The following is a 57,671-nucleotide window of genomic DNA, read 5'->3' as shown; positions in this document are numbered from 1 at the left end:
ACGCAGATAGAGCAGTTGCAGGAAGTTCCGGGGATCGGCGCCGCGTTGGTTAAGCGTAATTTGTCGCGTTTAAAACTGTGATGCTTTTCGCAACCGGTGGAAGTTCTACCGGTTGCGAACTGCTCTGCGGCGCATAGCCAGGACAGGTCACCGAGATGGACACGTCGTTCCAACGTGATGGCGGGCAAGCGTGTGATAGGGGCCGTCGACCTTGCCTGATTTTTATTGACGATGGTTATCGTAACCCGGTTTTCTGCTTCAGCGCCGCCATTATTGCGGCCGGATCGCGCTGATACGCCTGCAAGCCGTTGGCCCGTAGATGACAGGCGGCGCAATGACCGCAGCCATCGCCTTTAATACCGTTATAGCAGGTCAGGGTGTGATGACGGATGGTATCCAACTGCTGATAATAGTCCGCCAGCGCCCAGGTTTCCGCCTTATTGAGCCACATCAAGGGCGTGACGAAGCGAATGTCGCGCGCAATACCCAATACGACAGCCTGATTCAATGCCTTGACGAATTCGTCCCGGCAGTCCGGATAACCGGAGAAGTCCGTTTCGCACACGCCGGTAATAACGGCTTCGGCGCCAACCTGATAGGCATAGATAGACGCCAGCGTCAGGAAAAGGATATTCCGCCCTGGGACAAATGTACTGGGAAGTCCTTGCGCATCGCTGTCATAGTCGGGTACGGGAATGTTGTCGCGCGTCAGACTGCTGGCGGCCAGTTCATTCAGTAAACCGACATCCAAAACTTTATGCGCGGTTGCGCCAAGTTTCCGTGAGAGCTCACTGGCTATCTCGATTTCCGCACGGTGACGTTGTCCGTAATCGAAGGTAATACAGTGAACTTCATCATAGTGCTTCAGAGCCTGAATCAGGCAGGTTGTGGAATCTTGTCCACCGCTGAAAACGACAACCGCGCGCTTCATTTTTCATTTACCTTGATGCAATTGGGGCCGCAACGTGGGTAGCATGCGTTGGGCATAAAGTCGGTATGTTACCTGAAAATTTGTCGTCATTCAGCGATCGCTGGCATCGCGGCAAGCGACGGGCATCGTGACGAGCTTTGATTACCCGCTTTCTACCGGCGTTGGATTGATTTTTGCCGAAAAAAGTTGCCTTTTTATCTTTAATGCGGGGAAATTGGAGAAAACTTTCCTACGGAATGGCGCCATGTTAGATAAAATAGATCGTACCTTGTTGAGTTTACTGCAACAGGACTGCACGCTTTCACTGCAAACGCTGGCTGAGTCGGTCAATCTCACGTCCACCCCTTGCTGGAAAAGATTGAAGCGGCTGGAAGAGGAAGGCTATATCCGCGGGCGCGTCGCGTTGCTGGATAATGAGCGGCTGGGTCTGGGATTAACGGCGTTTGTATTATTGAAAACCCAGCAACATAACAGCGTCTGGTATCAAACGTTCACCCGCGTCGTGTCGGAAATGCCTGAAGTATTGTCTTTCTATCGGATGGCCGGAGAGTATGATTATCTGATGCAAGTACAGGTTGCTGATATGAAAAGCTATGATGATTTTTATAAGCGGTTGGTGAATGGTATTCCGGGACTGGTGGATGTGACGTCCAGTTTCGCGATGGAGCGCATCAAGTACACGACGGCGCTGCCGTTATCTCTCTAATTCATCGGTCATAAGCTTTCTGTATAATCATTTTCCCGGGTTGATACCCGCACTTCTGAATATTGGAATCAAAACTGCGTGAGACTGTTTGCTCAACTAAGCTGGTATTTTCGCCGGGAATGGCGACGCTATGTAGGCGCGGTGCTGTTGTTAATGGTGATCGCCATCCTGCAATTATTACCGCCGAAACTGGTCGGGGTGGTGGTGGACGGCGTGACGCAACACACTATGACAACAGCCGGGGTGATGCAGTGGATCGGCCTGATGTTGCTTACCGCCGTGATGGTGTATCTACTGAGGTGCGTATGGCGCGTCTTGCTGTTTGGGGCGTCTTACCAACTGGCTGTTGAACTGCGTGAGGATTTTTATCGTCAACTCAGCCGCCAGCATCCCGCCTTTTATTTACGTCATCGTACCGGCGATTTGATGGCGCTTGCCACCAACGACGTTGACCGGGTGGTCTTCGCCGCTGGCGAAGGGGTGCTGACGCTGGTGGATTCCATGGTCATGGGCTGCGCCGTTCTGGTTATTATGTGTACCCAGATTAGCTGGCAGCTGACGTTGCTGGCATTGTTGCCGATGCCCATCATGGCGCTGATCATCAAACATTACGGCACGCAGTTGCATCATCGCTTTAAATCGGCTCAGGCGGCGTTTTCCTCGCTTAACGATCAGGCTCAGGAGAGTTTGACCAGCATTCGAATGATTAAATCATTTGGTCTGGAAGACTATCAATCAGAGCGCTTTGCTCAGGTTGCAGAAGACGCCGGCGCCAAAAACATGTATGTCGCACGGGTTGATGCGCGTTTTAATCCCACCATTTATATCGCTATCGGATTGTCGCACCTCCTGGCTATCGGCTGGGGCAGTTGGATGGTGGTCCATGGCTCGCTGACGCTGGGCATGTTAACCAGCTTTGTTATGTACCTTGGCCTGATGATATGGCCGATGCTGGCATTGGCATGGATGTTCAATATCGTTGAGCGCGGAAGCGCGGCATATGGGCGAATTCGCAAGCTGTTGTCGGAGGAGGCGGTCGTTATGGACGGTACGCAATCCCTGCCTGACGAACGTGGCGCTCTGGTCGTGAATATTCATGATTTCCATTATCCCGAAAGTTCCGGCAGCGCGTTAAAAGAGGTCGGTTTTACGCTAAAACCGGGGCAAATGCTGGGACTATGTGGTCCCACGGGATCGGGTAAAAGCACCTTACTGGCGCTGATCCTGCGCCATTTTGACATTCAGTCGGGGGATATTCGCTACCACAATCTTTCTTTGTCTGACATCCGCCTCAATGAGTTGCGCCATCGCTTTGCCGTCGTGGGCCAAACGCCTTTTCTTTTTTCCGATACGGTCGCGAACAACATTTCTCTGGGACGACCGGATGCGACCCAACGGCAGATTGAACAAGCGGCTCGCCTTGCCAGCGTGCATGATGACATTTTGCGGCTGCCGCAAGGCTATGATACCGAAGTCGGCGAGCGCGGCGTTATGTTGTCCGGCGGCCAGAAGCAGCGCATCGCCATCGCGCGCGCGCTATTGCTGGATGCGGAAATTTTGATTCTGGATGACGCATTATCCGCCGTTGACGGTCGAACGGAACACCGGATCCTACAGAATCTTCAACAGTGGGGAGAGCAACGGACGCTGATTATCAGCGCTCATCGTCTTTCAGCCCTGACCGAAGCCAACGAGATTCTGGTACTACAGCATGGGCGCACCGTTCAACGAGGCAACCATCGGGATCTGGTCGCTGAAGCCGGCTGGTATCGGGATATGTATCGTTATCAACAATTAGAAGCCGCGCTGGATGATGTGCCGTTGGCGGAGGGGGAAGAGCGTTAATGAATAACCCTAAACAGCTTTGGCCCACATTAAAACGGTTATTGTCCTACGCCTCACCGTGGAGAAAGCCGCTGACGCTGGGAATGCTGATGCTATGGATAGCCGCGGCGGCCGAGGTTTCCGGGCCCGTACTGGTGAGTTACTTTCTTGATAACCTGGTTGCGAAAGGCGAGTTTCCTTTGGCATTGGCGGCAGGATTGGCCAGCGCCTATCTTCTGTTACAGATTTTGGCGGCGACGCTGCACTATTTTCAGGCGTTGTTATTTAATCGAGTGGCGGTCGGCGTGGTGCAGCAATTACGTATCGATGTGATGGACGCCGCGCTGCGGCAACCGCTCAGCACCTTTGACACTCAGCCGGTAGGGCAACTGATCTCGCGCGTCACCAACGACACGGAGGTGGTGAAGGATCTGTATGTCATGGTGGTATCGACCGCACTACGCAGTGCGGCGTTGATCGGCGCCATGCTGGTGGCGATGTTCAGCCTGGACTGGCGGATGGCGCTGGTCGCGCTGACGATTTTCCCGGCGGTATTGATCGTCATGTTGATTTATCAGCGCTACAGCACGCCGATTGTTCGTCGGGTGCGCGGTTATCTGGCCGACATCAACGATGGCTTTAATGAAGTCATCAACGGGATGGGGGTCATTCAGCAATTCCGTCAGCAGGCCCGATTCGGTGAGCGATTGAGCGCCGCGAGTTGGGCGCATTATCGGGCGCGGATGGAAACGCTGCGTCTTGATGGTTTTCTCTTACGTCCATTGCTCAGTCTGTTTTCGACCATGGTGCTGTGCGGGTTGCTGATGCAATTTGGTTTCGGCTCCGTCGGTTCGGTCGGCGTCGGGGTGCTGTATGCGTTTATTAATTATCTTGGGCGTTTGAATGAGCCGCTGATTGAGATGACGACTCAGCAATCCATGTTGCAGCAAGCCGTCGTCGCCGGTGAGCGCATTTTTGAACTGATGGATGGCGCGAAGCAGGATTATGGCGCCGACGAGCGAACGCTTCCCCACGGACGCGTCGAGATTGATGATGTGTCCTTCTCTTATGGTTCGGGAAAAAGGGTTCTGCAACATATTTCACTGACGATTCCGGCGCGGGGATTTGTCGCGCTGGTCGGTCATACCGGCAGCGGCAAGAGTACGTTGGCTAACTTGCTGATGGGGTATTACGCGCCCGATGAAGGCGAGATCCGGTTGGATGGCCGTCCGCTGCCTACGTTATCGCATCAGGCATTACGCCATAATGTCGCCATGGTGCAGCAGGATCCGGTGGTGCTGGCCGAATCAATGTATACCAACGTCACCTTGGGGCGCGACATCAGTGAAGAGGAAGTATGGCGCGTGCTTGACATTGTTCAGCTATCTGAGTTGGTGCATGGGTTTCCTGATGGTTTACATACCCCGATTGGCGAGCAGGGGAATAATCTATCAACCGGGCAGAAACAGCTGTTGGCGATTGCCCGGGTATTGGTGCAAACCCCTAAAATTCTGATATTGGATGAAGCGACGGCGAACATTGACTCCGGTACGGAGCAGGCGGTGCAAAAGGCGCTGAATATTGTTCGGGCTGAGACGACGTTAATCGTTATTGCTCATCGATTGTCGACGATTGTTGATGCCGATACGATTATGGTGCTCCATCATGGACAAGCCGTTGAGCAGGGGACTCACGGGCAACTATTGCGCCGGCAGGGACGTTATTATCAGATGTATCAATTGCAGTTGGCGGGAGAAGAGCTGGCGGCGGCGGGGACGCCTGAATCTGTTTCCGCATCGTAAGCGGTTTGCACTCTCAAATACAATCGCCGGCGGACGGCGGTTGTTTGCTACGCACCATCACTAAGCATATTCATTCTGTTTTTAGCCTCGATGCACCAAATTTACCCGATGCGCACCAATGTGGTGCGTCTGATGCCCGCTTTTTTAAGTTTTTCTTTTCCTGACAGCATGTTCCCTACCGTTAACAGACCTTAACCGCGTTCTTCTGGCTGATATCTTTCAGATAAATCATTTATGGCACACCCTTTGCTTTATCCATTGCGTGAAGATAATTCGAAATGATGGAAATCCGAGATAGCAGCGGGCGCAAGTCTGAACTTAACGGTTAGGGGGATGATGAATGAAACTGGTTACTGTGGTTATAAAGCCATTCAAGCTGGAAGATGTGCGTGAAGCATTATCTTCCGTTGGCATTCAGGGACTAACTGTCACTGAAGTTAAAGGGTTCGGACGCCAGAAAGGGCATGCTGAACTGTATCGCGGCGCAGAGTACAGCGTTAACTTTTTACCTAAAGTAAAAATTGACATCGCAATAGCTGATGATCAACTGGATGAAGTCATTGATGTAATCAGTAAAGCGGCCTATACCGGAAAAATTGGTGACGGAAAGATTTTTGTCGCTGAATTACAAAGGGTTATTCGCATTCGTACTGGCGAAACCGACGAAGCCGCACTTTAACACCTGACTTAGATGCGTAAATAGGGATGGATGAAAATGAAAAAACTTGTCTCCTCATTGAGTCTTGGTGTGGCTGCTTTGCTCCCGTCCTGGGCTATGGCTGCCGCACCAACGATCGATAAAGCAGATAATGCTTTTATTATGATTTGTACCGCTTTGGTACTTTTTATGACTATACCTGGGATTGCGTTGTTTTATGGCGGTTTGATTCGTTCTAAGAACGTACTTTCCATGTTGTCGCAGGTGTTTGTTTCTTTCGCGCTGGTTTGCATCTTATGGGTTGTTTATGGCTATAGCCTGGCCTTTAGCGAGGGTAACGCTTTTTTCGGCGGCTTTTCCAACTTCCTGCTGAAGGGCATTGCCATTGATGCGATCAGCGGTACGTTCTATCAGTATGTTCACGTTGCTTATCAGGCCTCTTTCGCCTGTATCACCGTAGGGCTGATTGTCGGCGCCATTGCCGAGCGTGTTCGCTTCTCCGCGGTACTGATTTTCGTCGCGCTGTGGCTGACTTTCTCTTACCTGCCGATGACTCACATGGTATGGGGCGGCGGTTATCTGGCTGCTGACGGCGCTCTGGACTTCGCCGGTGGTACGGTGGTGCATATTAACGCCGCTGTTGCCGGTCTGGTCGGCGCTTACCTGCTGGGCAAACGCGCCGGTTTCGGTAAAGAAGCGCTTAAACCACACAATCTGCCGATGGTGTTTATTGGTACGGCGGTGCTGTATATCGGCTGGTTTGGCTTTAACGCCGGCTCTGCCGGTGCTGCAAACGAAATCGCGGGTCTGGCTTTCCTGAATACGGTTGTCGCTACTGCGGCCGCTATCCTGGCATGGGTTGCCGGCGAGTGGATGGTGCGTGGCAAACCTTCGCTGTTAGGCGCCTGTTCGGGCTGTATCGCCGGTCTGGTCGCCATTACGCCGGCGGCGGGTTTGGTGGGCGTCGGCGGCGCGCTGATCATCGGTATCGCCGGCGGCATCGCTGGCCTGTGGGGCGTAACCGTTCTGAAAAGATGGCTGCGTGTTGATGACCCTTGCGACGTGTTCGGCGTGCATGGCGTCTGTGGTATCGTAGGTTGTATCCTGACCGGCGTATTCACCTCCGCCTCTCTCGGCGGCGTGGGTTATGCGGAAGGCGTGACTATGGCTCACCAGGTTTGGGTGCAGTTGTTCAGCGTGATTGTCTGCTTCGTGTGGACCGGCGTTGTGTCTTTCATCGCTTTCAAAATTGCTGATATGGTGGTTGGTCTGCGTGTACCGGAAGAACAGGAACGCGAAGGTCTGGACGTCAACAGCCATGGCGAGAATGCTTACAACCAGTAAGTGTGTGAACCTGAATTGATAAACAGGGCGTCGGATAACTCCACGCCCTGTTTTTTATAGCTGTTACGCCGAACGTCGCAACGATGTTAAAAATCGTCCAGACGAGTTTCGTCCGCTCGCTGGTTTGGAGTATTGCAAACGGCGCTTAAACGCGCTCTCGGCGTTTTTAATGGGGGGCGCGACGTATCACCCCTTCCTGCACGCTGGATGCAACCAGCACGCCTTCCCGGGTATAAAATTGCCCGCGCACGAAGCCTCTGGCGCCTGAAGCGGAGGTGCTTTCTACGACATACAGCAACCAATCATCCAGACGGAAATTCCGATGGAACCACATGGAGTGATCGATGGTAGCGACTTGCATGCCGGGTTCCAGAAAACCAACCCCGTGCGGTTGTAATGCCGTTAACAGAAAATTGCAGTCGGAGGTATAGCCAAGCAGATACTGATGGAGCCGTTCATCATTCGGCAATGGCCCGTCGGCGCGACACCAGACATGCCGTACCGGTTCTTCCACTTTTCCTTTTAGCGGGTTATGAAACTTTACCGGACGAAACTCAATGGGCCTGGGGCGAGTGAATTTGTCACGGAGTTGCGGCGGCAATGAATGCGCGATGCTTTGCGCGATCTCCATCTCGGACTTAAGCGCTTCAGGTGGCGTCACTACGGGCATGACATTTTGATGTTCAAACCCTGCTTCGTGACTTTGAAACGAGGCCATCATATAAAATATCGGTTTACCATTCTGAATGGCGTTGACGCGACGGGCGCTAAAGCTATTGCCATCGCGCAGGTTTTCCACATCGTAAATAATCGGTTTTCGGCTATCTCCGGGCAGGAGAAAGTAGCTGTGAAATGAGTGGATACGACGATCTGCGGGTACGGTTTGTTTTGCCGCCGACATCGCCTGGCCGACCACTTGCCCGCCAAATACCTGACGTAGCCCTAAATCATCACTTTGCCCTCGGAATAATCCTTCCTCGATTTTTTCCAGGTTAAGCAGATCGAGAAGATTTTGTAACGCCTGGCTCATGGTGTCGGCCTCATTGGTTGAGCCTCTTTAAATTAAGGGCTAACGAGTTGAACTCAGTAATTTAAATTATTGAACAGGAAAATATCAGAATTTTGTACCATCATTATTCTATAGGGTGACTCATACTACTTATACCCCTTGTTTTTAAGTCGCAGGGGGGATGACCTACTGGACCTTGAAGTGAGTTGGGTATCTGAATGCCGGTTTTCTGATGCCGGTAGTCTGACAATAATAAAAGGAGACTGACCGAATGAAATTATGGCATATCTTAGGCAGTATCACGTTATCAATGGTTCTGGCAGCCTGCGCGGACCGGAGTGGACCGGGTGTTTCCCCAGAAGCCGGCGCGCCGCCGGTCAGCGGCAATGCCGCTCAGGCGTCTGCAATATCCCAGCCCGCCGTCACCGGGACCGTGAATATTCGTCAGCGCATTGCTTTACCACCGAATGCGGCGTTGACGGTTACGGTATCCGATGCCTCATTGGCCGATGCGCCGTCAAAAGTGATTACTCAGCGCGTCACGCGTACCGGGGGAAAACAGGCGCCTTTTACATTCGTGTTGCCGTATAACCCGGCTGATATTCAACCCCACGCCCGTATTCTGCTTAGTGCGGCTATCGCGATAGATAACAGGGTGGTGATGGTGACGGAAAATGTCTTACCGGTTATCACCAATGGTGTGAATAGCGCCGATCTTATTTTGACGCCGGTGACCTCCGTACCCTTGCCCGCGCAAGGACAAACAACCGGCGCGCCGATTTCCGCGCCCTTGACCACGCAACCGTCACAGCCCGCTTGGTAACGTAGCCTGAGGCCGCGTGCGTCATGGTGTCATGGCGCATGCTGCCAGCGGAACACGGCAAGATCGATTTTCCCCTGTTTGTTAAAGATGACTCCCTCAGCCTGTAATGCTGATTTCTGGCGTTGGCGATCGTCACCGATAAGCGATATTTCACCTTTTCGGTTTATCACCCGGTGCCAGGGGAGTTTACTGCCTTTGGGTAAACGCCTCAGTACGCCGCCAACTTGCCTAGAGGCCCGGGGGGATCCAGCCATCAGCGCTACATCTCCATAGGTCGCTATTTTTCCATAAGGGATTGCGGCCACAATCTGAAAAACACGTTGTTGAAACGTGTCTATTTCTCCTGTCATCAACGGAACCTTGTATGTCAATCGGTTGAAGTATAGTGGTATCTCATGCTGGATAAGAAAACAACGGTTGGCGTATGTTAGCTTGCAATTGATCTACCCATCACCCATAATGCCCACCGCTCTATATTAATGAGTAGTTAGTTAGAGCTGTCAATGGGGGCCCTGTCGGTTCTCCCGCAATGCTAACCTGTGAACTCGGTCAGGTCCGGAAGGAAGCAGCCGCAGCAGGAGACGCGTGTGCCGGGATGTAGCTGGCGGGGCCTCCACCAATTTCCCCCATTGATATTCTTTCTCTCGTTTGAAAACCGCTCAAAACAGTTTCGTGACGCCGATGGCTTACGTCCGTCGCTCCCTTTATCCATGCTGCAATGTCGCGCTTCCCGGTTGGCTTTCGATGGTTTGATTTTCCTGAAATTCCACTGGCGTTAGTTGCGTGCGTAACGCCCGCAAGAGAACGCGACGTAGCCATTTTCCGGGTACAATATGTTTGTGAAACGCGATACGGCATAACCGTAATTATTGTAATAGGTTTTGCAATGATATTGTGGAGGGGCGACAGATCGCGGTTTTATAAAACTCAGTGTTCTAATTATTTACATTATATGAAATACAATTTGTTACAATCAGGGTTTTATTAAAGCGTTAAAAAGACAATAAAAACAAAGGCCGATAATGCTATCGGCACAGTGTATTAATTTATATCAGTGTTTGTATACGTTGCGTCGAGGAATTAACGGACGTATTTCCATACGGCAGTGGGAACTTTGTCATAAAGTTTGTTCATCGTCAGTTCTGCCAGACGATGATCCGCAGCGGAATAGAACATCTCCAGTTCATCGTTGGAGAGTTCATACTTGTTTTTCTCAATAACGCGTTCCAGCGTGTCTATGGTTGTGCATTTACGTAAACGCATCAAATAATCGATTTTTTTCATGTTGGCCTTTATGCTAACAGTACCTGGTGGTTAATAAATATAAGATAAATTATTGCTTAAGTTTTAGCAGGCGTACAGATACCCGGTTCTGAGAACATTCCGAATAATCTTTCTTTAGATTTCTTCCATCCTCGCAATTCAGCATCATTGATGCCGTAGTTGCTAAACAGGACATAGGTGTCATCTAAATACTTTTCAACCCGCTGAGAAAGTTCGCTTTCGTCAGGATATTTTATTTTAAATGTGAGAATAAATGTAGCGATATGCTCAATAAGTTCATTTAACTGGAGATTGATCGCAGATGTCGGGTCATTGACCCAGCCATGACTGCTATCGCCTAACGTTGCTATGCTTTCGTCGCATAGATTCTCACATAAGAATCTGAGTTGGGCAATATCATAATGTTTAGGAGTGTACTCATCCATATCAATCCCTCCGTTAAGCCGTTATTCAGTGTTACCGAGGTTAACACCGGGTAAACAGGCAGACTGACAAACTCGTAAAGAATAGCCTTAACCATGCTTCTACAATCATGATGCCTACATGCAAGCGTTCAACGTCTGGGATTTAGACAACCACAATCAGCCCACAATGGTTTTACACCTCCCGATGGCGACAGCGTATCTTTTCATTTTAATGCAAACAGGAGACGTCTACATTATGCCATTTTGATACGTATCGGTCGTTCTGTATATAACTATAGCAAAAGAGTCGGTAAGATTCGCGGACATTAGATGAGGTTTTCAATGCTATTTATCAGGATTAAATCACAAAACTTCAGATAGCGGAATAGTTTCGGAATAACCATGAGATTAGTCTATCAAATTAATTTGCGGACCGGCTATGATTTCATAACTTAAGAAAGCAAGCGTTACGGGGTAGTGTAAAGACGTGTATCAATAAGGGTTTTTTATCCTATTGTTTTTACTGTTTTTATTTGGACAATAAAAAAGCTCTGTTACATATATCACAGAGCTGTAGGGAATTGTTACGGAAAAGAATTAACCCTTTTTCTTTTTTCTGCCCTGTACGGCTTTAAAGCGGGGGTTGGTTTTGCATATCACATAGATACGTCCGCGACGGCGGACCACTATGCAGTCTTTATGACGGTTTTTGGCTGAGCGTAGGGAGCTAAGTACCTGCATTTGAATATTCCTCTTTACCTATCATCTGTCCGGTTACAGCGATATGACTCTCTTCATTGACTCGTTTCCTGGTCGACGTTATTTGCCTGAAGTGCCGGCGTCATGCCAGTTTCTGAGCTATTCAGGCGTCGTTTATTTGAAAAAATTGCCAAAACGCTGCTGGAAGCGCGCCGTGCTGCCCTCTTTGGCGTACTCTTTTTGTTTCCCGGTATAGTAAGGATGGGAAGCGGAAGAAACATCAATGGTGACGTAGGGGTAACTGACGCCATCCAATTCAATGGTGCGCTCAGTTTTGATGGTTGAACCGATTCTATAGTATGTATCGGCGCTGGTATCATGAAACACCACCGTCCGATAATCCGGGTGAATGCCTGCTTTCATATTTCCTCAATTTGTTATGTTATAACATAACTTAATGTTGCGCTTTTTTGTTGTCGAGATCAACCCTGTAATTTATAGGGATATGACGGGTTCAGGGCATGGATTACGCGAGGTAGGGGCAAAGGGGAAGGGGAGTATCGGTCATAACAATCGTTATAAAAAAGGCCGCAGTCGCGGCCTTTTGAAATCAGATAGAGGATTAGTGATGCTCTATATGCTGATTAGGCTTTTCCGCCTCTTCGTTTTTCTTACCAAAGCGGCGGCGGACCACCACAAAGAATACCGGAACGAAGAAGATGGCCAGCACGGTTGCGGTAATCATCCCGCCCATTACGCCGGTACCAACGGCGTTCTGCGCGCCGGAACCTGCGCCAGAACTGATAACCAGCGGCACAACCCCGAGGATAAAGGCCAGGGAAGTCATCAGGATGGGGCGCAAACGCATGCGCACCGCATCCAGCGTCGCCTCGATCAGGCCTTTCCCTTCTTTTTCCATCAGATCTTTGGCGAATTCGACGATCAGTATGGCGTTCTTCGCCGATAGCCCAATGGTTGTCAGCATGCCCACCTTGAAGTAGACGTCGTTTTCCAGTCCGCGCATGGAGGCGGCAACCACCGCGCCCAGAATCCCCAGCGGCACGACCAGCATGACCGAGAAGGGAATCGACCAGCTTTCATACAGGGCGGCCAGACACAGGAACACCACAATCAGCGAAATGGTGTACAGCGCCGGAGCCTGGTTGCCGGACAGCCGTTCCTGATAGGACATGCCGGTCCATTCATAGCCAATGCCCTGCGGCAGCTTGGTGACGAACTCTTCCATCAGCGCCATGGCTTCACCGGTACTTTTACCCGGCGCGGCCGCCCCCTGAATCTGCATGGATGGCTGGCCGTTATAGCGTTCCAGACGCGGCGAGCCGAATTCCCAGTGGCTTGTCGAGAACGAGGAGAACGGCACCATCTGCCCATTGCTGCCGCGCACATACCAGTTTTTGATATCGTCCGGCAGCATGCGGAACGGCGCATCACCCTGAACGTAAACTTTCTTCACGCGACCGCGGTCGGTAAAGTCATTCACATAGGTACCGCCTAATGCCGTTGCCAGCGTGGCGTTGATATCCGACAGGGCAACGCCCAGCGCCTGCGCTTTTTCCTGATCGATATTAAGCCGGAACTGTGGCGTATCTTCCATGCCGTTAGGACGTACCTGCACCAGCGTATCCGACCGCTGCGCGGCCATACCCAACAGTTGGTTACGCGCCTCGGTGAGCTTTTCATGTCCCAGGTTGGCCTGGTCGATCAACTGGAAGTCAAAGCCTGTCGCCGTCCCCAGTTCGACAATCGCCGGGATGTTGGTGGCAATAACGATACTTTCCTTGATCTGGCTGAATGCGGCGTTGGCCCGGGCTGCGATAGCGGCAACCTTATTCTCCGAACCGCTACGCTCGTCCCAGTCTTTCAGACTGACAAACGCCAGACCGGCGTTCTGACCGCGTCCGGCGAAACCGAAGCCATTGACGGAAAACACCGATTTGACCGTGTCTTTCTCATTTTCCAGATAGTGCTTAGTTACCTTATCCAGCACTTTCTGGGTGTTTTCCTGCGTTCCCCCGGCCGGCAATTGCACGATGTTAAGCAGCACGCCCTGATCTTCTTCCGGCAGGAAGGAGCTGGGCAGGCGCATAAACAGCAAGGCCAGACCGATAACAATCAGCAGATAGAGCAACAGATAGCGGCCGGTGCTGCGCAGAATATTGCCGATGCTGTCGGTATAGTGATTAGTACTTTTCTCGAACAGGTTGTTAAACCAGCCGAAGAAGCCCGTTTTGGCGCCGTGATCGCCTTTGGCGACCGGTTTTAACAGCGTGGCGCACAGCGCCGGCGTTAGAATCAACGCCACCAGCACCGACAGCGCCATCGCGGAAACAATGGTAATGGAGAACTGGCGGTAGATGGCGCCGGTTGAACCGCCGGTGAACGCCATCGGCACAAATACCGCCGACAGAACCAGCGCGATACCGACCAGCGCGCCCTGTATCTGCCCCATCGATTTTCTGGTGGCCTCCTTGGGCGGCAGGCCTTCCTCCACCATCACACGCTCGACGTTTTCCACCACCACAATGGCGTCATCCACCAGCAGGCCGATCGCCAGGACCATCGCAAACATGGTTAGCGTGTTGATGGAATAGCCGAATGCCGACAGGATGGCGAACGTCCCCAACAGTACGACAGGCACCGCGATGGTTGGAATCAGGGTGGCGCGGAAGTTTTGCAGGAACAGATACATCACCAGGAACACCAGCACGATGGCTTCCACCAGCGTTTTCACCACTTCGTTAATGGAGATTTTAACGAAAGGCGTAGTGTCATAGGGGTAAACCACGTTCAGTCCGCTTGGGAAGAACTCCTGCAAACGAGAGAACTCTTCCTTTACCGCCGATGCGGTATTCAGCGCGTTGGCGCCGGTCGCCAGTTTAATCCCGATACCGGCGGCAGGCTGGCCGTTGTAGCGCGCAATCAGGTCGTAGCTTTCACCGCCAAGCTCAACGCGCGCCACGTCTTTCAGGCGTACCTGCGAGCCGTCGGCGTTAACCTTCAGTAAGATATTGGAGAACTCTTCCGGCGATTTCAGCCGCGTTTGCGCGATGATCGAGGCATTCAACTGCTGGCCGGCGACCGGCGGCGAACCGCCTAACTGGCCGGCGGCAATCTGGTTGTTTTGCACGGTAATGGCTGAAGTGACATCGCCGGTCGTCAGTTGATAGTTGTTCAGTTTGTTCGGATCCAGCCAGATACGCATGGCGTACTGGGCGCCGAACAGTTGAGCGTCGCCGACGCCGTTGGTACGACTGATGGGATCCAGCACGTTGGCGGCCGCATAGTCGGCAATATCCTGCTGGGTCATTGTGCCGTCCTCGTTGATGAAGGCGGCGATCAGCAGAAAGCTGCTGCTGGACTTCTGAACGTTGACGCCCTGTTGCTGAACTTCCTGCGGCAACAACGGCATTGCCAACTGGAGTTTGTTCTGCACCTGGACCTGTGCGATATCAGGGTCGGTTCCCGCTTCAAAGGTCAGCGTAATCTGAACCGTACCTGATGAGTCGCTGCTGGAAGCCATATACATCAGGTTATCGATGCCGTTCATATTCTGTTCGATAACCTGGGTTACCGAGTCTTGCAGCGTTGAGGCGTCCGCCCCTGGATAGTTTGCTGTAATTTCAATCGCCGGAGGCGCGATTGTCGGGTATTGGGCGACGGGCAAATTCACAATCGCCAGCGCACCGGCCAACATCACCACGATGGCGATTACCCATGCAAAAATGGGTCGATCTATAAAAAAATTAGCCATTAATTACCGGCTCCTGTTAAGACTTCGCGGGTTCAGCCTGGGACGGCTGCGGCTGTTCGTTATCTTGAGCGACTTCTTTTCCTGTTACCTGAAGGCCGTCTTGGATCTTTTGCAATCCGGTCACAATGATACGATCGCCCGCTTTTAAACCGTCGGTGACGAGCCATTTATTACCCACCGCTTTAGAGGTGGTCACGTTGCGAGTCTCAACCTTATCATCTTTACCGATGATCATGGCGGTTGCCTCGCCGCGCGCATTACGGGTAATGCCCATCTGTGGAGCCAGCAATGCGTCGTCTTTCACGCCGGAGTCCAGGCGAGCGCGGACAAACATGCCGGGTAAAAGATCGTGCTGCGGGTTAGGGAAAATTGCCCGCAAAGTAATCGAGCCTGTCGTTTCGTCAACGGTAACGTCGGAAAACTCCAGCGTGCCGGGATGCGCATATTCAGAACCATTTTCCAGCAGCAGGCGCACGTTGGCTTTGCCTTCGCTTTGTTTCAGCGTACCGTCTTCCAATTCTTTTTTCAGACGCAGGAAGTCATTGCTTGATTGGGTTACATCGACATAAATCGGATCAAGTTGTTGCACGGTGGTTAAGGCGGTGGTCTGGCCTGTGGAAACCAGCGCGCCTTCCGTCACCGTGGATTTCCCCACCCGGCCGGATATCGGCGCGTTGACTTTAGTATAGGCGAGATTGATTTGCGCATTATCCACCGCGGCCTGGGCAGCCTGTACGCTGGCATTGGCCTGACGCGACGTGGCGACGGCCTGATCGTAATCCTGCTTGCTGATGTAATTGGTTCCCAGCAGCGGTTTATAGCGGTTAACCGTCAGGCGGGCGATTTCAGCGCTTGCCTGAGCCTGGGCCAATGAACCTTTGGCGCTATTGTAATCGGCCTGATAAGGCGCGGGATCGATTTGATACAGCGATGAGCCGGCCTGGACATCGCTCCCCTCGATAAAATTACGTTTGAGAATAATACCGCCGACCTGAGGGCGGACTTCCGCGATACGATAGGCGTTGGTGCGGCCAGGCAAATCAGTCGTTACATTAAATGGCTGAGTTTTCAATGTTACAATACCGACTTCAGGTGCTGCTTGTTGCGCTCCAGCCTGTTGTTTATCACTATTATCACATCCCGCGAGAATTAAGCCGCCAGAAAGCATCAGAACTGCCGCCAGAGGCGTTAGCCCTCTGTTTTTGTTCATAGATAAACCTCAAGTGTCCGATTTTAAATTGACCAATGGATCACGCGCTTTAAAACCCATTGCTGCGATAATCTTATGTTGATGCTATGTTACATACATACTCGAATGTATGTAAATCATCCTTTGTTTCAAATACAACGATATGGCACGAAAAACCAAACAGCAGGCTCAGGAAACCCGACAACAGATACTGGACTCTGCCTTGAGAGTGTTCTCAGAGCATGGCGTGTCCGCAACATCGCTGGCTGACATCGCCGCCGCCTCTGGGGTAACCCGGGGTGCTATTTACTGGCATTTTAAAAATAAAGCCGAACTGTTTGATGAAATATGGGGTCAGGCCGAATCAAAACTCAATCAGTTTGAATTAGAGTATCAAACAAAATTTCCTGATAATCCACTGCATGTGATGCGTGAGCTGTTGATTTATATGCTTCGTTTAACGGTGAATGACCATCAGTGGCGATCGATGATGGAGATTATATTTCATAAGTGCGAGTTTGTCGGTGAGATGTTACCTTCTTTCAACGCCCGCAGGGAGCTTTATCTCGGCTGTTACTCGGATATTGAAAGCCATTTAATGCGCTGTATCCGCATGGGGTTGCTGCCGGGGAATATTCAACCTCGGCGAGCCGCCGTCGCGCTGCGCGCTTATTTTTCCGGTCTGATGGAGAACTGGCTGTTCATGCCGGAAAGCTTCGATCTTGATCGCGATGCGCCCGAACTGGTTGACGGCTTTATCGATATGCTGCGCTATAGCGAATCGTTACGTCACTAACAGCATGCTGATTCTGCACGTTGGCGCTATTTGGCGTTGGCGCTCGCATCGGCCTCGTTTTCTTTCTGCGCTTTTTTCAGGAAGTCCTGACGAACGATTTCCAACGCGGCCAGCACCACGTGCGGTTCGATGTCGTTCTCTTCCAGTAGCATAATAAGGTCGACCGCCAGTTTGATTTCTGGCGCGGCATTTTCTAGTGACATGGCTTTCCACCTTCCGCAACTCGAATTATTTAGTGTATAGCAGAGAACCTGGGAACGTCGCCACAACTTAAAAGCCTTGTTCTCTGCGCTCAATCGCGCGCTCCAGCCGCGTCAGCGCCTGACGACAGCGCGCCAACCGTCCTTCAAGCGCCGCCAGCTCTTTTTGCAGCCGTTGTTGTTCGCTGAACTTTGTCTGATCGTTCAGCAGACTTTCTCGGTCATGGATCATGGATAGCAGACGTCTCTCATAATCCTGATGTTCCGCCAGCTTGTGATAAAGATCCTGCGGCGCGCTTGCCGACGCCGGTTCCTGGCGTCGTAAAGATTGGGTCGCCAGTTCACGTTGCAGCGCCGTGATTTGCCGCACCAGTTTTTCCGCCATGAACGCAACCCGGTCGGTGCGTTGCTCGGAGACTAGCTGGCGGATGGATTGCAGATTCAGGGTCACTTCATTGAAATAGTCTTTTAGCCGCGTGCCGTAGCTGCTGAATAGCTGCCGATCGAAGCGCGACTGCGCAACGGGTTTATCCGCCAGCGGTTCGATCTCTTTTGCCAGAGAATCGATTTGTTGTTCAAGCGCGAGCAGCAGTTTGTGAGTATTCACACTGTTCCTTATTACCGATGAGTGCGCCGATTTATCTTTCGGGGCCAAGGTTGCGCATATTAAAACATGATTCGCGTTTTATCGCGTGATGCCGTTCGCTTCAGCGCGCACAGGTCGGTGCGGGGACGCTGATAACGCTTCTTGTCGGACTCTCTCGATGTTTAAACCAGCCGGAGAATGCAACGAGGAAAATAGCTTGCCATAGGCTAATGATGTCCGCCATTAACAAGCACTCAGTGTTGATGATAGAGTATTCGAGCCGGGGTGCGCTTTATTTGCCCAATCAAGGGTGGATTGACTAAAGGTGAATATGTATCGGGCATTGCTGATTGTCATGGGGTGGACGGCCGTCGTTCTGGCAACCTTGGGCGTTGTATTGCCTTTATTGCCGACCACGCCTTTTTTGTTGTTGGCGGCCTGGTGCTTTGCCCGTTCATCGCCGCGTTTCCACCATTGGCTGCTCTACCGCTCCTGGTTCGGCGGATACCTGCGCCACTGGCAGCGACACCGGGCTTTGCCGCCCGGGGCGAAATGGAAAGCCGTTGTCGTGATTTTACTGACGTTTGCCATCTCGCTCTGGCTGATTAAGATGATCTGGGTAAGGGTTTTATTATTGGTCATTATGGCGATTTTACTGACCTTTATGCTTCGTTTGCCGGTCGTCGATCCGGAGCGATAAACACGCGCTGAATCATAGGGAGCGGTTGCAATTATTAGCCAGTTTGACTAGATTTGAGCGTTTTCGTGCGCGGACCGCCGCTTTCCTGTTGCAGAAGCCGGCATTCCATCTGGGGAATGCCGGGCGTAATAGGCTGGCCGCGGCCAGCATTTGTACTATATCAGAACGTTTTATCAGGCACAGATATGATGACCTCAACTGCGCAGCAGTCAGAATTGATTAAAAACAGTATCAAAAGCATTCCCGATTATCCGAAACCGGGCATACTGTTCCGCGATGTTACAAGCCTGCTGGTTGATCCGACAGCCTACGCGACCAGTATTGAGATGCTGGCAAACCGTTATCGCGATAGCGGCATTAACAAAGTGGTGGGTACCGAAGCACGCGGCTTTTTGTTCGGCGCGCCGGTCGCTCTGGCGTTGGGCGTTGGATTCGTGCCGGTACGCAAACCGGGCAAATTGCCGCCGCCGACCATCAGCGAAAGCTATGAGCTGGAATATGGCACTGATTGCCTGGAAATTCACTCGGATGCGATCGGCCCGAATGATAACGTTCTGGTGATTGACGACTTGCTGGCAACCGGCGGAACGGTCGAAGCCACGGTAAAACTGATTCGTCGTTTAGGCGGAACGACGACCGACGCCGCATTTGTGATTAATCTGTTCGATCTGGGCGGCGCCGAGCGTCTGAAAGCCATCGGCGTGAATTGCTATAGTCTGGTTGACTTCCCCGGTCATTAATCATAACAGTCTCGCGGACACCCGCGCGGCTGTGTTAGCATGGCCTCCTCAATAACTCGACTATTGCGGTATTGATGAGCTATCAGGTTCTTGCCCGTAAGTGGCGTCCCCAAACCTTTGCTGATGTCGTCGGTCAGGAGCATGTCCTGACCGCATTAGCCAATGGCCTTTCTCTAGGCAGAATCCATCACGCCTATTTGTTTTCCGGCACGCGCGGCGTCGGGAAAACCACCATCGCCCGTTTGCTGGCGAAAGGGCTTAACTGCGAACAAGGCGTGACGGCGACGCCCTGCGGGCAGTGCGATAATTGTCGTGAAATCGAGCAGGGCCGCTTTGTCGATTTGATCGAAATCGATGCGGCTTCGCGCACCAAGGTCGAGGATACCCGCGACCTGCTGGATAACGTGCAGTATGCCCCGGCGCGCGGGCGTTTCAAGGTGTATCTGATCGATGAAGTTCACATGTTGTCGCGCCACAGCTTTAATGCGTTGCTGAAAACGCTGGAAGAGCCGCCGCCGCATGTGAAATTTCTGCTGGCGACCACCGATCCGCAAAAGCTGCCGGTGACGATTCTGTCGCGCTGCCTGCAATTCCATCTTAAGGCGCTGGATGTCGAGCAAATCCGGGCGCACCTGGAGAAGGTGTTGCAGGCCGAAAATCTGGCGAGCGAGCCGAGAGCGCTGCAACTGCTGGCCCGGGCCGCCGACGGCAGCCTGCGCGATGCGCTGAGCCTCACCGATCAGGCGATCGCCATGGGGCAAGGCCAGGTGACGACCGACTCGGTCAGCCAGATGCTGGGAACCCTGGATGATGAACAACCGCTGGCGATTATTGAAGCGCTGGTGAAAGCCGACGGCGCGAAAGTTATGTCCTTGCTCGACCAGGCGGCGGCGCGCGGCGTTGACTGGGAATCTCTGCTGGTTGAAACCCTGACGCTGTTGCATCGTATTGCGATGGTTCAACTGCTGCCGACCGCGCTGAGTAATGATTATGCGGCGGTGGAAGCCCGTTTGCGGGATCTGGCCCGGGTATTGCCGCCTGCGGATGTGCAACTTTATTACCAGACATTGCTGATCGGCCGTAAAGAGCTCTCTTACGCGCCGGATCGTCGTATGGGCGTTGAGATGACGCTGCTGCGCGCGCTGGCTTTCCATCCTAAACAGGTTATCGCCGCGCCGGCGCCCATCTTGCCGCAATCCGCGCCGGCCGCCATCTCTTCATCAAAATCGGCTCCGCCATTAACAACCGCGCCGCCGCAGGCCATGCGCGAAGAACATGCGGGCGCGCCGTCTTACCCGGACGAGCAAGGGGGCGCATTCGATGGCGCGGCCGCTTTTGAGCAACATACACCGCAGTTTACGGAATCGCCGCCCGATAGCGGGCTTTCCGATACCACCTCGCAGCTTTTACAGGCGCGTAGTCAGCTGTTGCGAAAACAGGGAGCAACCCCGCCAAAAAAAGCTGAACCGGCGGCGTTCAATAAAACGCGGCCGGCAAACTCGGCGCTTGAACGGTTAGCCTCGGTGGCTGAGCGCGGCGCTCAGCGGAAAAGCGCGAAAGACAGCGCGGCGGCTACGACAAAAAAACCGGAAGCCTATCGCTGGCGGGCGCAGAATAAAGTGGAGGAGGTTAAAGCCGACGTCACTACGCCAAAGGCGCTGCGTTCCGCGCTGGAGCATGAAAAAACGCCTGAGCTGGCGGCTCGCTTAGCGGAAGAGTCGCTGGAACGCGATGAGTGGGCGGCGGAAATTAATCGCCTGACGTTACCAAAACTGGTACAACAGCTGGCGTTAAACGCATTCAGGGAGTGTCCGGAAGCCGGTAAAATACATCTGCATTTGCGTTCTGCTCAGCGTCACCTTAATTCGCCGGCGGCGCAGAAAACACTGGCGGAAGCCCTGGCGACGCACTACGGACGGCCTATTGAACTGCTGGTGACGGAAGATGACAACCCGGCGGTGCTGACGCCGCTGGAGTGGCGGCAGGCGATTTATGAAGAAAAGCTGGCGCAGGCGCGCCAGTCGATTATGACGGATAATACGATTCAAACGCTGCGGCGTTTCTTTGATGCGGAACTGGACGAAGAAAGTATCCGCCCTGTTTAACCGCTGCGAGTGCGCAGCCGAAGCGATAGAGAGAAAATTATGTTTGGTAAAGGTGGAATTGGCAATCTGATGAAGCAAGCCCAGCAGATGCAGGAAAAAATGCAGCAGATGCAGGAAGAGATTGCAAATCTGGAAGTTACAGGTGAATCGGGCGCGGGCCTGGTCAAAGTCACCATTAACGGTTCTCATAACTGCCGCCGGGTGGAAATCGATCCCAGCCTGATGGAAGACGACAAAGACATGCTGGAAGATCTGATTGCCGCCGCATTCAACGACGCCGCGCGTCGTATTGCTGAAACGCAGAAAGAAAAAATGGCGTCGGTTTCCAGCGGCATGCAGTTGCCGCCAGGCTTTAAGATGCCGTTCTGATGCAAACCAGTCCGCTTCTTGAGTCATTGATGGAGGCCCTGCGCTGTTTACCGGGCGTCGGGCCGAAATCAGCCCAGCGTATGGTTTTTCACCTGTTGCAGCGCGATCGCAGCGGAGGAATGCGTCTGGCGCAGGCGTTGACCCGGGCGATGTCCGAAATTGGTCACTGCGCCGACTGTCGCACGTTTACCGAGCAGGATATTTGCTCCATCTGCGCGAATCCCCGTCGTCGGCAAACGGGGCAAATCTGCGTGGTGGAAAGCCCGGCGGACATTCATGCGATAGAGCAGACCGGGCAGTTCTCCGGGCGTTATTTTGTGCTGATGGGACACCTGTCGCCGCTGGACGGCATCGGTCCGGATGATATCGGTTTGGGGCGGCTGGAAGAACGCCTGCAAAGCGAAACCATCAGCGAAGTCATTCTGGCCACCAATCCGACGGTGGAAGGCGAAGCCACCGCCAACTATATCGCTGAACTGTGCGGGCAGTACGGCGTGATGGCCAGTCGTATCGCGCACGGCGTACCCGTCGGCGGCGAGCTGGAAATGGTGGACGGCACCACCTTGTCTCATTCGCTGGCGGGGCGACAGCCGTTCAAGTTTTAATGCTTCCGGCTGTTGGGCCTGCTGACCGACAGCCTTTTTATTGCTTCATTTTCTGGTGATTTTTCTCCGTTCCGTCTTTTATTGCCCCTTGAAATCATCTTTATCTATCCCCATCTCTTGCTCATCGTCAGTTTAATCAGCCTGAATAATATTAGGATTGAGGTAAGCAACAATGAGTATGAAAGGCCAAGAAACCCGCGGATTCCAGTCTGAAGTAAAGCAACTGCTGCACTTGATGATCCATTCACTCTATTCCAATAAAGAAATCTTTCTGCGTGAACTGATCTCCAATGCCTCCGATGCGGCGGACAAATTACGTTTTCGCGCGCTCTCCTCGCCTGAATTATACGAGGGCGACGGCGAGCTGCGCGTGCGCGTTTCCACCGATAAGGAAAAACGCACGCTGACGATCTCCGACAATGGCATCGGGATGAGCCGCGATGAGGTGATCGATAACCTCGGCACCATCGCCAAATCCGGCACCAAGTCGTTTCTGGAATCACTGGGCTCCGATCAGGTAAAAGACAGCCAACTGATTGGCCAGTTCGGCGTCGGTTTCTACTCGGCGTTTATCGTCGCCGATAAAGTGACCGTGCGCACCCGCGCCGCGGGCGCCGCCGCCGATCAGGGCGTGTTCTGGGAGTCCGCCGGCGAAGGCGATTACACCATTGCGGACATCACCAAAGAAGATCGCGGTACTGAAATCACCCTGCACTTGCGTGAAGGCGAAGATGAGTTCCTTGACGAATGGCGGGTACGTTCCATCATCAGCAAATATTCCGACCATATCGCGCTGCCGGTAGAAATCGAAACCCATCATGAAAGTGAAGAAGAGGGCGGCGAAGCCACGGTAACCTGGGAAAAAATCAACAAAGCCCAGGCGCTGTGGACGCGCAGCAAATCCGACATCAGTGATGAAGAATACACCGAGTTCTATAAACACATCGCACACGACTTTACCGACCCGTTGGCCTGGAGCCACAACCGCGTAGAAGGGAAACAGGAATATACCAGCCTGCTGTACATTCCCGCCCAGGCGCCGTGGGATATGTGGAACCGCGATCATAAGCACGGCCTGAAGCTGTATGTTCAGCGCGTATTCATCATGGACGACGCCGAACAGTTTATGCCGAACTACCTGCGTTTCGTGCGCGGCCTGATTGATTCCAACGATCTGCCGCTGAATGTTTCCCGTGAAATTCTGCAAGACAGCCGCGTGACTCAGAACCTGCGTAACGCGCTGACCAAACGCGTATTGCAGATGCTGGAGAAACTGGCGAAAGACGAGCCGGAAAAATATCAGACATTCTGGCAACAGTTTGGTCTGGTGCTGAAAGAAGGCCCGGCCGAGGATACCGCCAACCGTGAAGCAATCGCCAAACTGCTGCGTTTCGCCAGCACGCATAATGACAGCGCCGCGCAGACCGTATCGCTGGAAGAGTATGTCGGCCGGATGGTGGAAGGGCAGGAGAAAATCTATTACATCACCGCGGACAGCTATGCTGCGGCGAAGAGCAGTCCGCATCTGGAGCTGTTCCGTAAAAAAGGTATCGAGGTGCTGTTGCTCTCCGATCGCATTGACGAATGGATGATGAGCTACCTGACGGAGTTTGACGGCAAGCAATTCCAGTCCGTCAGCAAGGCGGATGAAGCGCTGGATAAACTGGTCGATGAAGAAAATGACGCGCAGAAAGAAGCCGAGAAAGCGCTGGAGCCTTTTGTTGAACGCGTGAAAACGCTGCTGGGCGATCGCGTGAAGGAAGTTCGTCTGACGCACCGTTTGACCGATACGCCGGCGATCGTGACGACCGACGCCAATGAAATGAGCACCCAGATGGCGAAGCTATTCGCCGCCGCCGGGCAGCAGGCGCCGGAAGTGAAGTATATTTTCGAACTGAATCCGGAACATGCGCTGGTTAAACGCGCGTCCGACGTCAGCGACGATGCCCAGTTTGCCGAGTGGGTTGAACTGCTGCTGGATCAGGCTTTACTGGCTGAACGCGGCACGCTGGACGATCCAAACCAGTTTATCCGTCGTATGAATCAGTTGCTGAGCGCCTGATGCATATTCAACCCCGGTTGATGCCGGGGTTGATTTTCCCCTGTTTTTTCCTTCATCCCCGTGACCTTGATGCTTGATTATTCGTCTGTCGCCAGGCGCTTATCGCCGCTGCCCGATGCCCGTGAAGCACTTTTTCTTTTGCCGCCGCCAGGCTGAAACGAGCCCGTTCCTTGAGGATAGCGGCCCGGAATGGTATGGTTTAGCGCTTTCAAATTTATTTTATAAATACTCTATAGCAAGGGGATTTACGCAATGCGTATTATTCTGCTGGGCGCTCCGGGCGCAGGCAAGGGGACTCAAGCTCAATTCATCATGGAAAAATACGGTATTCCGCAGATTTCCACCGGCGACATGCTGCGTGCGGCGGTAAAAGCCGGTACTGAATTGGGAAAACAGGCTAAAGAAATCATGGATGCCGGTAAACTGGTCACCGATGAACTGGTTATCGCTCTGGTAAAAGAGCGTATCACCCAGGAAGACTGCCGCAACGGTTTCCTGCTGGATGGTTTTCCGCGCACGATTCCCCAGGCTGACGCCATGAAAGAAGCCGGCATCAATGTGGATTATGTTATCGAGTTTGCGGTGCCTGATGAGCTGATCGTCGATCGTATCGTCGGCCGTCGCGTGCATCCGGCTTCCGGCCGCGTCTATCATGTGAAATTCAATCCGCCGCAGGTCGCGGACAAAGACGATGTGACCGGTGAAGATTTGGTTACCCGTAAGGACGATCAGGAAGAAACGGTGCGTAAACGTCTGGTGGAATACCATCAGCAGACCGCGCCGCTGGTCTCCTACTACCAGAAAGAGGCGGACGCCGGAAGTACTCGCTACGTTAAAGTCGATGGAACGCGCAAGGTTGCGGAAATTCGTGCCGAGTTGGAAACGATTCTGGGTTAATTTCCCCAGTCGCGTGTGTCAGCGAGTATTGTCGGGATATTTTACGGCAATACTCGCTGATATTTTATTTATATAAATCAATTTATTATCTTGCATTTAAACTTCAATCTCCGCCATTTTTCCGCTCTGTTCGTCAGAATGTTCGCTTTCTCCTATTAATAATATCGATTTCAACGTCGTTATCTTTCAATCGTTGCCGGGCGTTTTTCGCTACAATAGAAAACCTAATGGTACAGATAGGCGCGGGATAACCGGCTTGTCCACAAGAGGAAAGCAGTGATGACGCAAGAGAAGTATGGTGTGTTGATGGTGAATCTTGGTACGCCCGATGCACCCACCCCGCGAGCGGTGAAACGCTATCTGGCCGAGTTTCTCAGCGATCGGCGCGTGGTGGATACCTCTCGCTTGCTGTGGTGGCCGCTGTTGCGTGGCGTGATTCTGCCTCTGCGCGCGCCGCGTGTGGCAAAACTATATCAATCCATCTGGATGGATGGCGGTTCGCCGTTGCTGGTTATCAGTCGCCGTCAGCAACAGGCGCTGGCAAGCCGTATGCCCGGTATTCCGGTGGAGCTGGGGATGAGCTATGGATCTCCCAGCCTGGGTTCGGCGCTGGACAAGCTGTTGGCGCAGGGCGTCACGCAGCTGGCGGTGTTGCCGATGTATCCCCAATATTCCTGTTCCACCACGGCTTCCGTCTGGGATGGGCTGGCCAGAGCGTTGCGCCGTTATCGTCAACTGCCCGCCATTCGTTTTATTCGCGATTATGCCGAACATCCGGCCTATATCGCTGCGTTGAAAGTCCGGGTGGAGCAGTCATTCGCCGAGCATGGCGAGCCAGATCGGTTGGTGCTCTCTTTTCACGGCATTCCGGTACGGTATGCCAGCGAAGGCGATGATTATCCGCAGCGCTGTATGGCGACGAGCAGAGCGCTGATTACGGCCCTGGGATTACCGAAAGAAAAGGTGCTGGTGACCTTCCAGTCGCGTTTTGGCCGCGAGCCGTGGCTGACGCCCTATACGGATGAAACGCTGAAAGGTTTGCCGGGGCAGGGCGTGAAGCATATTCAGATTATGTGTCCCGGTTTTGCCGCGGATTGTCTGGAAACGCTGGAGGAAATTCAGGAGCAGAATCAGGCGATCTTCCGGCATGCGGGGGGGGAAACTTATACCTATATTCCGGCATTAAATGACGATCCCTTGCATATTGATCTGCTGAGACAATTGGTTGAGAAAGTAAAATAAGCGGTCAAAGAGAGGAATATTAGCGTTTGATGGCAGGATATTATTTCGGATAGCGATTTCCGCTTTTCTTCATTTCTTATTGCACAGGCTTCCCGTCTCTCCCGCCCAGGCCTCTCAAGGGGGCCGCCAGCGGCATTTTTATCAAGCGAAAATACGGCGACGAGGTTTTTACCAGCAGACTTCGCGTCATGTTTTCCTGATGATCATTGATCGATATTAAGAAGAAACCGATTTTGATGATCAAAAAAACCTGTTATTGACTATGCTTATATTCGGTGAATTTCAGGATGCAGGCGAACGGCAGGCGACCTTTTGATTTATATTTTTTGTCAGGGCTGAAAAAATATAAAATCAGGAAAATATAAAGGCCTGGCATATCCTCTCCATACATACGGCATTAGTGATAATTTATATATGCTTATTTGGATGGTATATGAATAAATATGACGATATTAAGCAGTTCAAAGAAAAGCTGGGTTTGGAACATATTGATTATAAAGACACATCGGAAAATAATGTACATCTGCCGTCGCAAGAGTGGGCGATTCTAAAACAGGTCGCCGGTGAGAATGGCAACGCCGCCGATAATGCGGCGCCGCCGGGAAAAGGCCGCCTCCCGGCGAGCCCGGTGCCGGTGAGTAAAGAAGAATTTCGTTCGCCCTCCCTGCTGCAAGCGGTCAGCCGGCAACTCCCCGCCGGCCGGGAGTCGACCACCGACCGTGCAACGGGGACGCCGCAGCCCGAAACGGTCTCAACATCGGCAAGCGCCGACCCTGCCCCTGACTACCCTGATGACCAGCCGCGTTTTCGGCGCTTGTTCAGACATAAAAATGTTTCCGTTGAGGACAATGACAAACGACGCAATACGCCGCTTAAACCACTGTTAGAGAGCATTGCCTTATGCCGTTAGTTTGCGTGTGCTCTCCCAAAGGGGGCGTAGGGAAAACCACGGTCGCCGCCAATCTGGCATGGACGCTGGCCAGCAGCGGACTCAAAGTCCTGGCCGTGGATTTCGACGTACAGAACGCCCTGCGTCTGCATTTCGGCGTGCCGATCTCGGACGGCCGCGGATATGTGGCGCAGGCCGCCTCGGTTTCCGACTGGGGACAGTTTATCCTGAAAGCGCATTCCAACCTGTTCGTTTTGCCCTATGGAGAAACCACGCAAGAACAGCGGACGGTCTTTGAACAGGCGATTGGCAGCGACGAACATTTTATCCAACGCGGTTTAAACAGCGTGTTGAACTACCCCGATATGGTGGTGATCGCCGATTTTCCTCCCGGCCCGACGCCGGCGCTGAAAGCGACTCGCGAACTGGCCGATATGCACATCGTGGTCATGCTGGCGGATACCGCCTCGCTCTCTTTACTGCCGCAAATGGAGAACCATCAGTTCCTCGGTTCGCCCCTCAATACCAAAGAACGGGAATATTACATCGTGAACCAGAGCGATATGCGTCGCCCGCTCAATCGCGATGTCACACTGTTTTTCGAACAGCGGCTGGGCGACAAATTGCTTGGCGCTATTCATCGCGATGAATGCGTACTGGAAGCCAATGCGTCGCAGCAATCCATTCACCAATTTAGTCCGGTATCCGCCGCCGCTTTCGATATTGATCTGATTAGCAAGAAAGTCGCGGCTATTCTGGACGTTAATGTCGGGGGTGGGGAATTCTATTCTGCGCCACAACACAGCCTTTACTAATCATTTTATCAGGCAAGCCAAAAAATGAATAAGTTCCTTTTTTCATTGCTGATACTGCTGCTGTCGCCGCTTATTCTGGTTATCGTCATCACGCCAATGGATAGCGATAAACAGTTTCTTTTCGGTTTGATCTCTATGCTCGCCGTCTTTTTACTTGGGCGAACGCGTAGCCGAAAAACCACCATCATTATCATGGTGATGTGTTTTTTAATGTCTTCGCGTTATCTCTACTGGCGCGCCACCGAGACGCTTTATTTTAACTCCGCGGTTGAAACGGTTCTGGGCATCGGGCTATTTCTCGCCGAGCTCTATGCCTGGATCATGATGCTGCTCAGCTACATACAAACCAGCTGGCCTTTGCAGCGCACTATCGAACCGCTGCCGAAGAACGTCAGCCTGTGGCCGACGGTCGATGTGTATATCCCCACCTACAATGAGAGCCTGAGCGTGGTGCGCGATACGGTGCTGGCCGCCCAATGTATTGATTACCCGAAGGATAAAATCAAGGTCTATCTGCTGGACGACGGCAAACGCAGCGAGTTCGCGGTATTCGCCGCCGACGCCGGCGTCGGCTACATTACCCGCAACGATAACAAACATGCCAAAGCGGGTAACCTGAATCACGCCATGACGCTGACCCAGGGCGAATTGATCTGTATTTTCGACTGCGACCACGTGGCGACCCGCGCGTTTCTACAGGCGACGGTCGGCGCTTTTCTGACCGATCTGAAACTGGCGTTGATTCAGACGCCGCACTATTTCTACTCGCCCGATCCGTTTGAGCGCAATCTATCCGTCGCCCGCCACGTTCCCGGTGAAAACGATCTGTTCTATGGCCCGATTCAGCAGGGCAATGATAACTGGGACGCCACTTCATTCAGCGGCTCGTGCGCGGTCATTCGCCGCAGCGCGCTGGAAGAAATCGGCGGATTCGCCGTCGAAACGGTCACCGAAGATGCCCACACGTCGCTAAAACTACAGCGGCGCGGCTGGCACGCCGCGTTTCTGGCCATTCCGCTCGCCGCCGGGCTGGCGACGGAGCGCCTGGCGCTGCATATCATTCAACGCACCCGCTGGGCGCGCGGCATGACGCAAATCTTCCGGCTGGACAATCCGCTGCTGGGACGCGGATTGAAATGGCAGCAGCGCATCTGTTATCTCAACTCGATGCTCTATTTTCTGTACGGTTTGCCGCGGCTGGTGTTCGTTACCGCTCCGCTGGCCTATCTGCTGTTTAACCAGAATATTATCGCTTCATCCGCGTCGATGATTTTCGCCTATGTTCTGCCGCATCTGGCGTTATCGATCTACGCCAATTCGCGCATCAATGGGCGCCATCGTTACTCGTTCTGGGGCGAAATATACGACACGGTGATCATGTTCCATATCATCATCCCGACGCTGGTTACGCTGTTTTCCCCCAAACGCGGCAAATTCAACGTCACCGATAAAGGGCGGCTGCTGGAAGAGGGCTACTTCGACTTCAATATCGTCCGGCCGCACATTATCGTCACCATCTTGTTGATTCTGGGGATTTGCTGGGGCAGCGTCCGCACGCTGACGGACCATTATATCGGCATGAATCCTCAGGTTATTTTTCTCAACGTATTCTGGGCCGGTTTCAATGTGCTGATCCTGTTGGCCGCGATCGCCGTTGCGCGCGAAACCCGCCAGGTGCGGCAGACCATCCGTATCGATGCCCAAATCCCGGCCATTATTCATTTCGCCAGCGGCATCTCGCTGCGCACGCGCACGCTGGACCTTTCCATGGGCGGCGTGCAATTGGCGACGCCGGACGGACGCTATAAGCACGACGTCATTGAAGAGGTCGAGCTGCTGCTACAGGCCGGCGCCGTCTGTATCCCGGTGCAGGTCATCGACGCGAGTGACGAGATCCTGCGGCTGGAATTTGAGGATATGCCGCTGTCGAAACGGCGGGAGCTGGTGCGCGTGGTGTTGACCCGCGCCGATGCCTGGCTTAATCCCCCTTATCCGCCGGATAACCCGTTCAAATCGCTGGCGGGGATTATTCGCTGCGTGCTGGCGCTATTTTGGTACGCGCTGCGCGGCAACAAACATCCCAAGACGTTGGCCGGCCAGGCGGCGAAAAGCGACGTACCGGGTGATGCGGTATGATGGGGTATCGGTCGCTATTCGCCTTACGCCGCGTATTGTTCGCCACGGCGCTGTTGCCGGCGTTGACGTTGGCGGCTTTGCCGCCTGATTTTCCGCCGTTGCCGCCGTTTGACTACTCTCCGGCCGGTTCGCCAACGGACGGCGCGCCGGAAAACGCCGATTCGGCCGCGCCGCCGCGCTTGCTGATCGCGCCGGGCAGCGAGCGCGCAAGCGAACAGTTAAGCCAGATTGATAACTACACCATCAGCGTGGCCGATATGGGTCAACGCGACGGACTGACCCTGAGCGGCGGGCAGATGCAGTCCGGGGTCCGCTTCACCTTGCCTTACGGTCAGGTGGTAACCCAGGCGAAACTCTACCTGGCGTTCAGGGCCTCTTCCACGCTGGCGGAGGAGGGCGATCGGTTGTCGCTGATGCTCAACGGCCAACCGCTGGGCGACATCCCCTTGGCGGAATCTTCGTTAACGGCGAATACCTACGAACTGGATATTCCGGCGGCGCTGGTGGTCAGCAATAACAATCTCAGCTTCAGCATTTATCGGCAGAACGATTTGCTCTGTGAAAACAGCGACGACAATCGTCGCCAGGTCAGCATTCTGCCGGAAACCCGTATCGAGATGGTTAACCAGCGGCTGAATATCGATAAGGATCTGGGGTATTTCCCGCGCCCGTTCTTCGATCTGATGGTGATGGGCAAAAGCGCCGTTCCGGTGGTGTTCGGCAGCGACCCTTCCGCGCCGACGATTACCGCGGCGACGATCGTCGCTTCTTATCTCGGCATCCGCGCCAACTATCGCGATATCTACTTCCCGGTTTATCAGGATACGCTGCCGGAAAATAACGCCATCATCTTCGCCATGCCGGGGGAAAAAGTTGCCGGCATGACCATACCGGCCGGCGACGGACCGGCGATCGAGATAATCGATAACCCGCTTAACCCGATATATAAGCTTCTGCTGGTTACCGGACGCAACGAGGAAGAACTGCGGCAGGCGGCTTACCGGTTGACCAGCGCGCCGCTGCCCGCCGGGCAGAATCGCCTGCTGGTGCAAAGCCAGGCCATCCCGCCGCGCCGGCCCTACGACGCGCCGCGCTGGATCAATACCGATCGGCCGGTCACCTTTCGCGAGCTGGTCAGCCGGCCGGACGATCTGATCGCCGAGGGGATATACCATGACAGCATTCACATCAATTTCCGCGCCGCGCCCGATCTGTTTATGTGGGACGGACAAAATATTCCGGTGCGCATCAATTACCGTTTCCCAACCGAAAGCTGGATCGACGAAGATTCATCGCTGCTGAACGTTTCCCTGAACGGCACTTTTTTGCACAATCTGCCGGTCAATAAAATCGGCCTGCTGGAGTCGGCCTGGCGCCGGTTGGGCGGCGATATCCGGCAGGAAAGTTACCGGCTGGAACTGGCGCCGTACCTGATTTATGGCGACAACCAGATGGAGCTGTACCATAGCATCAAGCCGAAACCCGGCACGCCTTGCGCAATGCTGCGCAGCGATAACATTAAAAGCACGATAGACGGCAATTCCTCGATAGATCTGAGCGCTTCCCACCATTTCTCCATGTTGCCCAACCTGTCGTACTACGTCGGGGCGGCTTTTCCATTCAGCAAAATGGCCGATTTTTCCCGCACCTGGATCGTGTTGGCTGAGAAACCCGCTACGGCGGAGATTGGCACGTTGCTTAATTTAGCCGCGCGCGCGGGCAATGCCACCGGCGTACCGCTCAGCCGCGCACGGGTCGGCCTGGGATTGACCAATGTGTCCGCGCTGGCCGATAGCGATGTGCTGATCGTCGCCTCATTAGCCCAGACGGCGCTGATGCGCCAACTACTGCACAGCTCCCCCTATCATATTGATAACGAAAGGCTCTCCCTGAAAACGCCCTCAGTCGGGGACAGGTTCCGGCGTTATGTATCCGGCCAGTGGTCGCAGCAATATCTGGCCGCCGATCGTTATTTGTCCTCGATCGGCGCCTGGCGCGGTTTTCTTAGTTTTCCTTCCCCCTGGGCGGAGAATCGTCTGGCGGTGGTGGTTACCGGCAGCAGCGATGAGCAGATCGAACGGCTCGATAACGATTTGAATGCGAAAAATATCAACGCCGGTATCCGCGGAGATATGGCCGTGATCACCTCCGACGGCGGCGTGAAGAGTTTCAGCGTCAGTCCGCGCTACCCTGACGGGCAGATGCCCTGGTATCTCATGATTATCTGGTATGCCAATCAGCATGTGCTGCTGCTGTCATTGCTGGCCGTATTGCTCTCTGTGGCGCTTGGCATCCCGTTGTACCGACTGCTGAGCCGTCATGCGCAACAGCGCCTTGCCCGGCCAAATCAAAACAATAAGCCAGACCGGCCTGTTTAATCAGCCTACGCTCAGGTAATCGCAATGATGAAAGTAAAACGAAAAATGAGGTGGAAAACGCGCTATCTGACGGTGGCGAGCCTGTTGATGCTGCCGATCGCGGCCGCGGCGGAGAACTCTCCGGCGATTAAGGCATTGCTGGATCAGGCTGCGTACTGGCATGAAAAGGCGCACAGCGATCTGACCAATGAGGCGTTAAACAAGATACTGGAAGTCGAGCCGAATAACGTCGATGCGTTGTACCTGTTGGCTTTATATGCGCAGCAAAACGGCGACGCCGCCGCCGCGCAGTCCTGGCGTCAGAAGCTCGCCGCCTCGTCGCCGGGCGATAGCCGGCTGGACGAGTTGGATAAGGCGCGCGCCTTGACGTCGGTGCCGCCCGCGCAATTGGCCAGAGCCCGCCAACTGGCGGCGCAGGGTAATTTTGCCCGCGCTATTGAAAGCTATCGCGCCCTGTTTAAAGGGGAGCGGCCGCTGGATAGTCTGGCGGTCGAATATTATCAGACGATGGCCGGCCTGCCGGCGTTGCGTCCGGAGGCCGTCAGCGGTCTGCAACGCCGGCTGACCACGCATCCCGGCGACGCTTCGGCCCAGCTTGCGCTGGCGCGTATTCTGACTTACGACGAAACGACCCGGCGCGCCGGGGTTGACCGTTTAGCCGCGCTGGCGGCGCAGAACGTCTCCGGAGCCGATCCCGCGTTGAAGCAAGCCCTGCTGTGGATGACGCCGCAGTCCGGCGATGAAGCCCTTTATCGCGATTATCAGCGGCGCAATCCCGCCGACCAGGAGGTTCTGGCGCATTATGAGAGCAATTTGGCGGGCATCGGCCTTGGTCAAGGGTACGCCGCATTGCAGCGTGGCGATCTGAACACGGCGAAAAGCCAGTTCGAGACGCTGCTGGCGCAGAAGCCGCAGGATGCCGATGCGTTGGCCGGACTGGGCTATATCGCACTACGTAACGAAGATTTCATCGGGGCGGAGAATTACCTCAACCAGGCGATCAACATCGGCGGATCGAACCGCGAACGCTGGGAGGCGTTGGCGCAGGACGCGCGTTTTTATGCCGAGCTCAACAAGGCGAAACAGACCGCGGCCAGCGGCGCGTTGGATGAGGCGCTGGCGCTGAGCGCGCCTCTCAGCCGGCAAAGCGGCGAACGCGGCATCGCCGCCCAGCTATTTCGGGCCGATCTGCTGCGACGCAAGGGCGATGCGACCGCGGCTGAACAGGCCTATCGCAATATTCTTGCCGGCGCGTCGGAGAACAACGATGCGCGTCTCGGTTTGTATTACAGCTTGCAGGCGCAGCAGAAAACGACCGAGGCGCAGCAGGTGCTGCAAAGCCTGCCCGCCAGTCTGCGGCCGCAGAGCGCCGGAGGCGTCGCCAGCGTCGAACCGCTGCGGCGCGACGCGGCGCTGGCGCTGCAAGCCGGCAACGTCGAACGCGCGCTGGCGCTGCTGCGACAGGCGCAGCAAAGGCAGCCCGGGAACGCCTGGGTGCGGCTGGATATGGCCCGCATTCTGCAACAGCAGGGCAACGACGCGCAGGCCGAGGCGATTATCTCGCCGCTCGCGCAGCCGGGCGCCTCCAGCGAAAACCTGTACGTGGCCGCGCTGTTTGCCGCCGATAATGAACGCTGGGCGGAATCCGATGCGCTGATGGCGCGCATCGCGCCCACCCGACGAACCAGAGAAATGACCGCGTTGGCCAGACGCGCGCAGTTCAATCAGAACATCGCCCAGGCGCGCGGTTATTTGCAGCAGGGCAACCGAGCGGCGGCCGCCATGCTGCTGAATGAGCTGGCGAAAACGCCGCCTGATGCGCCGGCGAGCCTCGGCAATCTGGCTTTGGCGCTGCAACAGGCCGGCGATAACGCCAATGCGGTACGTCTGGTGCGGCAAAATATGCAGAAGGGCGCGCAGGGCAACGCCGGCGATTATGCCGACCAGATCAACGTCCTGAATCAGGCCGGTCTGACGGAGGAGGCTAACGCCTGGCTGAACAATCCCGCCATCCAGAGCCGCAGCTCGCCGGTGGATATCAGCCGATTGCGTACCGGCTCAATAATCAACGAGGCGGATACGCTGCGCGAGCAGGGACAATATGCTCTTGCGTACGATAAATTGATTGTCGCTCTCCAGCAGGATCCGCAAAACGATGATCTCATGCTGGCGATGGGGCGGTTATATCAGTCCGGTAAAATGAATCGGGAGGCCGGTCAGGTCTACGATTATCTGTTGCAGCGCGACGCGCAAAATCAGCAAGCGCGGGAAGGCGCGGTGAATGTCGCGCTGGCCAATAGCGATGTCGCGCGGGCGAAAAGCCTGATGGCCGGCATGAGCGGGCCGCGCACGCCGGAACGCCTGCTGCTGGCGGCGCGCGTGGCGCAGGCGGAAGGCGATCGTCAGCAGGCGCTGGCGTTGCTGCGTTCGGCCAAAGGGAAGATGATGGGGTTGCAGGGCGCCGACGGCAACGCGACCATCGCCGGGCTGCCGATCACCGACAACCCGTTTATCAACCGGCAGACCCGTACCAGCCGTAGTCCGTCGGCCTATGGCATGGTGCTGCCCTGGCAACTCTCTCCGCGCCAGGCGGATAATCGTTACGATCTGAATAGCGGTACCGGACAGGTCGCGGCCAGTCGCGCGGAGAACTCGACGCTGAGTCAGGTCGATCGCCTGCTGGATGAGGTGCAGGGACAGGAAGCCAACTGGGCGCAGGGAAATGTCAGCGTGCGCGGACGCGACGGGGAAAGCGGACTGAGCGAACTGACGGAAGCGAAAGCGCCGCTTAGCCTGTCCGGCGTGCCTTTCGATACCTCGCGTCTGAGTTTTACCGTCACGCCGGTGACGCTGAATGCCGGCACGCCGACCGGCACCGCCAGCAATCGTTTCGGTACCGGCGCGCTACAGCAAGCGCAACTGGCGCAAGCGGTAGTGACTGAGGCGCTGGCTAGCCTGCTGTCTGCCGGTACAATCACCAGCAGCGAATGGGCATCGTTGTCCACCCATACACTCGGAGAGCTGCAACAGGATATGCAAACTCGCTATAACACCAATACCTGTAGCACTTCGACCAGCCCAAGCTGTGAGGCGTATTCGGCTATTACCGGCCTTAATCCTGATACCTTCAACGCCGACTCGCCCGGATCGCAAAAAGCCAACGGCGTTGAGTTGAATCTGGCGCTGGCCGGCGACGGTTATAAAGCGGACATCGGCACTACGCCGCTGGGTCAGGATCTCAGCTCGCTGGTGGGCGGCGTGCAATGGTCGCCGAAACTGAGCGACTACACTACGCTTACCCTGAACGCCGAGCGGCGGCCGGTGACCGATAGCCTGCTGTCGTATGTCGGCGTGCGCGACAGGTTCGAAGGCAAAAAGTGGGGCGCGGTTACGCGCAACGGCGGCGGCGTCAACCTTAGCTACGACAACGGCGACGCCGGCTTTTACAGCGGACTGGGTTATTACAGCTACCTCGGCGATAACGTCGCCAGCAATAAGGGGCTGACCACCTCATCGGGCGTGTATATCCGCCCTTACCGCTATGACGATCGGGAACTGAAACTGGGCGTCAACGTCAGCTATATGGATTTTTCCAAAAACCTGAGCTATTTCAGCTATGGCCAGGGCGGCTACTTCAGCCCGCAGGATTACATCAGCGTATCGTTCCCGGTGGAATACAGCCAGCAGTACGATAGCTGGAGTTATAAACTCAGCGGCGCCGTCGGCTATCAGTCATACTCGCAAAAAGAGAGCGCCTACTTCCCGAATAATCCGGCCTGGCAGTCCGAACTGGAGTCGCTGGTGGCGGCGGGTTATGGCTCGGAAGCCTGGTATCCCGGTAAAAGTCAGAATGGGATTGGCTATAACCTGAAAGCCGAAGGAAACTATAAACTCAATAAAAACATGATAATAGGCGGGCAGGCCGGTTACGATACCTTCGGTGATTATTCCGAGAGTACGGCTTTGGTCTATTTCAGGTACTTACTGGATGGGAAATAACTATGCAAGCGTATGACCCCGTGGCGCATCAGCTTGAGTATTATCAGTACAGGCAGCAAAAGCCAGGCTGGCAGGATCTATTACAGGTTGTTTTTTCGGGTATTTTTTCTGATGCGGACGAGAACGACGCCCGCGATTTCCTGCGCCAGGCCGGTAAGCATCTGGCGCGTCGATACCCCCTGGCCGCCAGTCTGACGCTGGGCGAACTGGAAGATCGCATCAATCAGCGCCTGGCCGAATTTGACTGGGGATTTGTCAGACTGGAGCCGGCGGAACGGCAAATAACGTTATTGCATCAGGCGTGGCCGGCGCGGCTGCCTTCGGAACAGCAGCAAAATGAAGAGCAAAGCTGGCGTCGCGCCTTCACCTGCGTACTGGAAGGCCTCTACGGCGAATGGATGCTGTCCCAGAGCGGACATCCCCATGTTGCGGTACGCAAACAATCGAGCGACGTCGCAGGGCAGACTTTGGTTTTTCTTTATAAAAGCGGTTTGTGAAGTCAGGAGAAATGGTCATGCCCATGCGATGGATGAAAGGGATTTCGTTATTACTGCTATGGAGTTTGCTATCCGGCGGCGCGCTGGCGCAGGATAGCGGCTGGGAGCAGTTTAAGCAGCGCTATATTTTGTCGGAAGGCCGGGTGGCGGATACCGGCAATCATAATATCAGCCATACTGAAGGGCAGGGGTTTACCCTGCTGCTGGCGGTGTTCAATGATGATCGGCGCGCTTTCGACAATCTGTGGCGTTGGACCAAAACCACGCTGTACCAGCCCGACACCGGTCTGTTCTCCTGGCGTTACGATCCGGCCGCGCAGCAGAAAGTCGGCGATAAAAACAACGCCTCCGATGGCGATACGCTCATTGCGTGGGCGTTGCTGCTGGCCGCGGATAAATGGCAAAAACCGGAATACCGCAGAGAATCGCGACAGATTCAGGCGGCGCTGATTAAACATACGGTGATCCCTTTTGCCGGCTATCAGATCATGTTGCCCGGTATGAACGGTTTTAATCACACCAGTTCCGTTATTCTCAATCCGTCCTATTTTCTGTTTCCGGCCTGGCAGGCCTTCTACCGCGACAGCCGCCTGAAAGTGTGGTCTGACCTACAGCGGGACGGGTTGCGCCTGTTGAACCAGATGACCTTCGGTCAGCCGCCGTTGCCCGCCGACTGGGTTACGCTGAGCATCGACGGCAAGGTGATGCCGGCCGCCGGCTGGCCGCCTCGTTTCAGCTTCGATGCGGTGCGCATCCCACTCTATCTGCGCTGGGCGCGCGCCGATGAGCGCGCGCTGGCGCCGTTTCGTGTGTATTGGCAGCGTTTCACGCGCGAAAAGACGCCGGCATGGGTTAACGTCGTCAGCGGCGAACAGGCGGAATATCCGCTTCCCGGCGGGATGATGGCGATTCGCGATATCACGCTGGGGCAGGATGGTCTGGTCAGCGACCGGTTGCTGCCGGAAGAGGATTACTATTCGGCCAGCCTGCATCTGCTGGCCTGGTGGGCAATGCGCTAGCCGGCATACCGGCGGCTTAGCAAGTAGAGGGCGGGTTTGACGGCCCGCCCTGCGAAGATCAGATCGGACACTCCTGCGGCGTTGCCGGTATTTCTTCGAGCTTGAGCAGGGTAATCATGCTGTTGGCGATTTCCCGCTCGCCCATCACCACCTGATTGGCGCCGTGTTCGGTTATGTAGCTGACTTCATCATCATAATGAGCGCGGGCGATAATCTCTAAATCGGCGCGTTTCTCACGCGCCGCCGCGACGATTTCACCTGCTTCATAGCCGTTGGGGATCGTCAGCAAGAGCCAGCGTGCGCAGTCCAGTCGGGCGATTTCCATAATTTCCGGTTTCGCGGCATTGCCGAGCACCGCCTTGATGCCCTGTTCGCGCAACGCGTCGACCCGCGCGCGCGAGTTTTCGATGACCACCACCGGGATGCCTGCCTGATGAAGTTTGGCGCCGATCAGGCTGCCGACCCGTCCGTAACCGACCAGCAGCGCGTGGTTGCACATATCGACGGGAATTTGTTTCTCTTCTTCGATCGCTTCTTCCACTATCTGTTCTTCAATGGTTTCATTTTTAGCCAGATAGCGTTCAAGGAGCGTGAAGAGCACCGGGTTGATCATGATGGAGAGGATCGCGCCCGCCAGCACCAGGCTGCGTCCTTCCTGGGACAGTAAGCCCAGGGCAATACCCAGACCGGCAAGAATAAAGGCAAACTCGCCGATCTGCGCCAGACTGGCCGAAATGGTTAACGCGGTGCGTTTGGAGTGGCCAAAAAGGCGCACCAGCATGAATGCGGCGGCCGATTTACCAAAGACGATGATCGCCAGCGTAACCAGTACCGCGATGGGTTCGTTAATCAGGATCATCGGGTCGAACAGCATGCCGACGGAAACGAAGAACAGAACCGCAAAGGCGTCGCGCAGCGGCAGCGTATCGTGCGCGGCCCGCTGGCTTAGCTCGGACTCATTCAGCACCACGCCGGCAAAGAACGCGCCCAACGCGAAAGAGACATCGAACAGTTTCACCGCGCCAAAGGCGATCCCCAGCGCCATGGCCAGCACGGCCAGCGTGAACAGCTCGCGGGAGCCGGTGCTGGCGCTCTTTGCCAGCACCCAGGGAACCAGGCGACGGCCGACGACGATCATCAATGTGATGAAAGCGATGACTTTACCGATGGTCCACGCCAGGTCGCGCAGCAATTTACTGGTATCGGCGTGTTCCGCGCTAATCATGTCGCCGAAGGCGGGCAGCAGCACCAGCGTCAGCACCATCGCCAGATCTTCGACGATAAGCCAGCCGATGGCGATTTGGCCGCGCTGGCTATCGATAAGCTGACGTTCTTCCAGCGCGCGCAACAGCACGACGGTACTGGCCGTGGAAAGGCAGAGACCGAATACCAGACCGTTCGGCAGGCTCCAGCCCAGCAGGGCGGACAGCCCGATGCCGAGCAGCGTCGCCACCGCGATCTGAGCGATGGCGCCGGGAATGGCGATCGATTTCACCGCCATGAGGTCTTTCAGCGAGAAGTGCAAACCCACACCAAACATCAACAAAATGACGCCGAGTTCCGCTAATTCAGGCGCCAGCGAGGTATCAGCGACAAATCCCGGCGTAAAAGGTCCGACAAGCACGCCGGCGACCAGATAACCAACAAGAGGAGAGATGCGCAGGCGGTTTGCCAGAATACCGAGAAGGAAGGCAAGCACGAGCCCTCCGGCGATTGTTGAAATTAGAGGTGTTGCAGCATGCATCCCGACTCCTTTTACCATGTATGAAACGTGAATGAGCGGACTTCTTACATAAATTCTATTGTATATGGAGAAATGTTGCTTGGGAAAAATAGGTATTTTGCTAAAAATGTTGGCTTATCAGCTTATTCTCATGATAACACAGATTTAATCATGGTTTCTTCAGATAGGCATTGATAAACATGCGTAATTATCAATAGGAAGCCTGCCTCTTAACGCGTATAGATCAGGGTTTCTCCGGTCGGTCAGTAAAAATACGCTATCAGCCGGCGGGAAACCGTAGAAAATAAGGAATAAAAGGGCTGATGACGGATTATTTGGATGAAGCATCCATATTATAAAAATTTCGTGACAGCAAGAAGACAGCCATAAGCAGACTGTTATGTGATCTTCATAAAGAAGTCTCTATTATTAACCTATGCCGTCAGGATGAAGGCTATTGTGTCAATGGCTTATCATTGCGCTTTACAAATTCGCTCAGGTAGAGTTTCTTTACGGGTATTTTTTAAGACACGGAGATTTTTTATGCGTTTTTCAACAAAAACACTGGGATGCGCTTTGGCGGTATCCCTGGTGTTGACGCCTTATGGCGCAATGGCCTGGGAAAAAGATAAAACCTATTCCATCACCATCCTTCATACTAACGATCATCACGGTCATTTCTGGCACAACGATCATGGCGAATATGGACTGGCGGCGCAAAAAACACTGGTTGATGAGATTCGTCAGGAAGTCGCCGGCAAGGGCGGCAGCCTGCTGTTGCTTTCCGGCGGGGATATTAATACCGGCGTTCCCGAATCCGATTTACAAGACGCCGAACCCGACTTCCGCGGCATGAGCATGGTGGGTTACGATGCGATGGCGTTGGGTAATCATGAGTTTGATAAACCGCTTTCCGTACTGCGACAGCAGGAAAAATGGGCGAATTTCCCGCTGCTTTCCGCCAATATTTATCAAAAGAGCACCAATCAACGCTTATTTAAGCCGTATGCGTTATTTGATAAACAGGGGGTAAAAATCGCCGTTATCGGTTTGACCACCGATGACACCGTCAAATTAGGCAACCCTGAATATTTCACCGATATCGAGTTCCGCAAGCCGGCGACGGAAGTGACACAGGTGGTTGAAACGTTACGTAAAGACGAAAAACCCGATGTCATTATCGCGGCGACCCACATGGGACACTATGACGATGGTAATCACGGCTCCAATGCGCCCGGCGACGTAGAGATGGCGCGCAGCATTCCCGCCGGCTATTTGGATATGATCGTCGGCGGTCACTCGCAGGATCCGGTCTGCATGGCCGGCGAGAATAAAAAGCAGGTGGATTATGTGCCGGGTACGCCTTGCGCGCCGGATCGTCAGAATGGCGTCTGGATTGTGCAGGCTCACGAGTGGGGCAAATATGTCGGTCGCGCGGATTTCACCTTTCGCAACGGCGAGTTGAAACTGGAACATTATCAACTGATCCCGGTCAACCTGAAGAAGAAAGTCGAAACGGCGGATGGCAAAACCGAACGGGTGTTCTACACGCAGGAAATCCCGCAGGATTCGTCAATGCTGAAACTGCTGACGCCGTTCCAGGAAAAAGGACATGAGCAGCTTGACGTTAAAGTGGGTAGCGTCAAGGGCAATCTGGATGGCGATCGCAAGCAGGTTCGCTTCTTCCAGACCAATCTGGCCCGGTTATTGTTGACCGCTCAGCTTGAGCGCGCGAACGCCGACTTCGCTGTAATGAGCGGCGGCGGTATTCGTGATTCGATTGAGTCCGGCGATATTACCTATAAAGACGTGCTGAAAGTGCAGCCGTTCGCCAACACGCTGGTCTACGTCGATATGAAAGGCAGCGAAGTCGAGCAATATCTGGCCGTGGTGGCGAACAAAGTGGTGGATTCCGGCGCCTATGCGCAGTTCCTTAACGTCAGCCTGACGGCGGACGGCAAAGGCGTACGGGATGTTAAAATCAAAGGCGAGCCGTTGCAGGCGGATAAAGTCTATCGGATGTCCACGCTGAACTTTAACGCGATGGGCGGGGATGCCTATCCGCGTATTGATAGTTTCCCCAGCTATGTGAACACCGGCTTTATCGATGCGGATGTGCTGAAGCAGTATATTGCGAAAAACTCGCCGCTGGATGCGGCCGCCTTTCAGCCCAAAGGCGAGATAGTTTATAAATAGCGGCAATCAGATACAGGCTGAGCCTTGCCCGGCCTGTATCCTTCCTCAGTCTGATAAAAGCCGGTTGCTGACGCGGTCAGACAGGCACAGCAACCAGGCTATCGCAAAGATGACGGACGCGAAAATGATTGCGGCATGCGCCCATGCACGAGCTCATAGCGGCGGCCACGCTGCGAAACCAGGCGCTAAGCCCGCGTCGAGCGTTCGTTCCCCCGTTCTTTGAAAGATACCGTTCACCGCAGGATTCTAACCGCTTAGCACGCTATTTTGCCGGATAGTGAAATAGCGGCGGTTTGCTCTCGCGCGCTGAAGTAATGTCCTGCCACCAGCGGTGTTTCGGTAGAACATGATGACAACTTCATTTCCACGTCCCTGCAATCCTGCGCTGAATCCGAAAGATTTACCGGCGCATCCGGCCAGGCCGTCCCGGTTCTCCATGCTGTTGCCGCTGCTGTATCCACACTATTCCTTTTCATCTGGGCCAGATACGTGATGACCTGGGTTATTGCGTTGATTTTATTTAAAAAATATCAAAACCAAATCATTATGACTTTTATGAAGGATGTCTTATGAAGAGCGGTACCTTTCTTAAACACATCCCCTGGATAATCTTAGCGATTATCGGGGCTGCTTGTCTGGGCGTGGTTGCGTTACGCCGTGGCGAGCATGTCAGCGCGTTATGGATTATTGTCGCTTCCGTCGCCGTCTATCTGGTGGCCTACCGTTACTACAGCCTGTATATCGCCCAGAAGGTGATGAAGCTGGATCCCTCAAGAGCGACGCCGGCGGTAGTGAACAATGACGGGCTGAACTATGTGCCGACCAATCGCAATGTGCTGTTCGGCCACCACTTCGCGGCGATCGCCGGCGCCGGTCCGCTGGTCGGGCCGGTACTGGCGGCGCAGGTCGGTTATCTGCCCGGTACGCTGTGGCTGTTGGGCGGCGTCGTGCTGGCCGGCGCGGTGCAGGATTTCATGGTGCTGTTTCTCTCCACCCGGCGTAATGGCGCCTCACTGGGAGAAATGGTCAAGAAAGAGCTGGGACCGGTGCCGGGCACCATCGCGCTGTTCGGTTGTTTCTTAATCATGATCATCATTCTGGCGGTGCTGGCGCTGATTGTGGTGAAAGCGCTGGCGGAAAGTCCGTGGGGCGTGTTTACCGTGTGTTCGACGGTGCCGATCGCGCTGTTTATGGGCATCTATATGCGCTATATCCGCCCCGGTCGCGTGGGCGAGGTATCGGTGATCGGTATCGTGCTGCTGGTGCTGGCGATCTGGTTTGGCGGCGTGGTGGCGCATGACCCGTACTGGGGGCCGGCGCTGACCTTTAAAGACACCACCATCACCTTTACGCTGATCGGCTATGCGTTTATTTCCGCGCTGCTGCCGGTATGGCTGATCCTGGCGCCGCGCGACTATCTGGCGACCTTCCTGAAAATCGGGGTGATCGTCGGTCTGGCCATCGGTATCGTGATCCTCAACCCGGATCTGAAAATGCCGGCGGTCACGCAGTTTATCGACGGCACCGGCCCGGTATGGAAGGGGACGCTGTTCCCGTTCCTGTTTATTACCATCGCCTGCGGCGCGGTATCCGGTTTCCATGCGCTGATTGCTTCCGGCACCACGCCGAAACTGCTGGCTAATGAAAACGACGCCCGCTTCATCGGCTACGGCGCGATGCTGATGGAGTCTTTCGTCGCCGTGATGGCGCTGGTGGCGGCCTCTATCATCGAGCCGGGTCTGTACTTCGCCATGAACACTCCGCCGGCGGCGCTCGGCATTACCATGCCGGACCTGCACCGTCTGGGTACGGCGGATGCGCCGATGATCCTGGCGCAGTTGCAGGATGTCTCCGCGCACGCGGCGGCGGCGGTCAGCTCCTGGGGCTTCGTGATTTCTCCCGAGCAGATCCTGCAAACGGCGAAAGATATCGGCGAGCCTTCCGTTCTTAACCGTGCCGGCGGCGCGCCGACGCTGGCGGTGGGTATTGCGCACGTGTTCCACCAGATCATTCCGGGCGCCGATATGGGCTTCTGGTATCACTTCGGCATTCTGTTCGAAGCGCTGTTCATTCTGACCGCGCTGGATGCAGGCACCCGCGCCGGGCGCTTTATGTTGCAGGATCTGCTGGGCAACTTCGTGCCGTTCCTGAAGAAAACCGACTCGCTGGTCGCCGGTATTATCGGCACCGCCGGTTGCGTCGGACTGTGGGGCTATCTGCTGTATCAGGGCGTGGTGGACCCGCTGGGCGGCGTGAAGAGCCTGTGGCCGCTGTTCGGTATCTCCAACCAGATGCTGGCCGCCGTGGCGCTGGTGCTGGGTACCGTTATCCTGATCAAGATGAAGCGCGCGCAGTACGTTTGGGTGACGCTGGTGCCGGCCGTCTGGCTGCTGATCTGCACCACTTGGGCGCTGGGTCTGAAACTGTTCAGCGACAACCCGCAGTTGGAAGGCTTTTTCTATATGGCCAACATGTTTAAAGGCAAGATTGCCGAAGGCGGCGCGGACTTGACCGCACAGCAGATTGCCAACATGAACCATATCGTGACCAACAACTACACCAACGCCGGGCTGAGCATCCTGTTCCTGATCGTGGTCTACAGCATCATCGCGTACGGCATCAAAGCGGGGCTGGCTGCCCGCAAGAACCCCGAACGCACCGACCAGGAAACGCCTTATGTGCCGGTTCCGGAAGGCGGCGTGAAACTCTCTTCCGGCCACTAAGCCGGCGATATCGCCCGTCGGATTTCGCGAGGTCGCCGACATGACCGAGCAATGAAAGATGACGGGCGCAAATACCCCCTATAATATATAAATGTTATGCGGGGTATTTTTTATAAAGCGGCCGATGGCCCGGAGGTGATGATGTTCGGTAATCTGGGAAAGGCGGGCAAATATTTGGGCCAGGCGGCGCGCATGCTGGTTGGTATGCCCGACTACGATACCTACGTCGCGCATATGCAGACCAATCATCCGGATAAGCCGATGATGACTTACGAAGAATTTTTCCGCGAGCGCCAGCAGGCGCGTTACGGCGGCGACGGCAAAGGCGGAATGCGCTGCTGTTAGCCAATTGGAGCAGTTATGACTCAACCACTTTCTGTCACTATCCTGACCGGCTTTCTCGGCGCCGGTAAAACCACTCTATTACGACATATGCTCAATGCCGATCATGGCTATAAGATTGCCGTGATTGAAAACGAATTCGGCGAAGTGCCGATCGATAATGCGTTGATCGGCGAACGGGCAAGCAAAATCACCACCCTGAGCAATGGTTGCATCTGCTGTAGTCAGGCCAATGAGCTGGCCGATGCGCTGTTGGATTTACTGGACGGTATCGACGACGGGACGTTGGATTTCGATCATGTGGTGATTGAGTGTACCGGTATGGCCGACCCCGGCCCGGTGGCGCAAACCTTCTTTTCCCATGAGGTGCTCTGCGAACGCTTCCTGCTGGACGGCATTATTACGCTGGTGGATGCGGTACACGCTCAGCAGCAGTTGGATCGCTTCACCATTGCGCAGTCGCAGATCGGCTATGCCGATCGCATTCTGCTGAGCAAAACCGATATCGCCGGCGAAGACCCGGCCTTGATCCAACGCCTTCAGCGCATTAACGCCAGAGCGCCGATTTATCCCGTGGTGAACGGAGACATTGATTTAAGCGTCTTATTCAATATCGAAGGCTTTATCCTCAACGATAAGCTGGCGGTGACTACGCCGGTATTTCGCTTTATCGCCCCCGCGCAAAATGATATTCAATCGATCGTCGTTCAGCTTGATACCCCGCTTGAACTCGCCGCGGTGTCGGATTTGATGGAAAGTTTTCTGCTGAACCACGCCGAGAATTTATTGCGTTACAAAGGCATCCTGGCGATTAACGGCGATGCGCGCCGTCTGCTGTTTCAGGGCGTACAGCGTCTGTACAGCGCCGACTGGGACAGAGAGTGGCGGGATGACGAAGAAAGGCGCAGCGTATTGGTTTTCATCGGCCGGGATCTGCCCGAGCAGGAAATTCGCGACGGTTTTGCCCGCCTCACGGCGAACTGATATCGAACGCTGAGCGGCGGGTGATGCGCCCGCCGCGCGCCATGTCCGCGTCGGCCGGTACGGCAAACTCAGCCATCATGCTTGGCGACGTCGGCAAACTTCGCCTGTAACAGACTCGCCAGATCGCCGGCCGCCAGCTCGATATCCAGTCCGCGCTTGCCGCCGGAAATAAAAATGGTCTCGAAGCGCTGCGCCGTTTCGTCAATCACCGTCGGCAAGCGTTTTTTCTGCCCCAGCGGGCTGATGCCGCCGACCAGATAACCGGTGACCCGTTGAGCGATAGCCGGATCGGCCATATCGGCTTTTTTGGCCGACAGCGCGCGCGCCACTTTCTTTAAATCCAGCATGCCGGCGACCGGCGTCACCGCCACGGCGAGATTTTTTGCGTCGCCGTTCAGCGCGACCAACAGCGTTTTGTAAACCTGCTCTTTGTTCAGCCCCAGCTTTTTGGCCGCTTCCTCGCCAAAGTTCGTTTCGTCGCTGTCGTGGTGATAGCTGTGGACGGTAAATGCGATCTTGTTTTTCTCGAGCAGTTTAATTGCGGGTGTCATGATTCAAATATCCTTACGGGCGATATCCTGTTTTTTCTCGTCACGGGCGGCGGGTTGACGTCCTGTGCTTAGAAAATGGGTATTTCTCGCTCAATTAGCCTGTAATAACGTAGGTAGGTTGTCATCACCATATAAATGTAACGCGCCGACTGCAACCACATAGTTGCCGGGAGGCAGCGACCGGAGCTTTTGTTGCCAGAGGCGGTTGCGTTGATTCATCAGCAAATTATTCATTTCATCGCTGAACGTGGCGGGAAGCCGAACGGTCATTTTGCCCGGTTTACTGTCCAGCCACCAGCCGACCATGGTTTGCAACAGCCGGGCATTGGCATGCCAGTGCCTGATTGTATCCTGCAACAGCGGCAGGCCGCCCTGCGGCAGTTGGTGCAGTAAATCGATCTGCGTTTGTTGCCCTTCAAGCTCAATAATCTGCAACCCCTGGGCTTTCGCGGCGTTGATCAACTGATAGTCAATGCCGTAATCCGGGCGTAACCCCAACTGCTGCGCCTGGCGGGCCTGTAACATCAGCGCCGCCTGCCAGGCGGGAACGCGGTCGATGTAACTTTCGCTGAAAGACAGTTTTTCGCAGATTTGCCGCAGCTGACGATAATCATCCGGGCTGAGCCGTTGCGATAGCGGCGGCTCGGCCCCGGTCTGGTCGAAAGGGGAGCCGGTATCGGAAATATCGGCTTCGACAATCAGCGCGGTGGCGTTTTGCAACTGCTTCAGCAGCGTGTCGGGCAGGGGAGCCATATCCATGCTGCCCATATGAATGCTGCCGACCAGGTGCAGCTGACGCGCGTCCTCAAGCTGGACATCCACCGCGGGGTAGGCGTAAGCCAGCGGCGAGATAAAGCCAAGAAAAGTCGCAATGTTACGCAGCAGTTGCCCCATAGATCCTGTCTCCTGATTCTTGTCCGTCTATGCTAAACGTATCAGGCGACAAGTTGTACTGGTAATCGGCTGAAAATAGCGGCGGCGGTTAAAGAGAGGTCTCTGCGCATGTTGACCGCCGGCAGAGCATCAAACAAAGATGCCTGCCGGGTTGGTTACGCCTTCGGCTTAAAACGCAGCAGACGATTGGCGTTGCTGACCACGGTAATGGAGGAGAGCGCCATAGCGGCGCCGGCGACCACCGGGTTTAACAGGGTGCCGGTCAGCGGATAGAGGACGCCCGCCGCAATCGGGATCCCCAGCGAATTGTAGACGAACGCCCCCAGCAGATTTTGTTTCATATTGCGCAGCGTGGCTTTGGAAATGGCCAGGGCGTCGGCCACGCCGTGCAGGCTGTGGCGCATCAGCGTAATCGCCGCGGTTTCGATGGCGATATCGCTGCCGCCGCCCATGGCGATCCCCACATCGGCCTGCGCCAGCGCGGGAGCGTCGTTAATGCCGTCGCCGATCATCGCCACGCGTTTCCCCTGTTCCTGCAACTGCCGGATGGCATCCGCCTTGCCGTCCGGCAATATGCCGGCGATCACCCGGTCGATACCGGCCTCTTTGGCGATCGCGTTGGCCGTTAGCGGATTATCGCCGGTTAACATCACCAACTCATAGCCCTGATGGCGCAGGCGCTGTAAGGCCGCGACGCTGTCGGCGCGTAATGGATCGCGGATGAAGAACACGGCGGCGAGCTGACCGTCGGCCGCCAGCAATACCGGCGTGATGCCGCGCTGAGCCTGTTCATCGATCAGCGTTTCGCCGGCGGGAATATCAATATTATGCTGTTTCAACAACGCCGGATTGCCGAGCAGCAACGCGACGCCGTCAGCCTGTCCGCTGACGCCCAGACCGCGCAAGGTTCTGAACTGCTCGATCGCCGTCAGGCTCAGCCCTTCCGCCCGTTCGACGACGGCGCGCGCCAGCGGGTGGTTCGCGCCTTGCTCCAGCGACGCGGCCCAGATCAAAACCTGCTGTTCCGTCGCCGCGCCAAAGGCGTGAACCTCGACGACCTGCGGCTGGCCTTCGGTCAGGGTGCCGGTTTTGTCGAAAACCAGCGTATCCAGCCTGCTGGCCTGTTGTAAGGCATCGGCGTCGCGCACCAGCACGCCGAATTCCGCCGCGCGGCCCACCCCGGAAATAATCGACATCGGCGTCGCCAGGCCGAGGGCGCACGGGCAGGCGATAATCAGTACGGTGGTGGCGATCACCAGCGTATAGACAATTTGCGGCGCCGGCCCGGCGAAGAACCAGACCGCGCCGCTGATGACGGCGATCGCCACCACCACCGGCACGAAGACCGCGGAAATGCGATCCGCCAGTTGGCCGATGGCCGGTTTACTGCTTTGCGCCTGCCGAACCAGCCGGATGATACGCGAGAGCGTCGTCTGGCTGCCGATAGCGTCCGCGCGGAACAATGCGCTGCCGTCGGTCACCAGCGTGCCGGCGTGAACCGTATGGCCTTGATCTTTTTGCTGCGGCAGCGGTTCGCCGGTCAGCATCGCTTCGTCGACCCAGATTTCTCCTTGCAGGATCTCGCCGTCGACGGGAATACGGTCGCCGGTGGTCAGACGTAACGTCATCCCGGACCGCACGGCGGCCAGCGGCAGCGTTTTCTCGCCGTCCGGCGTCACTACGCGGGCGGTCGGCGGGGTGAGATCCAGCAGCTTTTCCAGCGCCTGGGAGGAACGCTGGCGGGCGCGTTGCTCCAGCGCATGACCCAGATTGATCAAACCGATGATCATCGCGCTGGCCTCATAATAGAGGTGACGCGCCGCCATGGGGAAAACGTCCGGCCACAGGTTGACGGTAATGGAATAGAGCCAGGCCGCGCCGGTGCCGAGCGCCACCAGCGTATCCATCGTGGCGGCGCCGTTCTTCAGGCTGCGCCAGGCGTTGCGATAAAAATGTCCGCCGGCGAACACCATCACCGCCAGCGTCAGCGCGCCGACAAGCAGCCACGGCGTGCGGCTTTCGGGCGTCAGGGTCATACTGCCGCCCAGCACGCCCCAGAGCATTAGCGGCGCCCCCAGCAGCAGGCCAAGCGCCGCCTGCCACTGAAAGCGCCGGATGCTTTGCTGCGAAGTTTGTTGCCGGCGCGCGCGGCGTTGCTCTTCATCCTGAATGATTTCCGCGCCGTAGCCCGCTTGTTCAACGGCGGCGATCAACGCTTGCGGCGTCGCGTGTCCGCTCACCAGCGCGCTGCGCTCGGCCAGGTTCACGCGCGCCTGCGTCACGCCGGTCACGCCCTGCAAGGCTTTTTGCACCCGGCTGACGCAACTGGCGCAGCTCATCCCCTGGAGCAGCATTTGTACATTATCATCATCAGGGGCAGCGTCGAGGACGGGAATTTCCTCAACGGCGGGAGAGGCCGGAACATTACTCTGGGCCGCTGGCAGCGTTTCCGGCGTGGTCGCTACCTGTGCCAGCGGCTCAGTTTTTGGGTGAGACGGCTCCGGCAATACGCTGGCCTGATACCCGGCCTGTTCTACCGCGCCGATCAGCGCGGCAGGCGCCGCATCGCCGTAGATATCGGCCCGCTCTTTTGATACTTGCGCCGCGACCACGCCCTGCACGCCTTCCAGCGCCTTCCGCGTTGAGGCGACGCAATGCTGGCAGCTTAATCCGGACAGTTGCAGAGCGATATCCGGGGCCGCAGCCTGGCTTGCCTCGTATCCCGCCTGTTCGATACTGGCGATCAGCGCGGGCAGTTGCGCCTCGCCCGTCACTTTGGCGTAATTCAGCGAGACGTCCGCCTGTTCGACGTCCGGCAGCGCTTCCAGCGTTTTTTTCACCCGCTGTATGCAGTGTCCGCAGGTGAGTCCCTGCAATGACAAAACGAGAGTTTGCGACATAACAATGATCTCCGGTGAGGATAATCGGCGGTCGGATATATTGACCGTCTGCCTGATTTCTATGAGTTGTAAAGCAGGTTAAACCTTCCATCAAGGGGAGGGTCAAGCGTTTATTTCGCTGATGAAAGCGACCTGTTGACATCAACCGCTATATCGCGAGCGCGCTTTGAAAAAGCCGCTATAAGGCAGGGGAATCCGGCAGGTTTCTGAAATTTTGCGCCGTACTATTGTTGACGGCGCTGGTCGTTGAATTATGGTTCTGGTTTTCCTGGCAAATCAGGTCGCGAGAGACGCTGATTTGCCGGGTTATTCGACGATAGCATTAATGGTCGAGGGGGATTTGGTCATAAGCGCATGAATAATCTTGTCCGCTTGCGTCGCGGCTTGACTGTTTAATCGATAAAAATAGAAGACCAGTGCGGCAAACACGCCCGCATACAAGATCACCGCCCACAGGTATTCGATGGTCATCAGAAAAATGGTTTTCATCGTACCGCCCATATCAAATCCGAAGCCAAAATATCCTTGATAACGGTCGAAAAGAAGCACAAACGCGAAAATTAACGGGGGTAACGCTAAAATCCCCGTCATGATGTTGGCGACGCGTTTGCGTTTATCCAGATTGGCGTAGGTTGAACCGCCCATGTATCGTTCAATCTCGATAATCTGATGAGAAAGGTCATCTTTCGACGTGACGGGTACATTGTGACGTTCAATGTATTGATGAAGCTCTTTCAGCCGTTGTGCATTATCAATCGACTGACTCAACGCTTTGAAATATCCCATAACATTCCTGTTTTATCCATTCATTCAATCATCGTCTGCTTGCCGGTTTTTATGGCAAACCCATCGCTTCGCTCAATTGTACATAAATCAATATACTCATTGAAATCATTTAATAATGGCGTGCGCCAGAGGCGCTGGCTTTGGAAAACATCGTCGATAAATATTCAGATTTGATGCGGTTGCCCTGACAGCTCATCGTCGATGGCGTATGCTCATTTTGATAGGCTATCTTCCGCGAGGAATGGGCAAGAGGTGCATGATGAATATCAGCGATGTGGCAAAAAAAACCGGACTCACCAGTAAAACCATCCGCTTCTATGAAGAGAAAGGGGTGCTGACCGCGCCGCTGCGTTCTGAAAACGGTTACCGCAGCTATAATGCCCATCACATCGAAGAGCTGACGCTGCTGCGTCAGGCCCGTCAGGTAGGGTTTACCTTAGACGAGTGCCGGGAACTGGTCGCGCTGTTTAACGATCCGTTACGGCGCAGCGCCGACGTCAAGGCGCGCACGATGCAGAAAGTCACGGAAATTGAAGCCCATATCGAAGAACTGAAGGCGATGCGCCGGCGTTTGCTGGCGCTGGCGGAACAATGTCCGGGCGACGGCGGCGCGGATTGCCCGATTATCAATAATCTGGCCGGCTGCTGTCATGCCAAAAACATAAAATAAATTATTGAATTCAGATAAATATGTTTTGGCGGAATAATAATGTCTTTGTGCTGAAAAGAGACCTGTCTCGCGTTTGTTTCGCCCGTGGAATTTTATAATCATCACCGTCATAGGAGAGATATAAACTAAAAAGAATAATCAACATGATACGATCCGTAATTAGAACCGTTTTTAATAAAGCCAATTTGTCACTTGTCTCACCTGAGATCACCACCAGCCTACGCGCGTTTTTTCCTCATAGTTTACGCAGTAAAATGATATTTCTGGCGGTGTTTATGGTATTTCTCCCTACTTTAATCATGGCTTATATTGTGGAAATCCAGGGAAAAGAAGCCCTGTTGCGAGAGAAAGAGAAAAAACTTTATGCCGTCACCCACCTTCTGGATGATGTACTGGACGATAAATTAGAACTATTCGCCGATCTTCCCCGCACCGAGCGTATTCATGCGCTGAATCAGCATTTATCTGCGGCGACGGATAAAATAACGCAGGCTTTTTTAAATGTGGGCGCCGGGTATTACAGTAAAAAATTAGATGCGATTATTACTTATGCGCCGCAGGATCAATACGGTGATACCGTTGGCTCCGCTATTTCAGACGAACATCCCGGCAGGCAGGTTATGTTGACGGGAGAGCCGTCGATAAAATCGGGTTTTCAGGTCAGAGGACATATTATGAATGCCATGATCCCGATTGTTCGACATGGCGAAATAATCGGTTATATTTGGGCTAACGAATTATCCAATGATATTGATAAACAAGCCATGGCAATGGATATCAGTATTATTACGGTTATTACCATCGGTTTGATGATTAGTCTTTTTCTGATTATCAATTTCTCCCGCCGTCTTACCCGAGATGTGGATTTAATCGAAGCGGGGCTAAATCAGCTTCCCGTTGATTTAAAAACACAGTTGCCGCCGTTGCAGGGGGAAATGGGCCGAATCGCCGCCAGTATTAACACCTTGTCTCGCGCCCTGCGGGAGGTTCGAACATTAAATGAATTAATTATTGAGAGCGCGGCCGATGGCGTAATCAGTATTGATAATTACGGTAAAATAACCATGTGCAATCCGGCGGCGCAGGCGATATCCGGATACAGTCATGAAGAGTTAATCGGCAAACATTACCAATCCGTTTTTGATAAAGAGGGTTTTCAAAGTCCGGTGCTGGATACCCTGATGCATGGCGTCGGACATGTCGGGGTCGAATTGGATTATCCGGCGAAAGAAAAGATTTTACAGATCAAGGCCAGCAGTAGTCGGCTAAGGAATGCGGAAGGCGAAATCATTGGCGCGCTGGTGATTTTTACCGATCTCACCGCGCAAAAGCAGATGCAAAAACAAATTGAACGGGCGGAGCGCCTGGCGACCCTGGGCGAACTGATGGCGGGCGTCGCCCATGAGGTGCGCAATCCGCTGACGGCAATCAGCGGTTTTGTACAATATCTGAAAGAGGGAGAACGGGATCTCCAGCGGGTTGAATATATCAACATTATTCTCAAGGAAGTGCGCTCCATTAATAACGTGATACAGCAATTACTTGATTTTGCCCGGCCTCATCCGCGCCGTTATCAGTGTATCGCCATTAATACGCTAATTCGCGAAACGCTATTGCTGGTGCATACGCATGGTTTGGATAATCGGGTGGATTTCACTATTACGCTGGATGAAACATTACCGGATATTGAAGCGGACGCCGAATTGCTGAAACAGGTGATCCTGAACTTAATGATTAATGCCGTTCAGGCGATCCCGGCGCGCGGCGAAATTGAGGTTTCTACCCGCCGCTATGGCGACGATAAGTTACAAATCCAAATTCGCGATAGCGGCGTCGGGATCGATCCCGATGTCATGGAAAAGATATTCACGCCGTTTTTCACCACCAAACCGACCGGTACCGGACTGGGGCTCTCTATCGCCCAGCGTATTATGACGGCCCACAGCGGCGATATTACGATAGAAAGCCGGCCGCAGCACGGCACGACGGTAACCCTGATTCTTCCGATTCTGACGTGTGACAGGAGCATGCAATGACCCAACCGTATCGTATTCTTATTGCGGATGATGAAGAGAGCGTCCGCCGGATGCTGACTGCGGTATTTTCCAGCGACGGTCATCAGGTTATCTGCTCCGGGGATGGGCAGTCGGCCATCTCCGCCTACAGGGAGCAGCGGCCTGATATTGTGCTGATGGATATCAGAATGCCCAACGTCAACGGCATCAGCGCGCTGAAACGTATGCGGGAAATTCAACAGGATATTCCCATTATTCTGATGACGGCCTACGCGGCGGTGGAGACGGCGGTTGAAGCCTTGCGGCTGGGGGCCTTTGATTATGTGATAAAACCGTTTGAGCTGGATGAGTTAAAATTGCTAATGAGCCGGGCGCTGCAATTACGCGATATGAAACAGGAAATTAATTTACTGCATCGTGAGTTGTCGGAAAGCTATACCTGGGATCGCATTTTGACCAACAATCCGAAAATGATGGAGCTATGCCGGGATATTGCCAAGGTAGCCCATAGTAATGCGACGGCGCTGATTACCGGCGAGAGCGGCACCGGTAAGGAATTGATCGCCAGAGCGATTCATTATAATAGCGCCAGAGCGAACGGGCCGTTTATTCGGGTGAACTGCGGCGCTTTGCCGGAGTCGTTACTGGAAAGCGAACTGTTCGGTCATGAAAAGGGGGCGTTTACCGGCGCGCAAATGCAACGGCAAGGGCTGTTTGAACGCGCGCACTGCGGAACCTTGCTGCTGGATGAGATAGGAGAGATGCCTTATAACTTGCAGGTCAAACTGCTACGCGTTTTGCAGGAGCGGGAATTTGAACGGCTTGGCGGCAGTCAGACGATTAAAACCGATATTCGCATTATTGCCGCCACCAATCGAAATCTGGCTGAAATGATTGATAGCGGCGAGTTTCGGCGCGATTTGTTTTATCGTTTAAACGTGATGCATTTATCCTCGCTCCCTCTTAGAGAAAGGCCGGAAGATATCGCTTTGCTGTCGCAGCATTTTTTACATAAGTTCAGCGCTGAGAATGGTAAGGAAATCATTGGGCTGGATATTAGCGCCATCGTCGCGCTTGAAAAGTATAGCTGGCCGGGCAATGTTCGCGAACTGGAGAATGCCATTGAGCGTGCGGTGATCATGAGCACCGGATTTATGATTTTCGCCGACGATTTGCCGCAACAGGTGCAACAGATAAGTGATAATGACCCGCAAGATGATATGGCCGCGCCTATTGACGACGGCGGGCCGGGTCTGAAAGAACGGATGAAATCCTACGAACGCGAGCTGATTTTCAAGGCGTTGAATAATAACCAGGGTAATCGGATGCAAACAGCAAAAATATTAGGCATCAGTCGGCGCGCGCTAATTTATAAATTACAAGAGTATTGCATCGAATAAAAATTAAATTATAGTTAATGTGATGTTATTATTAAAGCTAGCCTTGTTATTGGTTGGCTTTTTTATTATGTGATCCATTTCACCAAAACACCCGCTTTGTGCGCAATTTTATGTGCGCAGTTCCGACGTTTAATTTCACATTATCTTTTCTTTTTTATTTTTATTTTGATCGGATTATATTTTTATTTGTTTTATTTCATTGTGTTGCAAATTTAGGTCGTTGCCGGAAAAGCTGGCCTGCGCTTTGCAATTCCTGAGTGGATCCATTTTCCATTGGATATAACCCCAGGAGTCATAATGAAAGATAAAAGAATAAAAATATCTCAGGTCGCCCAATATTTTAATGACGGCATGACAATCATGGTCGGCGGTTTTATGGGGATAGGTACGCCTCCTCGTTTAATTGCCGCCTTACTCGATTCCGGCGTAAAAGAACTTACGTTGATTTGCAACGACACGGCCTTTGTCGATACCGGTATCGGCCCGTTGATTACCAACGGACGCGTGAAAAAGGTTATTGCCTCTCATATTGGTACTAACCCTGAAACGGGGCGACGGATGATCGCCGGCGAGATCGATGTCGAGCTGGTTCCTCAGGGAACGCTGACCGAACGTATTCGCTGCGGAGGCGCCGGGCTGGGGGGCGTGCTGACGCCCACCGGCGTCGGCACCGTGGTTGAAGAGGGCAAACAAAAGATTACCCAAAACGGTATCGACTATTTGCTGGAACTGCCGTTACGCGCGGATCTGGCGCTCATTCAGGCTCACACCGCCGATTTGTTCGGCAATCTCACTTATGAACTCACCGCCCGTAATTTCAATCCGCTTATCGCGCTGGCGGCGGACCGGGTCATCGTTGAACCGGATGCGTTGGTCAATACCGGCGATATCGCCCCGGATGTCGTCGTCACCCCCGGCGCCCTGATTAATCACATCGTCGTTCCCATGGAGGCTGCTGCATGAATACCAAGACACTTATTGCTCAACGTGTTGCGCAGGAATTACAGGATGGCGACATTGTCAATCTGGGGATTGGGCTGCCGACGCTGGTCGCCAATTATCTGCCTGAGAATGTGGATATCACGCTTCAGTCTGAAAATGGTTTTCTGGGACTGGGGCCGATAGGGGAGCCTCATCCCAATCTGGTTAATGCCGGCGGGCAACCTTGCGGCATGCTGCCGGGAGCGGCGATGTTCGACAGCGCGTTCTCGTTTGCCCTGATCCGCGGGGGGCACGTGGATGTCAGCGTACTCGGCGGGTTGCAGGTCGATCAGCAGGCGAATCTGGCTAACTGGATGGTCCCCGGAAAAATGGTGCCCGGTATGGGCGGAGCAATGGACCTGGTGACCGGCGCCCGTAAAGTCATCATTGCGATGGAGCATTGCGCAAAAGACGGTTCATCCAAACTGCTGGCGCATTGCACATTACCGCTGACCGCTAAAAATAAAGTCGACATGGTGGTGACGGAGCTTGGCGTGTTCGTGTTCGATTACGGACAACTTACGCTCACTGAATTGGCGCCGGGCGTAGCGCTGGAAACGGTAAAGGAAAAAACCGCGGCCAGGTTTATCGTCGCCGACAATCTGAAGGTGATGCCGGTTGTCGTGAGTGAGGCGGCATCATGATCGGAAAAATTTCCAGAGGGATGACGACGGTCGTCAGCCGTTACCTTCCCGATCCGCTTATCTTCGCGATGTTACTGACTATTCTGATGTTTATCATCGGACTGACGTTTACGCCGCATACGCCGATGGATATGGTGAAAATGTGGGGAGATGGATTCTGGAATCTGCTTGGTTTCGGGATGCAGATGGCGTTGATCATTGTTACCGGTCATGCGTTGGCCAGTTCTCCACCGGTTAAGCGGGTGCTGAAGAACACGGCTTCACTGGCGAAAACGCCGGTTCAGGGCGTGATGCTGGTGACGTTTTTCGGTCTGGTTGCCTGCGTCATCAACTGGGGATTCGGCTTAATCGTGGGCGCGATGTTCGCCCGTGAAGTGGCTCG

49 protein-coding genes, 1 other RNA gene and 1 other annotated feature (2 of these 51 running past the window's edge) are annotated in these 57,671 nt (G+C 54.4%); of the genes, 34 read left to right on the top strand and 16 right to left on the bottom strand.

Annotated elements, in window-relative coordinates; genetic code table 11:
- Positions 1-81 carry the 3' end of a helix-hairpin-helix domain-containing protein gene (locus tag ABRZ28_RS01815; protein WP_319603542.1) on the top strand. Its footprint begins 282 nt before the window's first position, so only the last 81 of its 363 coding nucleotides appear in the window; its start codon lies off the left edge, out of view; its stop codon occupies positions 79-81.
- Positions 82-235: 154 nt separating this feature from the next.
- Here ABRZ28_RS01815 and queC read toward each other — a convergent pair whose 3' ends face one another.
- Positions 236-931 carry a 7-cyano-7-deazaguanine synthase QueC gene (gene queC, locus ABRZ28_RS01810; protein WP_330519360.1) on the bottom strand — a complete coding sequence of 232 codons (696 nt, stop codon included), beginning with the start codon at positions 929-931 and terminating at the stop codon, positions 236-238.
- Between the two features lie 244 nt (positions 932-1,175).
- On the opposite strand from queC, the gene ABRZ28_RS01805 reads away from it, so the two are divergent.
- From ABRZ28_RS01805 to amtB, 5 genes are all read left to right on the top strand, one after another.
- Entirely contained in the window at positions 1,176-1,637 is a 462-nt protein-coding gene (locus ABRZ28_RS01805) for an Lrp/AsnC family transcriptional regulator (protein ID WP_319603540.1), read from the top strand.
- 78 nt (positions 1,638-1,715) lie between these two features.
- The gene (locus tag ABRZ28_RS01800; protein WP_330519359.1) at positions 1,716-3,482 is read left to right on the top strand and encodes a SmdA family multidrug ABC transporter permease/ATP-binding protein; all 1,767 of its coding nucleotides are present in this window, start codon (positions 1,716-1,718) and stop codon (positions 3,480-3,482) included.
- A complete protein-coding gene (locus ABRZ28_RS01795) occupies positions 3,482-5,263 on the top strand; it encodes a SmdB family multidrug efflux ABC transporter permease/ATP-binding protein (protein WP_319603538.1) in 1,782 nt (593 codons plus the stop codon). Before ABRZ28_RS01800 ends, ABRZ28_RS01795 begins: the two co-directional genes overlap by 1 nt.
- 340 nt (positions 5,264-5,603) lie before the next feature.
- Positions 5,604-5,942: a P-II family nitrogen regulator gene (gene glnK, locus ABRZ28_RS01790; RefSeq protein WP_002208627.1), complete on the top strand. Its 339-nt coding sequence runs from the start codon at positions 5,604-5,606 to the stop codon at positions 5,940-5,942.
- Positions 5,943-5,978: 36 nt separating this feature from the next.
- Positions 5,979-7,265 carry an ammonium transporter AmtB gene (gene amtB, locus ABRZ28_RS01785; RefSeq protein ID WP_330519348.1) on the top strand — a complete coding sequence of 429 codons (1,287 nt, stop codon included), beginning with the start codon at positions 5,979-5,981 and terminating at the stop codon, positions 7,263-7,265.
- A 166-nt stretch (positions 7,266-7,431) separates the two neighbouring features.
- On the opposite strand, the gene tesB is transcribed toward amtB, so the two are convergent.
- Positions 7,432-8,295 (bottom strand): acyl-CoA thioesterase II, encoded by an 864-nt coding sequence (gene tesB / locus ABRZ28_RS01780; RefSeq protein ID WP_330519347.1) that lies wholly within the window; start codon positions 8,293-8,295, stop codon positions 7,432-7,434.
- A 250-nt stretch (positions 8,296-8,545) separates the two neighbouring features.
- Here tesB and ABRZ28_RS01775 point away from each other — a divergent pair, with 250 nt between their 5' ends.
- Positions 8,546-9,097 (top strand): YbaY family lipoprotein, encoded by a 552-nt coding sequence (locus tag ABRZ28_RS01775; protein WP_319603535.1) that lies wholly within the window; start codon positions 8,546-8,548, stop codon positions 9,095-9,097.
- A gap of 29 nt (positions 9,098-9,126) precedes the next feature.
- Here the strand turns inward: ABRZ28_RS01775 and ABRZ28_RS01770 are convergent, their stop codons facing one another.
- Positions 9,127-9,447 carry an MGMT family protein gene (locus tag ABRZ28_RS01770; RefSeq protein ID WP_319603534.1) on the bottom strand — a complete coding sequence of 107 codons (321 nt, stop codon included), beginning with the start codon at positions 9,445-9,447 and terminating at the stop codon, positions 9,127-9,129.
- Between the two features lie 163 nt (positions 9,448-9,610).
- Here ABRZ28_RS01770 and ffs point away from each other — a divergent pair.
- Positions 9,611-9,707: signal recognition particle sRNA small type (ffs, locus tag ABRZ28_RS01765), an RNA gene on the top strand.
- Positions 9,708-10,177: 470 nt separating this feature from the next.
- Here ffs and ABRZ28_RS01760 read toward each other — a convergent pair.
- The 6 genes from ABRZ28_RS01760 to ABRZ28_RS01735 all read right to left on the bottom strand — a co-directional run bounded on the left by ABRZ28_RS01760 (position 10,178) and on the right by ABRZ28_RS01735 (position 16,466).
- Positions 10,178-10,381: an HHA domain-containing protein gene (locus ABRZ28_RS01760; protein WP_009114000.1), complete on the bottom strand. Its 204-nt coding sequence runs from the start codon at positions 10,379-10,381 to the stop codon at positions 10,178-10,180.
- 56 nt (positions 10,382-10,437) lie between these two features.
- Positions 10,438-10,806 carry an Hha toxicity modulator TomB gene (gene tomB / locus ABRZ28_RS01755; RefSeq protein ID WP_239781879.1) on the bottom strand — a complete coding sequence of 123 codons (369 nt, stop codon included), beginning with the start codon at positions 10,804-10,806 and terminating at the stop codon, positions 10,438-10,440.
- Positions 10,807-11,382: 576 nt separating this feature from the next.
- Positions 11,383-11,526, bottom strand: coding sequence for a type B 50S ribosomal protein L36 (ykgO, locus tag ABRZ28_RS01750; RefSeq protein WP_136165254.1), 144 nt, complete (start codon positions 11,524-11,526; stop codon positions 11,383-11,385).
- A 132-nt stretch (positions 11,527-11,658) separates the two neighbouring features.
- Complete coding sequence (locus ABRZ28_RS01745; protein ID WP_319603533.1) at positions 11,659-11,907, bottom strand: type B 50S ribosomal protein L31; 249 nt, start codon at positions 11,905-11,907, stop codon at positions 11,659-11,661.
- A gap of 199 nt (positions 11,908-12,106) precedes the next feature.
- Positions 12,107-15,256, bottom strand: a complete 3,150-nt coding sequence (locus tag ABRZ28_RS01740; protein WP_330519346.1) for an efflux RND transporter permease subunit — start codon at positions 15,254-15,256, stop codon at positions 12,107-12,109.
- 16 nt (positions 15,257-15,272) lie between these two features.
- The gene (locus tag ABRZ28_RS01735; RefSeq protein ID WP_330519345.1) at positions 15,273-16,466 is read right to left on the bottom strand and encodes an efflux RND transporter periplasmic adaptor subunit; all 1,194 of its coding nucleotides are present in this window, start codon (positions 16,464-16,466) and stop codon (positions 15,273-15,275) included.
- Positions 16,467-16,608: 142 nt separating this feature from the next.
- Here ABRZ28_RS01735 and acrR point away from each other — a divergent pair, with 142 nt between their 5' ends.
- On the top strand, positions 16,609-17,241 hold the full coding sequence (gene acrR, locus ABRZ28_RS01730; protein ID WP_319603530.1) for a multidrug efflux transporter transcriptional repressor AcrR: 633 nt from the start codon (positions 16,609-16,611) through the stop codon (positions 17,239-17,241).
- Between the two features lie 26 nt (positions 17,242-17,267).
- Here the strand turns inward: acrR and rsmS are convergent, their stop codons facing one another.
- Positions 17,268-17,444 carry a pleiotropic regulatory protein RsmS gene (gene rsmS, locus ABRZ28_RS01725; RefSeq protein WP_319603529.1) on the bottom strand — a complete coding sequence of 59 codons (177 nt, stop codon included), beginning with the start codon at positions 17,442-17,444 and terminating at the stop codon, positions 17,268-17,270.
- Positions 17,445-17,511: 67 nt separating this feature from the next.
- Positions 17,512-18,048 carry a primosomal replication protein PriC gene (gene priC / locus ABRZ28_RS01720; protein WP_330519344.1) on the bottom strand — a complete coding sequence of 179 codons (537 nt, stop codon included), beginning with the start codon at positions 18,046-18,048 and terminating at the stop codon, positions 17,512-17,514.
- A gap of 310 nt (positions 18,049-18,358) precedes the next feature.
- On the opposite strand from priC, the gene ABRZ28_RS01715 reads away from it, so the two are divergent.
- From ABRZ28_RS01715 to ABRZ28_RS01645, 15 genes are all read left to right on the top strand, one after another.
- A complete protein-coding gene (locus ABRZ28_RS01715; protein WP_319603699.1) occupies positions 18,359-18,727 on the top strand; it encodes a DUF454 family protein in 369 nt (122 codons plus the stop codon).
- A 188-nt stretch (positions 18,728-18,915) separates the two neighbouring features.
- Entirely contained in the window at positions 18,916-19,467 is a 552-nt protein-coding gene (apt, locus tag ABRZ28_RS01710; RefSeq protein ID WP_319603698.1) for an adenine phosphoribosyltransferase, read from the top strand.
- Positions 19,468-19,541: 74 nt separating this feature from the next.
- A complete protein-coding gene (gene dnaX, locus ABRZ28_RS01705; RefSeq protein ID WP_319603527.1) occupies positions 19,542-21,572 on the top strand; it encodes a DNA polymerase III subunit gamma/tau in 2,031 nt (676 codons plus the stop codon).
- Positions 20,902-20,966 (top strand) — a sequence feature (DnaX frameshifting element). (Overlaps the previous gene by 65 nt.)
- 39 nt (positions 21,573-21,611) lie before the next feature.
- On the top strand, positions 21,612-21,941 hold the full coding sequence (locus ABRZ28_RS01700; protein ID WP_319603526.1) for a YbaB/EbfC family nucleoid-associated protein: 330 nt from the start codon (positions 21,612-21,614) through the stop codon (positions 21,939-21,941).
- Positions 21,941-22,546 (top strand): recombination mediator RecR, encoded by a 606-nt coding sequence (recR, locus tag ABRZ28_RS01695; protein WP_319603525.1) that lies wholly within the window; start codon positions 21,941-21,943, stop codon positions 22,544-22,546. The genes ABRZ28_RS01700 and recR overlap by 1 nt, the downstream gene beginning before the upstream one ends.
- A gap of 178 nt (positions 22,547-22,724) precedes the next feature.
- Positions 22,725-24,608, top strand: coding sequence for a molecular chaperone HtpG (htpG, locus tag ABRZ28_RS01690; RefSeq protein WP_319603697.1), 1,884 nt, complete (start codon positions 22,725-22,727; stop codon positions 24,606-24,608).
- Positions 24,609-24,860: 252 nt separating this feature from the next.
- On the top strand, positions 24,861-25,505 hold the full coding sequence (gene adk / locus ABRZ28_RS01685; RefSeq protein ID WP_319603524.1) for an adenylate kinase: 645 nt from the start codon (positions 24,861-24,863) through the stop codon (positions 25,503-25,505).
- Between the two features lie 279 nt (positions 25,506-25,784).
- Positions 25,785-26,747 (top strand): ferrochelatase, encoded by a 963-nt coding sequence (gene hemH / locus ABRZ28_RS01680; RefSeq protein WP_319603523.1) that lies wholly within the window; start codon positions 25,785-25,787, stop codon positions 26,745-26,747.
- 433 nt (positions 26,748-27,180) lie between these two features.
- Positions 27,181-27,657, top strand: coding sequence for a cellulose biosynthesis protein BcsO (bcsO, locus tag ABRZ28_RS01675; protein WP_319603522.1), 477 nt, complete (start codon positions 27,181-27,183; stop codon positions 27,655-27,657).
- Positions 27,648-28,451: a cellulose biosynthesis protein BcsQ gene (gene bcsQ, locus ABRZ28_RS01670; protein WP_319603521.1), complete on the top strand. Its 804-nt coding sequence runs from the start codon at positions 27,648-27,650 to the stop codon at positions 28,449-28,451. Before bcsO ends, bcsQ begins: the two co-directional genes overlap by 10 nt.
- 24 nt (positions 28,452-28,475) lie before the next feature.
- A complete protein-coding gene (gene bcsA / locus ABRZ28_RS01665; RefSeq protein ID WP_330519343.1) occupies positions 28,476-30,587 on the top strand; it encodes a UDP-forming cellulose synthase catalytic subunit in 2,112 nt (703 codons plus the stop codon).
- Positions 30,584-32,965 (top strand): cellulose biosynthesis cyclic di-GMP-binding regulatory protein BcsB, encoded by a 2,382-nt coding sequence (bcsB, locus tag ABRZ28_RS01660; protein WP_330519342.1) that lies wholly within the window; start codon positions 30,584-30,586, stop codon positions 32,963-32,965. The genes bcsA and bcsB overlap by 4 nt, the downstream gene beginning before the upstream one ends.
- Before the next feature lie 27 nt (positions 32,966-32,992).
- The gene (locus tag ABRZ28_RS01655; protein ID WP_442878664.1) at positions 32,993-36,964 is read left to right on the top strand and encodes a cellulose biosynthesis protein BcsC; all 3,972 of its coding nucleotides are present in this window, start codon (positions 32,993-32,995) and stop codon (positions 36,962-36,964) included.
- A gap of 2 nt (positions 36,965-36,966) precedes the next feature.
- Positions 36,967-37,461, top strand: a complete 495-nt coding sequence (bcsD, locus tag ABRZ28_RS01650) for a cellulose biosynthesis protein BcsD (protein ID WP_330519340.1) — start codon at positions 36,967-36,969, stop codon at positions 37,459-37,461.
- 17 nt (positions 37,462-37,478) lie between these two features.
- Positions 37,479-38,480 carry a family 8 glycosyl hydrolase gene (locus ABRZ28_RS01645; protein ID WP_330519339.1) on the top strand — a complete coding sequence of 334 codons (1,002 nt, stop codon included), beginning with the start codon at positions 37,479-37,481 and terminating at the stop codon, positions 38,478-38,480.
- Between the two features lie 58 nt (positions 38,481-38,538).
- On the opposite strand, the gene ybaL is transcribed toward ABRZ28_RS01645, so the two are convergent.
- The gene (gene ybaL / locus ABRZ28_RS01640) at positions 38,539-40,224 is read right to left on the bottom strand and encodes a YbaL family putative K(+) efflux transporter (protein ID WP_319603515.1); all 1,686 of its coding nucleotides are present in this window, start codon (positions 40,222-40,224) and stop codon (positions 38,539-38,541) included.
- A gap of 522 nt (positions 40,225-40,746) precedes the next feature.
- Between ybaL and ushA the strand changes: the two genes are divergently transcribed.
- The 4 genes from ushA (at position 40,747) to yjiA (ending at position 46,448) form a co-directional block, all read left to right on the top strand.
- Positions 40,747-42,399: a bifunctional UDP-sugar hydrolase/5'-nucleotidase UshA gene (gene ushA, locus ABRZ28_RS01635; RefSeq protein WP_330519338.1), complete on the top strand. Its 1,653-nt coding sequence runs from the start codon at positions 40,747-40,749 to the stop codon at positions 42,397-42,399.
- A gap of 569 nt (positions 42,400-42,968) precedes the next feature.
- Positions 42,969-45,122 (top strand): carbon starvation CstA family protein, encoded by a 2,154-nt coding sequence (locus ABRZ28_RS01630; protein ID WP_319603513.1) that lies wholly within the window; start codon positions 42,969-42,971, stop codon positions 45,120-45,122.
- Between the two features lie 141 nt (positions 45,123-45,263).
- Positions 45,264-45,467 carry a YbdD/YjiX family protein gene (locus ABRZ28_RS01625; RefSeq protein ID WP_121573326.1) on the top strand — a complete coding sequence of 68 codons (204 nt, stop codon included), beginning with the start codon at positions 45,264-45,266 and terminating at the stop codon, positions 45,465-45,467.
- Between the two features lie 15 nt (positions 45,468-45,482).
- Positions 45,483-46,448: a GTPase gene (yjiA, locus tag ABRZ28_RS01620; RefSeq protein ID WP_319603512.1), complete on the top strand. Its 966-nt coding sequence runs from the start codon at positions 45,483-45,485 to the stop codon at positions 46,446-46,448.
- A gap of 68 nt (positions 46,449-46,516) precedes the next feature.
- Here yjiA and ybaK read toward each other — a convergent pair whose 3' ends face one another.
- From ybaK to ABRZ28_RS01600, 4 genes are all read right to left on the bottom strand, one after another.
- On the bottom strand, positions 46,517-46,999 hold the full coding sequence (gene ybaK, locus ABRZ28_RS01615) for a Cys-tRNA(Pro)/Cys-tRNA(Cys) deacylase YbaK (RefSeq protein WP_319603511.1): 483 nt from the start codon (positions 46,997-46,999) through the stop codon (positions 46,517-46,519).
- Positions 47,000-47,089: 90 nt separating this feature from the next.
- Positions 47,090-47,893 (bottom strand): TraB/GumN family protein, encoded by an 804-nt coding sequence (locus tag ABRZ28_RS01610; RefSeq protein ID WP_319603510.1) that lies wholly within the window; start codon positions 47,891-47,893, stop codon positions 47,090-47,092.
- A 155-nt stretch (positions 47,894-48,048) separates the two neighbouring features.
- Complete coding sequence (copA, locus tag ABRZ28_RS01605; protein ID WP_330519337.1) at positions 48,049-50,793, bottom strand: copper-exporting P-type ATPase CopA; 2,745 nt, start codon at positions 50,791-50,793, stop codon at positions 48,049-48,051.
- 306 nt (positions 50,794-51,099) lie between these two features.
- On the bottom strand, positions 51,100-51,579 hold the full coding sequence (locus ABRZ28_RS01600) for a DUF6097 family protein (protein ID WP_319603508.1): 480 nt from the start codon (positions 51,577-51,579) through the stop codon (positions 51,100-51,102).
- Positions 51,580-51,838: 259 nt separating this feature from the next.
- On the opposite strand from ABRZ28_RS01600, the gene cueR reads away from it, so the two are divergent.
- The 6 genes from cueR to ABRZ28_RS01570 form a co-directional block, all read left to right on the top strand.
- Positions 51,839-52,249 (top strand): Cu(I)-responsive transcriptional regulator, encoded by a 411-nt coding sequence (gene cueR, locus ABRZ28_RS01595; RefSeq protein ID WP_319603696.1) that lies wholly within the window; start codon positions 51,839-51,841, stop codon positions 52,247-52,249.
- A gap of 143 nt (positions 52,250-52,392) precedes the next feature.
- Complete coding sequence (gene atoS / locus ABRZ28_RS01590) at positions 52,393-54,285, top strand: two-component system sensor histidine kinase AtoS (RefSeq protein WP_413556158.1); 1,893 nt, start codon at positions 52,393-52,395, stop codon at positions 54,283-54,285.
- Positions 54,282-55,664 carry an acetoacetate metabolism transcriptional regulator AtoC gene (gene atoC / locus ABRZ28_RS01585; protein WP_319603507.1) on the top strand — a complete coding sequence of 461 codons (1,383 nt, stop codon included), beginning with the start codon at positions 54,282-54,284 and terminating at the stop codon, positions 55,662-55,664. The genes atoS and atoC overlap by 4 nt, the downstream gene beginning before the upstream one ends.
- A 297-nt stretch (positions 55,665-55,961) precedes the next feature.
- A complete protein-coding gene (gene atoD, locus ABRZ28_RS01580) occupies positions 55,962-56,627 on the top strand; it encodes an acetate CoA-transferase subunit alpha (RefSeq protein WP_319603506.1) in 666 nt (221 codons plus the stop codon).
- The gene (locus ABRZ28_RS01575) at positions 56,624-57,289 is read left to right on the top strand and encodes a CoA transferase subunit B (RefSeq protein WP_330519336.1); all 666 of its coding nucleotides are present in this window, start codon (positions 56,624-56,626) and stop codon (positions 57,287-57,289) included. The genes atoD and ABRZ28_RS01575 overlap by 4 nt, the downstream gene beginning before the upstream one ends.
- Positions 57,286-57,671 carry the beginning of a TIGR00366 family protein gene (locus ABRZ28_RS01570; RefSeq protein WP_319603504.1) on the top strand. It continues 937 nt past the right edge of the window, so the window shows 386 of its 1,323 coding nt (coding positions 1-386); it begins with the start codon at positions 57,286-57,288; its stop codon lies beyond the right edge, outside the window. Before ABRZ28_RS01575 ends, ABRZ28_RS01570 begins: the two co-directional genes overlap by 4 nt.

The sequence above is a fragment of the Brenneria sp. g21c3 genome (assembly GCF_040240345.1).
Taxonomy (GTDB): domain Bacteria; phylum Pseudomonadota; class Gammaproteobacteria; order Enterobacterales; family Enterobacteriaceae; genus Brenneria.
This window is presented reverse-complemented; position numbering and strand designations above follow the sequence as displayed.

Coding starts and splice junctions, on each gene's coding strand:
- queC (WP_330519360.1), bottom strand. CDS start 931: ATGAAGCGCGCGGTTGTCGTTTTCAGCGGTGGACAAGATTCCACAACC.
- ABRZ28_RS01805 (WP_319603540.1), top strand. CDS start 1,176: ATGTTAGATAAAATAGATCGTACCTTGTTGAGTTTACTGCAACAGGAC.
- ABRZ28_RS01795 (WP_319603538.1), top strand. CDS start 3,482: ATGAATAACCCTAAACAGCTTTGGCCCACATTAAAACGGTTATTGTCC.
- glnK (WP_002208627.1), top strand. CDS start 5,604: ATGAAACTGGTTACTGTGGTTATAAAGCCATTCAAGCTGGAAGATGTG.
- amtB (WP_330519348.1), top strand. CDS start 5,979: ATGAAAAAACTTGTCTCCTCATTGAGTCTTGGTGTGGCTGCTTTGCTC.
- tesB (WP_330519347.1), bottom strand. CDS start 8,295: ATGAGCCAGGCGTTACAAAATCTTCTCGATCTGCTTAACCTGGAAAAA.
- ABRZ28_RS01775 (WP_319603535.1), top strand. CDS start 8,546: ATGAAATTATGGCATATCTTAGGCAGTATCACGTTATCAATGGTTCTG.
- ABRZ28_RS01770 (WP_319603534.1), bottom strand. CDS start 9,447: ATGACAGGAGAAATAGACACGTTTCAACAACGTGTTTTTCAGATTGTG.
- ABRZ28_RS01760 (WP_009114000.1), bottom strand. CDS start 10,381: ATGAAAAAAATCGATTATTTGATGCGTTTACGTAAATGCACAACCATA.
- tomB (WP_239781879.1), bottom strand. CDS start 10,806: ATGGATGAGTACACTCCTAAACATTATGATATTGCCCAACTCAGATTC.
- ykgO (WP_136165254.1), bottom strand. CDS start 11,526: ATGCAGGTACTTAGCTCCCTACGCTCAGCCAAAAACCGTCATAAAGAC.
- ABRZ28_RS01745 (WP_319603533.1), bottom strand. CDS start 11,907: ATGAAAGCAGGCATTCACCCGGATTATCGGACGGTGGTGTTTCATGAT.
- ABRZ28_RS01740 (WP_330519346.1), bottom strand. CDS start 15,256: ATGGCTAATTTTTTTATAGATCGACCCATTTTTGCATGGGTAATCGCC.
- ABRZ28_RS01735 (WP_330519345.1), bottom strand. CDS start 16,466: ATGAACAAAAACAGAGGGCTAACGCCTCTGGCGGCAGTTCTGATGCTT.
- acrR (WP_319603530.1), top strand. CDS start 16,609: ATGGCACGAAAAACCAAACAGCAGGCTCAGGAAACCCGACAACAGATA.
- rsmS (WP_319603529.1), bottom strand. CDS start 17,444: ATGTCACTAGAAAATGCCGCGCCAGAAATCAAACTGGCGGTCGACCTT.
- ABRZ28_RS01715 (WP_319603699.1), top strand. CDS start 18,359: ATGTATCGGGCATTGCTGATTGTCATGGGGTGGACGGCCGTCGTTCTG.
- apt (WP_319603698.1), top strand. CDS start 18,916: ATGACCTCAACTGCGCAGCAGTCAGAATTGATTAAAAACAGTATCAAA.
- dnaX (WP_319603527.1), top strand. CDS start 19,542: ATGAGCTATCAGGTTCTTGCCCGTAAGTGGCGTCCCCAAACCTTTGCT.
- ABRZ28_RS01700 (WP_319603526.1), top strand. CDS start 21,612: ATGTTTGGTAAAGGTGGAATTGGCAATCTGATGAAGCAAGCCCAGCAG.
- recR (WP_319603525.1), top strand. CDS start 21,941: ATGCAAACCAGTCCGCTTCTTGAGTCATTGATGGAGGCCCTGCGCTGT.
- htpG (WP_319603697.1), top strand. CDS start 22,725: ATGAAAGGCCAAGAAACCCGCGGATTCCAGTCTGAAGTAAAGCAACTG.
- adk (WP_319603524.1), top strand. CDS start 24,861: ATGCGTATTATTCTGCTGGGCGCTCCGGGCGCAGGCAAGGGGACTCAA.
- hemH (WP_319603523.1), top strand. CDS start 25,785: ATGACGCAAGAGAAGTATGGTGTGTTGATGGTGAATCTTGGTACGCCC.
- bcsO (WP_319603522.1), top strand. CDS start 27,181: ATGAATAAATATGACGATATTAAGCAGTTCAAAGAAAAGCTGGGTTTG.
- bcsQ (WP_319603521.1), top strand. CDS start 27,648: ATGCCGTTAGTTTGCGTGTGCTCTCCCAAAGGGGGCGTAGGGAAAACC.
- bcsA (WP_330519343.1), top strand. CDS start 28,476: ATGAATAAGTTCCTTTTTTCATTGCTGATACTGCTGCTGTCGCCGCTT.
- bcsB (WP_330519342.1), top strand. CDS start 30,584: ATGATGGGGTATCGGTCGCTATTCGCCTTACGCCGCGTATTGTTCGCC.
- ABRZ28_RS01655 (WP_442878664.1), top strand. CDS start 32,993: ATGAAAGTAAAACGAAAAATGAGGTGGAAAACGCGCTATCTGACGGTG.
- bcsD (WP_330519340.1), top strand. CDS start 36,967: ATGCAAGCGTATGACCCCGTGGCGCATCAGCTTGAGTATTATCAGTAC.
- ABRZ28_RS01645 (WP_330519339.1), top strand. CDS start 37,479: ATGCCCATGCGATGGATGAAAGGGATTTCGTTATTACTGCTATGGAGT.
- ybaL (WP_319603515.1), bottom strand. CDS start 40,224: ATGCATGCTGCAACACCTCTAATTTCAACAATCGCCGGAGGGCTCGTG.
- ushA (WP_330519338.1), top strand. CDS start 40,747: ATGCGTTTTTCAACAAAAACACTGGGATGCGCTTTGGCGGTATCCCTG.
- ABRZ28_RS01630 (WP_319603513.1), top strand. CDS start 42,969: ATGAAGAGCGGTACCTTTCTTAAACACATCCCCTGGATAATCTTAGCG.
- ABRZ28_RS01625 (WP_121573326.1), top strand. CDS start 45,264: ATGTTCGGTAATCTGGGAAAGGCGGGCAAATATTTGGGCCAGGCGGCG.
- yjiA (WP_319603512.1), top strand. CDS start 45,483: ATGACTCAACCACTTTCTGTCACTATCCTGACCGGCTTTCTCGGCGCC.
- ybaK (WP_319603511.1), bottom strand. CDS start 46,999: ATGACACCCGCAATTAAACTGCTCGAGAAAAACAAGATCGCATTTACC.
- ABRZ28_RS01610 (WP_319603510.1), bottom strand. CDS start 47,893: ATGGGGCAACTGCTGCGTAACATTGCGACTTTTCTTGGCTTTATCTCG.
- copA (WP_330519337.1), bottom strand. CDS start 50,793: ATGTCGCAAACTCTCGTTTTGTCATTGCAGGGACTCACCTGCGGACAC.
- ABRZ28_RS01600 (WP_319603508.1), bottom strand. CDS start 51,579: ATGGGATATTTCAAAGCGTTGAGTCAGTCGATTGATAATGCACAACGG.
- cueR (WP_319603696.1), top strand. CDS start 51,839: ATGAATATCAGCGATGTGGCAAAAAAAACCGGACTCACCAGTAAAACC.
- atoS (WP_413556158.1), top strand. CDS start 52,393: ATGATACGATCCGTAATTAGAACCGTTTTTAATAAAGCCAATTTGTCA.
- atoC (WP_319603507.1), top strand. CDS start 54,282: ATGACCCAACCGTATCGTATTCTTATTGCGGATGATGAAGAGAGCGTC.
- atoD (WP_319603506.1), top strand. CDS start 55,962: ATGAAAGATAAAAGAATAAAAATATCTCAGGTCGCCCAATATTTTAAT.
- ABRZ28_RS01575 (WP_330519336.1), top strand. CDS start 56,624: ATGAATACCAAGACACTTATTGCTCAACGTGTTGCGCAGGAATTACAG.